The following is a 57,671-nucleotide window of genomic DNA, read 5'->3' as shown; positions in this document are numbered from 1 at the left end:
TTCTGATCAACGGTGTGAAACTACAGGGCGTGATAACCTGGTTTGATAACTTTTGTGTGCTGCTGCGCCGGGATGGCCAGTCGCAACTGGTTTACAAACACGCGATCTCGACGATCATGCCATCTCAACCGATCAGCCTGTATGAGGGTGAAGACGCCTCTTGATGGAGCAAGACAAGATCCGGACCCGCGCCTGGGTGCTGCATCCGGATATAAAATCAAACAGCAAGCGCCGCCCAGCGGAGCCTGCACTGAATGAAGGCGTGGCCCTCGCCGAGGCGCTGCCTGATCTGGATGTGATCGGATCAAACGTGGTGCGCCTGCCAAAAGCCCAATCCGGAACATTGTTCGGATCAGGCAAGATCAACGAGCTTAAGGCGGTGTTCAAAGCCGAAGACATTGATCTCGTTTTGGTCGATGGCCCGGTTTCGCCGGTGCAGCAACGCAACCTTGAAAAAGCCTGGGACGTCAAACTGCTTGACCGGACCGGATTGATCCTGGAGATTTTCTCGGATCGGGCCCGGACCCGCGAGGGAGTCCTGCAGGTTGAGATGGCAGCGCTGTCCTACCAGCGGACCCGATTGGTTCGTGCCTGGACACACCTGGAACGTCAGCGTGGCGGGCTTGGCTTTGTTGGCGGGCCGGGGGAAACACAGATCGAATCTGACCGTCGGGCCATCGATGATCAGCTGGTGCGCCTGCGTCGGCAGCTGGACAAGGTGGTGATGACCCGCGCGCTTCACCGCGAAGCGCGCGCCAAAGTCCACTATCCGATTGTGGCATTGGTAGGCTATACTAACGCCGGGAAATCGACGCTGTTCAACCGGTTGACCGGCGCCGATGTCATGGTCAAGGACATGTTGTTCGCCACGCTGGATCCAACCATGCGCAGGGTCGAGTTGGAGGACGGGCCAGAGATTATCCTGTCTGACACAGTTGGATTCATTTCAAACCTGCCGACAGAATTGGTGGCCTCGTTTCGGGCCACGCTGGAGGAAGTTCTCGCGGCTGATCTGATCATCCATGTGCGCGACATCAGCCATGATGAGACCCACAATCAGGCCGCCGACGTCAAAACGATTCTCACCGCATTGGGGGTCGATGAAAATCGACCACAGATTGAAGTGTGGAACAAGTTGGACCAGCTGTCCGAAGAAGAGGCTGAAGCCCGCAGTCAAAGGGCCGAAAACGAAGACGGAGTGCACGCGATCTCGGCTTTGTCCGGGGTGGGTCTGCCGGGGCTTTTGCGCGATATAGGCGAAATATTGCAGGGTGTACGCCTGCGTGAGACGCTGAACCTTGGGTTTTCGCAAGGAAAGCAACGCGCCTGGCTGTTTCGCGAGGATATTGTCGAAAGTGAAGAGCAAACCGAAGATGGGTTTGAAATCACGGTTCTGTGGACCGAACGCCAGAAGTCCAAGTTCAACGCGCTATAATTCATCCAAAGCGCCAGAGCTAGCAGGCACCCTTGCTAGTTCTGGCGCGGTTGAATTCGGGTGATGCCGACGGCGGCAGCCCGCGCCAGATCCGCATCCAGTGACATCGGGATATATTCGCCGCGCCGCCACAGTTGCGCCATGTCATCGTAATGGCGCGACAGAAAATGGCCGGATTGTCCGGTTGATGTGATGAACACGGAACTGTCCGGGTCCGAGAAATCATAGACCCCCCGGTAGCCGGCCGCGTGCACATTCTGGAACGGATCTGGGCCCAGACCCGAGCTGAGGCCGCGCTGCAGGGTATTGTCGCCGCCGCTGGTCGACTGGCGGATGTTGACAAAGAACCTCAGAATTGGAATCTCACCCAGGATCTCATGATCTTGCCTGGCCTGGTGTGCGTCGCCCCAGCGCAGGGCCTCTAGGGCGGGGCCATAGCGTTCGGTGATCCAGACCAATGCATCATCCAGCGCCAGTTGTGCCAGTTCGGTGCAGGTTTCCCTAGGCGCGCTTTGGCGAATATCACACCAGGCGGCCGCACCATCAACATTGCGGTACACGCGTTCAATAAAAAGCGGCTCCACATGCCTGAACTCACTGGCAAGGGGCCCCAACTCGTCGATAATCAGGCGCTGTTGTAAGGCGCGCAGCCAGGCCGCATAGATAAGCGGCTCTGGCATATGTTCGTTCATTTCGCCGTTCCATTCAGACAGCAACCGCAGCGCAATCTGCCGTTGCCGCGCTGGCGAGCCTTCGGGCGCGGCGCTGGAGGTAAACCAAAGATCGGCTCCGATGAGCGGCAGTATGGTGCGTGCGGTGTAGGAAACCGTATCTAGCTGGGCCTCGATAAAGCTGTCACGGGTGTGGACCTGACGGGTCTGCATCAGCTTGCGCCACCGGTGCACACGTTGGGTATCGCCCCAGTTATAGGAAACATGATTGGGAAAGGGGCGCTGCAAAAGCTTGTTATTGGTGTTGCCCAGAATGCCACCGCGGGGATTGATGAACTGGGGGTTTGCTGCGTAGGGCGCGCGCCCCTGCCAGCGGTTTTCCCGCCGCCATCCCTGGTTTGGAAGCCTGCCCTGGTTTTGGTTCTGGGCGTCCCGTTGTGGAATTGCGCCAACGGTTTTCAGAGCAATGCTATTGTGATCAGCCAGGACCAAGTTTTGCGATGGCGCAATATACTGCTCGCCTATGGCAATTGCCTCCGGCACAGTCTGACTGCGCATCAGATTGATGGCAGCGGTCATCGAGGTGTCAGCCGGGCTGAGCGCCGACCAGGCGAGACTGGCAATGTGACCGGGTGGCGTCACCGTTGACAATCCGTGCAGGGATCCGGGCATAACGGGGCCGTTTTCACTCCAGCGCAGGATCAGTGTCACCGGTTGCGCGTCTTTGATTTGGATGATGGAGGGTCTGGACTTGAACCGCTTATAGCCGTTTGGCGTCAGGTATTCCTCGTGATTTTCGGGGTTCATCTTCTCGATGAAAATGTCCTGATCATCCACATAAGAGGCGGTGGTCCCCCAGCCCATATTCTCGGAGCGGCCTGCCATGACGGCGGGAATGCCGGGCATCGTGGCGCCGATTACGCCGCCGGTGGCCAATTCCAGCCGGGCCAGATACCACAGCGTCGGGGCGCTCAATTCCATATGCGGATCATTGGCAAGAAGTGTCCCACCGGCGGCTGACCGGTTCGGCAAAGCCGCCCATACATTGGAGGCGCCTGCAAATCCGCGATCGGAAAATGGCGACAGGGCTGTTGACGGCATATCACTGGCCTCGGCGTATCGCTTCAGGCCGGGAAACAGCGCGGTGTATTCGGGCAGCGCTGTCATGCCGGTGCCGGGGGCGTCAGGCAGGATGTCGAGCAGTCGAGATGGATCGTCCAGCATCAAAGTGACGCGGGCGCGCAGAACTTCGTCTTGAATTTGCCCCGATTGTTTCAGCGCCAAGAGTTTCATGAGTGCAATGCTGTCGGCGGGCTGCCAAGGCGCAATAGGGGCATTAAACAGGAACATTTCCGGCGCACCACGACCCAAAGCACTGGCGTTTATCTCGTCCAGTCTGGCATTGACCCCGGCAGAATAGGCGATCAGCGCAGCCTGGGTCCCGGCGTCCTGATCGGGCACCGATTGCTGCGCCAACCGATACAGATCAAGACGCCGCAATAGGCTATCGACCTCAAGGGTGCGGCGGCCAAATACCTCGGACAGACGCCCCTGCACGGTGCGCCGCAAGATTGTCATCTGCCATAGCCGGTCCTGCGCATGCGCATAGCCAAGCCCGAAAAAGACGTCTTCGTCGCTGGCGCCATAACTGCCAAAAATATGCGGCACATTTGCGTTGTCGCGGACAATCTCGATCGGCGCAGAAAGGCCGGGCAGGGCGATGTCCTTGTCATAATCGGGCAGCGATTGTGAGGCCAGAAAATAGATCAGTCCGGCACCCAAAACCAACATGAGAATCAGCGCTGCGGATAGTCGCATGAGCCAGCGGAAAAGGAGTCCCATGTGTCGTTTGTTCCTTGGGTATTGTTCATTCAAAGGTCGAAGGTGATTGAACCTTTCGACGCGGCTGCTACGGTCGCGCCAACATAGGCTAAGTCGGATCAAGGGGAAAGCAGATGGCGAAGATTGCGTTTTTGGGTTTGGGAGTCATGGGCTACCCGATGGCTGGGCACCTTCAGGCGGCCGGACATCAGGTGACGGTGTATAACCGAACAACCGCAAAGGCCGAGGCCTGGAGCCAGGAGCATGGTGGCAGCTGGGCGGCAACTCCGCGCCAGGCAGCGGAGGGGGTTGATTTTGTCATGGCCTGTGTTGGCAATGATGACGATCTGCGTGCTGTGTGTCAGGGTGCTGATGGGGCGTTTGTCGGCATGGCGTCGGGGTCTGTGTTTGTCGATCACACAACCGTGTCGGCCAAGGTCACGCGTGAGCTTTATGCCGCGGCGCAGACAGCCGGGATTTCGTTTCTGGATGCGCCGATCTCGGGCGGACAGGCTGGGGCCGAGAATGGCGCCTTGTCGGTGATGTGCGGTGGCGACGAAGAGGCCTTTGACGCTGCGGCGCCGATTGTTGACGCCTATGCGCGTATCTGCCGCCGCATTGGGGCCAGCGGCGCCGGTCAGATGACCAAAATGTGCAATCAGATTGCCATTGCCGGTCTGGTGCAGGGGTTGAGTGAAGCGCTTCATTTTGCGGAGAAAGCCGGTTTGGACAGCCGCGCGGTTGTTGAGGTGATCAGCCAGGGGGCCGCGGGCAGTTGGCAGATGTCGAACCGCTATGAAACCATGATCGAGGATCACTTTGAGCATGGCTTTGCGGTGGATTGGATGCGCAAGGATCTGGGCATTTGCCTGGATGCGGCCAATGAAACCGGGGCCAGCCTGCCGGTGACCGCATTGGTCGATCAGTTTTACAAAGAGGTGCAAAATCAGGGCGGCGGACGGTGGGACACGTCTAGCCTGCTGAAGCGGTTGCGGCTGCTGGGCTGAGGCTGAGTGGGACATTTATAAACAGAAAAACGCGCCGGGATGGGCGCGTTTTTTGCTTTGGATTGTCGGGGCGAAATCAGGGGATGATGCGGGAGTATTTTGATCCCTCAAGCGTGGCGCCAATCTGCAAACCAGCCTGTCCAAAAATCGCGGCCAAAATAGGCGAGGTCAATGTGTTGGTGTCGGTTGCCAATGTATCGCCCTTGTCGCGGATGACGTAGCCGACATCGGCGCCGGCGGTCCAGCCAGAGGCCCGACGGAATGAGTTGAGCGAGTCTTCGGTCATGAAAAACAGCACATGGGCATATTGCTGGGCGCCAATTTGCAGGCCCGCGTTGGCCTTGACTGTCGAATAGTAATCGACGGTGGCGCCATTGATCCGCAAGGCTCCACGACCATAGCCAGCCCCAAAGATAAATCCGGCCTCGGTGACCAGCGGCATCACCAACATGCCGGTGGATTTGTCGGCCAGTGTCTGGGTGTTGGGGTAAAGGTCACGCATTTGTCTCAGCGTGGCATCCACACGGGCGTCGATGGTTGAGGCGCCACTGCTGCCGACGCCATTACCGCAGGCCGCAGTCAGTCCGGTTGTGGCCAGGGCGCCCAGAGCAAAACCGCGACGGGTTAGCCGGGAAGAAATTTTGCTGTTCATAGATTTCACTGCCTGTAATTGCTCGATCAAGGCCGGTTTGTCCGGCTCTGGTTGCGGTTATACCTGTTTTTCTGCCGATTGTCATCAATCGCTATCAATTTATGCGCGGCTTCTTGCCCGACACAGCGCCCCGTGATGGCGGGACAAATATCAAGTGTTGAGTATCCGGGCTACTTCTGGAGCGAAATAGGTCAGAACCCCGTCACAGCCGGCCCGTTTGAATGCCATCAGGCTTTCCAGCATCACTTTTTCCCCGTCGATCCAGCCGTTTTGCGCCGCCGCCTGGATCATCGCGTATTCGCCCGAGACCTGATAGGCAAAGGTCGGCACGCCAAAGCCGGTTTTGACCCGGTAGCAGATGTCGAGATAGGCAATTCCCGGTTTAACCATCACCATATCCGCGCCCTCATTCAGGTCGCGTTGCACCAACCGCATGGCCTCGTCGCCGTTGGCGGGGTCCATCTGATAGGTTTTCTTGTCACCCGACAGCGCCCCCGAGGCGCCAACCGCGTCGCGGAAGGGGCCGTAATAGCCTGACGCGTATTTGGCCGAATACGACAGGATCATCACATCACTGTGGCCCGCTTTTTCCAGCGCCTGGCGCATCGCACCAATGCGACCGTCCATCATATCTGACGGACCGATGATATCCGCGCCGGCCTCGGCCTGGGCCAGGGTCATCTTCACCAGCGCCTCAACGGTGGCGTCATTGACGATTTTACCGTCCACCACATAGCCGTCGTGGCCGTTGATGTTGTAGGGGTCCAGTGCCACATCGGTCATCACCGCGATATTCGGAGCCGCCGCCTTAATGGCGCGCACCGCCCGGTTTGTCAGGTTGTCAGGGTTCCAGGCCTCGGCGCAGTCTTCGGTTTTAAGGCTGGAATCGGTATAGGGAAAAATGCAAATCGACGGAATGCCGAGGGCCTGTGCCTCAATCGCGGCAGCGGCGATTTTATCAACTGAGCGCCGCATGACACCTGGCATCGACGGAATGGGCTCTTCGATGCCGCTGCCTTCGCGGACAAAGACGGGCCAGATCAGGTCGCCAACACTCAGCGTGTTTTCGCGGACCAGATCCCGGATCGCCGCTGTCGCCCGAGTGCGGCGCAGACGGGCGGCTGGAAAGGCGGCAACGGTCGGCGTCATAGTATTTTCTCCCCAAGGTGCTAGGGACTTGGGTGGCACAGTTCCGGCCCCGATCACAAGGGCACAAACGTCGCGGTTCGGGGATTATTGTCGCCAGACCTTGTGCCGCCGGTCGGGGCAGTGGATACATGCAAAAACTTGGCTTTGCCAAGAGCAGGGAGCGGCATTTTGGACTTATTTGACACTTTGGTTGAGCTGATCGACATGCGGTCATTTTCCAACCTCTGGTTCTGGATCGCCTTGGCCGTTGTCTGGTCTAGCGCCAGCCACTGGGTGCTTGGGGTGCCCATCGACCTGGTGTACCGGGCGGGCCGGATGGGCGGTCAGGCGGAACGTGATCTGGAGGATCTGGTGCGGGTGAATGTGAACCGGATGCTGTATATCATGCAGGTTTCCGGTGTCTGGCTGCTTGGGGTCGTGTGTTTCGTTCTGTCCGGGCTACTGGTGCTTGGGGTGTTTTACGATGTGGAGTTTGCGCAGGCGGTGTTTTTGTTGGTCTGCCCCTTGACCCTGGTTGGTCTGATAAGCTTGGTGATGGCAAACCGGATTTCGCGGGAGCAGATCCAGGGAGCCGGGCTGCGCAAACTACTGGTTCGCTGTCGGCTGTACATTCAGTTGATCGGCACCATCGCAATCTTTGTGACCGCCATGTGGGGCATGTATCAGAACCTGAAATATGGTTTCCTGGGCTAGTTTTGAAGCTGTTTGAATTTCGATGAAGGAGAGGCGCACAATGGTGCAGCGTGTGATTACCATGGGCGGCGCGCCCGAGGGTTATGACGCCCGTCTTGTCCTCAATGAGGTCGAGAAATCCGGCGGACCGGTGCTGCATGTTGCGCGTGACGATAAGCGCATGGAGGCGATGCGGGCGGCACTGGCGTTTTATGCCCCCGATATGCCGGTCTTTGTGTTTCCCGGCTGGGACTGTCTGCCCTATGACCGGGTGTCGCCAAATGCCGATATTGCAGCGACGCGGATGGCGACGCTGGCCGCCTTGGTGCACCAGATGCCCACAGCTTTTGTGTTGCTGACCACCTTGAACGGTGCAACCCAGCGGGTGCCGGGGCGGGCGGTTTTGCAAGAGGCCGCTTTCTCAGCCCAGGTCGGCCGCCGCATTAATGAAAAAGCGCTTCGCAACTTCCTGGTGCGGATGGGGTTCACCCAAAGCCCAACGGTCATGGAGCCGGGCGATTATGCGATCCGTGGCGGCATCATCGATATCTTCCCTCCGGGACAAAGCGGCCCCGTTAGGCTGGACCTGTTTGGCGATGTGCTGGACGGCGCCCGGCGGTTTGACCCGGCCAGCCAGCGCACCATAGAGAAACTGGATCTGATCGAGTTGGCGCCGGTGTCAGAAGTGATCCTAGACGAGGCGGCGATCACCCGGTTCCGGCAGAATTACCGCATTGAATTTGGCGCTGCCGGCGCGGATGATCCACTGTACGAGGCGGTGAGTGCCGGCCGCAAACATCAGGGCATTGAGCATTGGCTGCCATTTTTCCATGCCAAGCTAGAGACATTGTTCGACTATTTGCCACAGGCGACGGTATCACTGGACCATCAGATGACGCCAGCCAGACTTGCCCGCTGGGACAGCATCGAAGACCAGTATGAAAACCGCAAGATCGCAATGCAGGCCAAGGGCCGGATGGATACGGTTTACAAGCCGATACCTCCGGGGTTGCTGTATCTGGATGATGCCGCCTGGGAACAGGCCCTCGGCACCCAGCGGGTGATCCAGCTGCATCCGTTGCCGCAGGCCAATGGGCCGGGTGTGGTGGATGCAGGCGGCCGAATAGGGCGCAACTTTTCACCTGAACGGCAAATGGAAACTATCAGCCTTTTCACATCATTAGCCGATCATATTAAGGCAAAACTGCAAGATGGGCCGGTGGTCGTTGCCTCCTATTCCGAAGGTGCACGAGAGCGGCTGACAGGGTTGATCGAAGACGAGGGCCTTAGTGAGATCATCGCGATCTCAAATGGCACTCGAATTGGCAAATCCGGGTTGTATCTGGCTGTCTGGGCGCTGGAACACGGGTTTTTCACTCCGGAAATGACGGTGATTTCCGAGCAGGATGTGCTGGGAGACCGGTTGATCCGGGCGCCTCGCAAACGCCGAAAGGCGGAGAATTTCCTGACCGAAACTCAGTCACTGGGCGCAGGCGATCTGGTGGTTCACGTGGATCACGGAATTGGCCGGTTCCTAGGGCTGGAGGTGATCACCGCAGCCGGCGCCGCGCATGAATGCATCCTGTTGCAATATGCCGAGGACGCCAGGCTGTATTTGCCGGTGGAAAACATCGAGTTGCTGTCAAAATACGGTCACGACGAGGGGCTGTTGGATCGTTTGGGCGGCGGAGCCTGGCAGGCCAAGAAGGCCAAGCTGAAAGAGCGTATCCGCGAGATGGCGGATCGGTTGATCCGGGTAGCGGCCGAACGCGCCCTGCGAAAAGCGCCGGTGCTGGATCCGCCACCGGGCAGCTGGGATGCGTTTTCGGCGCGCTTTCCCTATCAGGAAACCGACGATCAGTTGCGGGCGATTGGCGATGTCATTGACGATCTGACCTCGGGGCGGCCAATGGACCGGTTGATCTGTGGCGATGTTGGATTTGGCAAAACCGAGGTGGCCATGCGGGCGGCCTTTGTGGCTGCCATGTCCGGGGTGCAGGTGGCGATTGTTGCTCCGACCACGTTGTTGGCACGCCAGCACTACGCCAGCTTTGCCGAACGCTTTCGTGGATTTCCGTTGGAAGTCAGGCAATTGTCACGCTTTGTTAGCGCAAAGGATGCGCAGGCCACACGGGACGGGATGTCCCGCGGAGTTGTTGACATTGTCATCGGCACCCATGCCTTGCTGGCCAAAAGCATCCGCTTCAGGGACCTTGGTCTGCTGATCATCGACGAGGAACAGCACTTTGGCGTCAGTCACAAAGAACGCCTGAAACAGATGCGCAGCGACATTCATGTGCTGACACTGACCGCGACACCCATTCCACGCACCTTGCAGCTGTCGCTGTCCGGTGTCCGCGACCTGTCGATCATTGGCACCCCGCCGGTGGACCGTCTGGCGATCCGCACCTACGTTAGCGAATTTGATGCTGTCACCATCCGCGAGGCGTTGTTGCGGGAACACTATCGTGGCGGCCAGAGTTTCTACGTGGTTCCAAGGGTCAGCGATCTGCCGGATATCGAGGCGTTCCTGAACGAGCAAATGCCCGAACTGACCTATGTGATTGCCCACGGCCAATTGGCAGCGGGTGATCTGGATGAGCGCATGAATGCGTTTTATGACGGAAAATACGACGTGCTGCTGGCCACCACCATTGTTGAAAGCGGGTTGGATATCCCGACCGCAAACACCATGGTTGTTCACCGGGCCGATATGTTCGGGCTGTCGCAGCTCTATCAGATTCGTGGCCGGGTTGGGCGCTCGAAAACACGGGCCTACGCCTATCTGACCACCAAGCCGCGCGCCAAATTGACCGCCGCTGCAGAGAAACGGCTGCGTGTCCTGGGGTCGCTGGATACACTGGGGGCCGGCTTTACCCTGGCCTCGCAAGACCTTGATATCAGGGGCGCTGGCAACCTGCTGGGAGAGGAACAATCCGGGCAGATGCGCGATGTTGGCTATGAGCTGTACCAGTCGATGCTGCATGAGGCGATTGCCAAGATCAAATCAGGCGAGTTGGAAGGCCTGTCGGAAGCCGACGATCAATGGGCTCCGCAGATCAACCTTGGCGTTCCGGTGCTGATCCCCGAGAAATTTGTGCCCGATCTGGACGTAAGGCTGGGTCTGTATCGCCGACTGTCATCCCTGACCACCAAGGTCGAATTGGAAGGCTTTGCTGCAGAGCTGATTGACCGGTTTGGCAAGCTGCCCAAAGAGGTCAATACCCTGATGCTGGTGGTGCGGATCAAGGCGATGTGCAAACGGGCTGGAATTGCCAAGTTGGATGGTGGTCCAAAGGGCGCAACGATCCAGTTCCACAATGACAAGTTCATCTCGCCCACCGGGCTGGTCGAATTCATCCAGGCGCAGGATGGCTTGGCCAAGGTCAAAGACAACAAAATTGTGGTTCGCCGCGACTGGCGCAGTGATGGCGACAAGATCAAAGGGGCCTTTGCCATCGCCCGGGAACTGGCCGAAAAGGTTGTGGCCGCCAAGAAGAAAAAGAAACAATCGGCCTGATCGGGGTGATATCCCGCAGGCGCGTCTCGGTCCCCGCTGTGGTCATCAATTTAAAATGCCACCCTGTTTACGCAGGGTGGCTTTTTGATGATTTACCGATGTTTTTGAAGGTTACTCGGCTGGTACCTGAGCCTCGACCCGCCCCATGCGGAGCATGATCAGAAATGCAGTGCTGACCATCGCCAGAACGCCGATGCTCAGCGGCAGCAACGACCCGTCAAACAGCAACCCGATCGGAGCGGCCAGAACTGCGCCAATCACAGTAGAGATGGCGCCAATGACCGAGGCCGCCATGCCAGCGATATGGCCCATCGGCTCCATCGCCATGGCGTTCAGATTGCCCAGGGTCATGCCAACCATGAAGAACAGACTGGTTTGCCAGGCGACAAAAAGACCAAATTGCAGGGTGTCCGGCAGGTCCATATTGCTGAGAACCAGCACCGTGGCGGAGAACAGGATCTGGCTAGCCAGCGACCAGGTTACCATCCGGCGCATCCCCACCCTGACCACCACGATGGCGTTCAACAGACTGGCACTGCCGGACATCAGCGCAACCAGACCAAACCAAAACGGAAAGCTGTCAGCGCGTCCAAAAATGGTATCATAGACCGGCTGCACCATTGTCAGCATGGTTAACAGCGCCCCCATGCAAAGGGTCTGCACAAAAATCGACAGGCGGACGGTCGGATGGGCCAACATCTCTCGCCCGGCTTTGATCAAAAGGGGCATCTTAAAGGGGCGGCGGTTTTCAGGTGCGAGTGTCTCGGGCAGCCTGATAACGGTCCAGGCGACAACGATAATCAGGAACAGGGCGATTGCGATGAAGATGGCCCGCCAGCCAGCAATCGAAATGATGCCAAGGCCCAACAGGGGCGCAAATGCTGGCACCAGCGTAAAGATCATCATGGCGATGGACAACACCCGCGCCATGTCACGGCCGGAGAACAGGTCCCGGACGATAGCAACTGCCACCACCCGCGGACCCGCCGCGCCAAGCCCCATTGTGATCCGGGAGATCAGTAACAGTTCGAGCGAGGAACTGGCCCAGGCCGCCGCCGCGGACAGCACATAGACCACCGCACCGACAAGGATTACCGGCTTGCGCCCAAAGGCGTCAGATAGCGGGCCTGTGAAAAAGGTGCCAATGCCTAGCCCAAACATGAATGCTGTCAGGATGAGCTGCGCGCGGTTGGTGTCATTGGGGCTTAGGGCGGCGCCGATTTCCGGCAGTGCTGGCAACATGGCATCGATGGAGAATGCGATCGTTGCAAACATCATCGCGATCAAGGCGGTGAGTTCGGCCTTGGAAATTTGTTTTTCAATTGGGTTGGACATTGATTACCTCAAGCGGCACAAAACGTGGAAACCGTGATCGGGTTCAATCCGGGAGCTGTGTTAGGTGGCGCTATCACAAAATTTTTCAGTCAGCCACAGGTTTGCCTGCACATAGGTCTGTGCATCAGTGCTGTAAAAAGACGGGGGGCGCTGGCGCCTCTGGCCACAAAAAGTGACGGGGGCGCTGCCCCCTCTGGCCGCCAGATCTGGCAGCCATTCACCCCTGGGATATTTGGGGCCAGATGAAAGGGAACCCCTTGCGATCTGGCCAGGGTTCCGCTGCCGGTATCGTCTGGTTTGCACCCGGGGCCTATCGGTTTTTAGTCAGTGGGGCTGGCCGAGTGCATTTGATCGATAATTTCACCCATCACCTTGAGCCAGAGTTCGGGGGGCTGGGCGCCTGGCACCGCGTGTCTATTGTCGACAATGAAGGTGGGCACCGAGCTCACGCCCATCTGACGACTGTGTGCGTCGCGAGATTTTATGTCATCGGTATCATTGTCGGTTGCCAGTAGTTTTTGCACCATGGCGGCATCCATGCCGATACTATCGGCGATATCCCCCAGCACCTCGGCGCTGCCGATATCGCGGCCATCGACAAAATAGGCGTGAAACAGAGCGTCCACCGCCTCGGTCTGTTTGCTCTCAATCCCTGCCCAGTGAATCAGACGATGGGCATCCAGTGTATTCGGCGTTCGCTTGATGGCCTCATAGTTGATCGTCAGCCCAGCTTTTTGAGCTGCGTCAACCACCGGCGCATAGGCTTTGACCGCGGCCTGCTTACCGCCGAATTTGCCTTCGAGATAGGCGCGCCGGTCCATGCCTTCGACGGGCATATCGGGGTTCAGCTGGAAGGGGTGCCATTCAATGGTGAAGGGGTGATCCGGGATCTGGGCCAATGCCTTGTCCAGATTGGTTTTACCAATATAGCACCAAGGGCAAATGGGGTCTGAGATGATGTCGAGTTTAACAGTCATTTGAGGATGAAACCTTGAAGTAAGACGGCAGTGCGCGTCGCAACAGCTTGCCATTGGCTCCGAGCGGCAGAGCGCTCAGATGAATATAGATGCGGGGTTGCTTGTAACGGGCCAGATGGCTGTTGGCAAAAGCCTGCAGCGCATCTTGGTCCAATGGTTTGGGACCGGTGTAAAAGGCGCCGATGACAAAGGTGCCGGGTTTGACTTCGACAGTGGCGGCGCCGACCTGAAGGATGCCGGGATGTCTGGAAAGCGCGGCTTCTACCTCAAGCGGCGAGACCCGAAAGCCGCCGGCATTCATCATATCGTCGTTGCGACCCAGATAGGTAATCTGACCGTCGGCCGCCATTGAGCCGAGATCCCCGGTTAAGAACCAGTCGTCCTGAAACTTGCTGGCGGTTTCCTTGGGGGCATTCAGATACCCCAGCATGAGGCCCGGATCAGATTTATGTATTGCAATAATGCCCTCTTCACCCAGCGGTACCGGGCCATCCTCGCCGATAATGGCAATTCTGCGCCCGGGCTGCGGCTGGCCCAATGTGTGGTTTCGCGCCGGATGGGCCGGGCTGGATGAAATGAAGGTCGAGCACTCGGACATGCCGTAGGCCTCATACAGGTCGGTTCCGGTGGCTTTGATCCAGGCCTGATGCAAATCGGGGGAGAGCTTTTCTCCGGCACTGAGCCCATGACGCAAATCGGGCAGATCCAATGGGGTCTTTTGATGAAGGGCCTTGCGATAGACCCCCGGTGCTGCCGCAAAAATGCTGGCCCGGTGGCTGCGCAGCAGCTCGGGCAAATCCGCAAGATCGGTGCCCGGGGAGGGGATCAGGGCGGTGGCGCCGATTGTCCAGGGATCCATCAACCCGGTTCCCAACGTATAGGTCCAGTTGAACGCACCGGCGTGCAGCAGGCGGTCATTCTGATGCAGATTGTACCAGCCCTTGACCATCATCTGCCGGGCCCAGATGGCGCGGTGCGCATGGGTCACAACACGCGGATTTCCGCTGGTGCCTGAGGTGTAGACCGCATAGGCAAGCCGGTTTGGATCGCCCAGATTGAAATCGCACGGGGGCAATTCCCGCATGTCGGAAAGTGAGTCGGTGGTGATCTGCTTTGGATGCGCCGCACAGTCGACCTGAGGATCGCGCAGGATCGCAGCTGGAGAGAGCTCTGCGATCATCCTGGCGGTGTCTGCGGTGGTGAGCTGGGACGAGGTTGGCACCGGAATGAGCCCGACTGCAATGGCCCCCAGATAGGCAATGGGGAACTCTACCGTGTTGCCCAGCCGCATCAAAACGATGTCGCCCGGTTTCAGTCCGGATTGCAATAAGCCGGTGCCGGTGCCGCGTACCGCGGCCTCCAATGCCCGGTAGCTCCAGGTCTGCGCGCCTGTCCTGGATACAATCGACAGGGCCGGCTTGTCTGGTGTCAGGGGGGCATGGCGCAGCACATGCGCTGCAAGATTGAACGGTGCGGGGCAGGGTTCGAACGGGGCCTGATCAAAGATAGATAACATGGGACTTGGCTATCCCGGGAGGTGCTGCGTTGCAAGCAGGCGGGGGGGGCTCTATAGAGACAGCATGACAAATCGAGATCCAAAATCATTGATTACCATTGCCCGAAGCAGCGGCAATCAGAGCGAAGCCGAACCATTGGATCTGGGTGTGCGGGTGCGTGAATTGCGCAAGGCACGCGACTGGACACTGGAATATGCCGCCAACCAGGCCGGGCTGGCCCGATCGACCCTGTCAAAGATCGAAAATGGCCAAATGTCACCCACTTACGACGCGTTGAAAAAGCTGGCGATTGGGCTGCAAATCTCTGTGCCACAGCTATTTACCGCGCCACAACGGGATCAGGTTAACGGCCGTTTGGCGGTAACCAAGACCGGGGAAGGCGCGGCCCATGCGACCACCACTTATGAGCATGAGCTGTTGGCCGATAGTTTGTCGCGCAAGCAAATGCTGCCCTATCGTGCCCGGGTGCGGGCCCGCTCGATGGAGGAGTTTGATGGCTGGGTACGGCACGACGGTGAAGAGTTTCTCTATGTGCTGACCGGGGTGATCAAGCTATACACTGAGTTCTACGAGCCTATTGAAATGCGGCGCGGTGACAGTGCCTATTACGATGCGGCAATGGGGCATAACGTCATTTCATCAAGCGACGAAGACGCCACGATCCTTTGGGTCACGTCATTGACCTGATCCGCTGGCGTTGAAATATGCCGGTCAGCCCTCGACCTCACTTAGCAAGCCTTCGATAAAGAAAAAATCCTCCACCTCTTCGCGGGCTTCGGTCAGGGTTAACTGATGCGTTTTGGCAAGGTGCTCAATAAAGGCCTCGCGATCATGCAACAGCGATGGCACCAGTTTTGGGTGAAGATAGGGGAACCGGTTTTGCATGCGCGGCAGGCTGGCGGCCCCGACTTCGGTTGAGCGTAAAGCTTCCATAGCTACTCCTCTCGCCGGGCAACAACGGTTCATTTGTCAGGTTAGTGTACTCAAAAACACATCTAAAAGATACCTTCTGCAGGGACCGGCGCCGGTGCTGAATAGATAATGCCGGCTGTATTTCGTTGGTGGCGGGTAAAAAGTCGGATGACATAGGGCAAATGTATCGCTGTCAGACCGCCAGTCGGCGGCGGGCCTGGCCTGAGCCGCGGTCTCCGGTACCGCCAGACATCCAAATCCTATTGGCGCTGTGGTTTTGGGGGAGGCCCATCTCCAGGGGCGTATCGTCCTGGAGATGGGCGTCTTTCGTCAAGCCCGTTCCGCACAGTCAGGCCTAGTTGGGATCATACCACCAAACCGTCGGCATGAACTGGGGACGGTCACCGTAGATCGGCAGGGTATCAGGGAAACGTAGCTCTTTGGCGTGGGCAATGCGGCCCTTGTCAAACTGCCAAATGGGAATCACATATCGGCCGGTGGTCAGCACCCGGTCCAGGGCTCTTACCGCGGATATGAAATGATCGGCGCTGGTGGCGTTGAGCATCTCGGGGATCAAGGCCTCGACCACCGGGCTGTCGATGCCCATGAGATTGCGGGACCCTGGTTGGGTTACCCCTTCGCGTCCCCAATACAGATATTGCTCATTGCCGGGGCTCAGCGACAGATCGCGACGAAAATGGGTCATGTCAAAGTCATACTCGTTTTGACGGGCCACATACTGCGCATTATCCACTGTATCTGTGCTGACCTTGATGCCAAGACGGTGCAGCGCGCGGGCGTAAATTTCGACCACGGTTTGCATTTCGCGATCGCCCTGACGCAGCAGCACCGAGAATTCGAATGGGTCACCCTGAGCGTTTTGCAACACGCCGTCCTGAACGGTCCAGCCGGAGTCGTTCAGCAGCTTGGTTGCGGTGCGCAGGTTTCTGCGGTTACGCTCCGTTCCGTCACTGACGGGAAGCTCATAGCCCTCCAGGGCGCCTGGTAACAGGTCGCTTGCATAGGGTTCCAGAAGGCTTCGCACTGCTCCCTCGGCCGGGCCAGGCCGCATACCCAGGGCTGAGTTGGAATAATAGGAGGTAATACGGGGCTGGGTGCCGCCAGTGACGGTGCCGTTGATATATTCAAAATTGAAGGCGTGAATCAGCGCCTGCCGAACCCGCCAGTCGGCAAACAGCGGCTTTCGGGTGTTCATGGCCAATCCGGTTATACCGGAGGGGCGTTGATGTGGGATTTCCGATTTCACCACATCGCCGCGCTGCACCGATGGGAAGTTGTAGTTATTGTCCCACTTGCCGGCATTGTATTCGCGCACCGCAGTCAGCTCACCAACCTTAAAGGCCTCGAACAAAACGGTGGCGTCGCCAAAGAACTCAATCCGCATCTGGTCAAAATTCTGCGTGCCACGGCGAAATGGCAGATCCTTGCCCCAGTAGTCCGGGTTGCGCGCCAGACTGACGTATCGACCCGGATCAGAGGTGTTGACAACATAGGCGCCGGTACCGATGGGCGCCTCATTGGGGCCACTGTCGGCAAAATTCTTGCCCGCCCATTGGCTTTTTTTCAAAATCGGACGCAGCCCGGCAAGCAAGGCCAGTTCGCGGTCCTCGGTGTTGAAGTTGATCCGAACCTTTCGCGGTCCGGTTTGAGTGATGGTGTCAACCTTGGACCAGAAGCCGCGGTAGCGAAGATGTCCGACGGTGCCCAGGGTTTCATAAGACCAGATGACGTCCTCGACGGTGACAGGTGATCCATCCGAGAACCGGGCCTCGGGGCGCAGGGTGAATTCTACCCAGGAGCGGTCTTCGGGGGTTTCGATTGTTTCGGCCAAAAGACCATAGAGTGAAAAAGGTTCATCCCAGGAGCGGCCCATCAGGCTTTCATAGCCCCAGAACCGAAGTTGCCATGGGGCAGTGCCTTTCTGCACAAATGGATTGAGCGTATCAAATCCACCGGTATTGCCAAAAACAACGCGGCCACCTTGGGGCGCATCGGCATAGGCATAGGGCAGCGATGTATAATCCGGTGGCAGCGCAGGGTCGCCATACATCGCGATGCCATGGGCTGATTCTGCAACTGCAGAATTAACACTTAGAAGCAGGGTGATACCCGCCAATGTTGAGGTGACTATTCTGAAAAACTCTGATCGCATTTTGGCAACAATCCCGCATGACCCATATTTCCTTGTGTTATCAAGGTACCTTGGCCGCTGCCTTTTTTCAAACTTTTAGCTTGGATAATGGCTGTTAATTGAGTATAACTAAGTCACTGCTCGATAGGTTTCTTGCCTGTATGAAACCTGCCTCAATAACTTGACGCCCGCTTCGCGCGGGCGTTTTTTTTGTGCCCAGGCGTTCACTTTTTGCCAGACATTTGGTCAGCAAGGGGAGAGAGCGGCGTCATTGGCGGTGATGATCCGGTGACAAGTAAGGCCAATAGTATCCCCGCACGGGATGCGCAAGCGGTCACTGTCTCTCGCGAAAAAATACCCAAAACCGGCTTCTGAAAGAACGGAACTTTTCTTTGCAGCTGCAGCATGGCAAACTGTCGAGATCAGAAAATGACATCAAATTGAGGGAACAGGCCAATGTCTTTGCAGGGGAAAACCGCGGTTATCACTGGGTCTAATTCGGGAATCGGACTGGGTATTGCGCGCGAATTGGCGCGTGCGGGGGCCAATGTGGTGCTGAATTCGTTCACAGGCAGGCCGCAGGATCATGCTCTGGCCGATACAATCGCGTCTGAGTTCGGGGTCCGCGCCAGTTATATTAAGGCCGATATGTCCATTGGACGTGAGTGTCGGGATCTGATTGAGGCGGCGGCGGCCTGTGATATTCTGGTTAATAACGCCGGCATTCAGCATGTGGCGCCAATTGACACGTTCCCGCCAGAGACCTGGGATGCGATCATTGCGATCAATCTGAACTCGGTTTTTCACACCACGGCAGCGGCGCTGCCAGGGATGCGCGCTGCGGGCTGGGGCAGAGTGATCAATATTGCTTCGGCGCATGGGTTGACGGCTTCACCGTTCAAATCAGCCTATGTCGCGGCCAAGCACGGGGTTGTGGGGATGACCAAGGCGGTGGCTCTGGAAACCGCACAGGAGCCGATCACCTGTAATGCTGTCTGCCCGGGTTATGTGCTGACACCGCTGGTCGAGGCGCAGATCCCTGACACTATGGCTGAATATGATATGGACCGTGAAACCGTAATTCGCGAGGTCATGCTGGCGCGCCAGCCGTCGCGGCAGTTTGCCACCGTCGAGCAGCTGGGCGGAACCGTTGCGTTTTTATGTTCGCCAGCCGCAGAGCAAATCACCGGAACCACGCTGAGCGTCGATGGTGGCTGGACCGCGATGTAGGGGATGATGGAGCGGCGGGCGGTACTGGGGAGCAGAGCGGGGGCCAGCCCCCGTACCCCCGGGATATTTATGGCCAGATGAAGCCGGGGGCCAGATCAAGCAGGGAAACGGTAGCCACTTCAATCTGTTGGCGGAATTTCGGGACGGGTTGGATCTTTGGGATTTGGATAGACCAGCCCGGCTGAAATAACCAGTTTGGCGGCATCTTCCACCGACATATCCAGTTCAATCACATCTTCTTTCGGCAGGAATAAAAGAAAGCCCGAGGTTGGGTTTGGCGTGGTTGGGAGGAAGATACTCATTAATTTGCCACTGGGATCTATTTGCTTGTAGACCTCACCCTTGGCTTCGGTAGAGACAAAACCAATCGCCCAGATACCTTTCCGGGGGTATTGAATAAGGCAGGCTTTCTCGAAGCTGCGTTCGGATTGGGCAAAGACCGTTTCCGAAATTTGCTTGATGCCGGAATAGATGGTGCGAACCACTGGCATCCGCTCGACCAGGCTTTCGGCAAAGGAAATCATCGAGCGGCCCAGGATGCCTTTGGCGATCCAGCCGATGACGATGGTGAACAGCAGGAAAATGATCAGCCCGATGCCGCGCAGATTTATGCCGATGTATTTTTCCGGCAGGATCGTCGCGGGCACCAGTGGCAGCACCACACTATCCACCCAGCCCATCACCGACCAAAGCAGCCAGATCGTCAGACCCACCGGAGCGATGACGACAATGCCGGTTAGGAAGGAGGAGCGAAGCCGGGCAAACAGGCCCGGGCGCCGGTGGGGTTCGTGGTCAAATGGCGTTGTCATTTATCTTTTTCGCTGTTGATCGAGTGCAACCTAGGTAGTTTGACAGTCGGCGGCAATGGCCTGCGACCAATCAGTGCAGGTCATTGCCGCAGGGCGATTAGTTGCTGGGCAATCTGGGCCGCCAGTCGCGCATTGTTGCGAACAAGGGCGATGTTGGCGGTCAACGAGCGGCCTTCGGTCAATTCAAAGATCCGCTGCAGCAGGAAGGGGGTGACCGCTTTGCCGCTGACCCCTTGGCTGTCGGCCTCACTCTGGGCTTGATCGATGATTGGAGCCAGGATGTCTGCTGCAATTTCGTCAGACTTGGGGATTGGGTTGGCGATCAGTTGGCCGCCTGGCAGGCCAAGCGCCTGGCGCATGACATGGGCCCGGGCGATCTGTGCTGCATCGTCCATGCGAAGGGGCGCTGCAAGGTTGGATTGGGACGACCAGAAACCCGGGAACGAGTCCTGCCCGTAGCCGATCACCGGCACCCCTTGGGTTTCCAGCACCTCGAGCGTCTTGGGCACATCCAGTATTGCCTTGGCGCCTGCGGCCACAACGGTGACGGGCGTGGCGGCCAGTTCCAGCAGATCGGCCGAGATGTCAAAGGACTGGTCCGCGCCTTTGTGTACGCCGCCAATGCCCCCGGTTGCAAAGACGTCGATGCCTGCCAGATGGGCGGCGATCATGGTGGCTGCCACCGTGGTGGCGCCGGTGCCGCCACAGGCCAGACAGGCTGCAAAATCGGCGCGCGATAGTTTGGCAACGTTCTTGGCCTGTCCCAGCGCTTTCAACTGGTCGGCCTCAAGCCCCACATGCAAATGGCCGTCAAGCACCGCTATGGTCGCTGGTGTTGCACCGGCGTCGCGGATGTCCTGTTCGACCTGGGCGGCAACTTCGATGTTTTGCGGGTAGGGCATGCCATGGGTTATGATGGTGCTTTCCAGCGCCACAATTGCAGTGCCCGCTGATTTGGCGGCCTGGACCTCAGCCGAATATTTGATGTCGATCACAGTGGGGGTTCTCCTGAAACATAGGTGGCTGCAGCCTTGAGCGCGGAGGCCAGAGCCAATTCGCCAGTGTCGCCGCGGGTTTCTGCGGCGATATGTGCGGCCATAAAGGTATCTCCGGCCCCGGTGACGCGCGCAACGGTGACGCGGGGTGGGACCAGAGTGACGAGTGAGTGGGGGCCAGCCTCGGTTGCTGAGCGGCCGCCGTCGGTGACCAGAACGCGGCAGGCGCCCCGCTCCAGCATGGCCAAAGCCGCCGTTTCGCTGTTGGTGAATTCAGCCTGACAGAGCAGCCCGGCCTCTTCGAGGTTGACGTAAAGAGTGCCCCGGTTGCGGGTCAGGAAGGGGCGCAGACGTTCGGCCTTGCCCGGTGAGGCCGGGGCGACGCGCAGATCTGCCGCTGCGAAGGCGGGATCATTGGCAATGTCGTCCAGCAGCGACAGGGTCAGATTGCCGTCCAGCGCCACCGGGCCCGCATAGGGGTCTGTTGCCGAGCCAAGGCTGCCATCCTGCAATGGCTTCAGAATTTTGTCTCCGGCGGCCTCAAGCGAGTGGGCGTCGGCGATGGCGGCGATTAGCCCATTGGCGCCTTCAACTGCCATGTAGCGGTCGGTGGGTAAGTCATCAGAGCGGTAGATATGGTCGGTGATAAGCCCAAGTCGGGTGCAGGCGGCTATCAGCTCGTTGCCTTCATCGTCGCGGCCTATGGCGCTGAGCAGCGCCGGTTTGAGACCAAAACGCGCCAGTGTCATGGCAATGTTCATCGCCACGCCTCCGGGCAGTCGGGTGATGCGTCCCGGCATATCTGATCCACGCCGCATTTCCATCGGCGAGCGGCCGATGATGTCCCACAGGACAGAGCCAATACAAAGAATATCTGGGCTGGGTTGGATGTTGGTCTGTGTGTTGGTCTGTGTCATGCCGGTGTTCTGCCTATTTTTACCCCCTGTCGCAAGCCGCAACCCGCATTAGGGGGTGGTAAATGTCAGGGCCGCCCAGAGAGTCTCCCAGACCGGGCCTGCGGATTGGCGCGATGGCCGCAACACAACCGCGTCCAACAGGTACGTGTGGCCCGGTTTCACCGGGATGAGCACAACACCCTGGGCATCCGCGCGTTGCAACGAGACCAGGACCACATCGTCTGGCCCGCGCTCAAATATCTCAATCTGCGCGTTTGCGCGGGGGGTGCCAAGATAGTAGACCCGGACCGGCAGGCCCAGGGACAGATCATCGGTATAGGGATTGGCGAGGGCGACAAATTCGGCCTCCATGCCCAGAAGCTTATCAGAACCGATGCCATCGCCGACAGCGATCAGGGACTTGGCATGGCGCGTGTAGGTCTCGGCAAACCCTTGTTCAGGCAGGCCCCGGGCCTGATGTCGCTGCGATATGTCGGCAAACCCCTTGTGATCGGCAAAGGTCTGAAATTTTTCCCAGGTTTCATAAGTTATTGTCTGCGGCGCTGTTTCATGAGTGATGATCAGCAGACCCGGATCAGCCTGGTCCAGCTGAAACGCCGGAAGATCGCCCATGCGGCCTTGATAGGCTGTGGTCTGGCCGCTTTGGGTGAACTCAAAGCGCCGGGTACGGCGGGCAAAGAATACCTGGTTGGCACCGCTGAAATTCTGTCCGTTGCGCAGGTCGGCAAGCACCGGCGCCCCTGATTCCACTTGATATTTCTGCGGTTCGATCCAAAACTCGTGTGAAAGAGCAGGCAGGGTGGACAGGATCAGGCCAACAAGACCAATACGAAAATGGCGGAACAGGCAGATGAGCATTCGCAATACCTTTTGGAAACTGGGGAACAGGCTGGCTGGAATGCTGATTTTGTCAACCCTTGCTGTGGTCACACTGGTCTCCGGTGGACAGGCGCATGAGGTGACCCCGACCATTGCCGATTTTCGGGTGGAGGACGGCCAGATCAGCTTTGATTTGCGGCTGAACATCGAGGCCTTTGTTGCCGGTATCAATCTGGACGGAATGGAAGACACCAACGAGGCCGACCAGTCAAAGGATTACGACAGTCTTCGGGGGCTGGATCAGGCCGAGCTGGAGCCTATGGTGCGCCAGTTCGCCGAGGAGTGGCTGGAGACAGTCCGGCTGACAGCCGGCGGGCCGCTTCATCTCAGCCTGTCTGCGGTGATAATCCCCGAGGTGGGGAATGTTGAGCTGCCGCGAGCCTCTTATCTGATGCTGACTGGGGTGGTTCCAGCCAATGCACGCAGCCTGACCATGTTTTGGCCAGAGGGGTCAGGCGGGGTGGTGCTGAGACAGAACGGAGTAGAGCAACCTTACACAGGGTATTTACAGGGCGGGGAAACCACTCCGGCGATTTCCTTGGGGGGCGGCGCGGCGCTGACGGCACAAGAAACCTTTGTCGATTATTTGCCGGTCGGCTTTGAACATATCCTGCCAAAAGGGTTGGACCACATTCTATTTGTGTTGGGGTTGTTTTTTCTGAGCGCCCGACTGCGGCCTTTGCTGTGGCAGATCAGTGCCTTTACGGTTGCCCATACCATTACCCTGGCACTGGGCGCGCTGGGGTGGGTGCAGGTTTCGCCTGGGATCGTCGAGCCGTTGATTGCGGCATCAATTGTCTATGTGGCGGTGGAAAATATCTTTCTCCGGCGCCTGACCGTCTGGAGACCCTTGGTGATATTTGGCTTTGGTTTGCTGCACGGGCTTGGGTTTGCATCGGTGCTGGGCGACATTGGACTGCCGCGCGATCAGTTTGTGGCCGCATTGATCGGCTTTAATGTCGGTGTCGAACTGGGGCAACTGGCGGTGATCGCAATTGCCTTTGCCACTGTCAGTTTTTGGTTTCGCTCACACCCGAAATATCGCGGCCGGGTGGCCATTCCGGCTTCGATCACCATTGCAGCGATCGGAGCCTATTGGTTTGTCGAACGGGTGTTTCTTTAATCAGTTCAGCTCATCGCTGCGGTGAGACGTTGCAGCGCCGCCACCGGATTATCGTCGCGCCAGATCTCATCACCGATGCCGAAAAAGTCGGTATAGGGCGAAACGGTTCGGACCAGTTCTTCGGTCAACCCGCCTTCGGCGACCATCGGAACTTCGATCATTTCGGACCACCACTTGAAGATTTCCAGATCGGCAATGGCGCCGTCGCCAAGCCCCGAGGTACCAATCGGACCAAAGCTGACATAATCCGCGCCGGCCTCGGCGGCAGAGATACCGTCATGATTGGAGGCGCCGCAAAAGCTGCCGACAATGGCGTCTGCCCCCATTGCCTTGCGGGTGGTGCGAACGGACCGTGCCGAGTCAGTCAAATGCACACCGTCCAGACCAAGACGCTCGGCCAGAATCTGGTGATCCGAAATCACAATGGCGACGTCGCGCGCATGTGTCACTTCTCGCAGGGCGTCAGCTGCCCGGCTTAAGCTGGCCTCATCGCGGCTGGCCATATCCAGACGCAGGCAGGCAACCTCGGTGGCATCCAGCACTCTGGCCAGTTGATCGGGGAACTGGCCCAGCTCGAAACTTGGCGGTGTGATCAGGTAGATCTGCGGTTTCTCTGGGCTGTCCATGGGTGCGGTCCTTATTATATCCTGCGGCTGTTTAGCGTATAAAGAGGTAGGTGCAAGGTTTATAGGGTGCGGACAGAGTATTCGTGATGTCGCCAAAATGCCAGATCTTGCTCTGGCGACGATTGCAGATTAGATCGGGGCGAGTTTTCAGAGAGAGTGACATGCCGAGCCAGACCTCACAGCCCGCTTTTGTTTTGGTCCGCCCACAAATGGGCGAGAATATTGGGGCTGCGGCCCGCGCTATGTGGAATTTCGGTCTCGACCGGATGCGCATTGTGGCGCCCCGTGATGGCTGGCCCAGTGCCAAGGCGGTTGCCATGGCCTCGGGGGCTGGGCGTTTGCTGGACGAAGCGCAGCTTAGCCCGGATGTGCCGGCTGCATTGGCCGATTGTTCCTTTGTGTTTGCCACCACTGCCCGTCAACGGGACCTGACAAAGCCGGTGTTCAGCCCCGAAGCGGCGATGAGGCTTGCGGCCGAGAAAATAGCCGCAGGTGAAAAGGTTGCGGTGATGTTCGGGCCCGAACGGGCCGGGCTGGAGAATGAGGATGTGGCCAAGGCCAACGCCATTATTTCGGTGCCGGTAAACCCGGCTTATGGGTCGTTGAACCTGGGCCAATGTGTGCTGCTGACCGCCTATGAATGGCAACGGCAAGTGGGCAAGATTGAGCACCAGGTGGTCGAGATGGGCAAGGCGGACTGGGCAACCGGTATCGAGATCGAAAAACTGTCTGACCATTACGAGCAGCGTTTGGGCGATGCCGGGTTCTTCTATCCAGAAGATAAAGCATCCAGCATGAAGCTCAATCTGCGTAATTTATGGAGCCGCATGGCGCTGACCAATACTGATGTGCAGATGCTGCACGGGATCATGAGGCAGATGGTGCGCTGGAAACAACGCGGTGATGAATAAGCCCGCTGGACCTCTGTGGGGCCGGGGGCTAGCGTGGCGGCGAATTGAGTGAGGCAGGCATGAGCAAGCGTAACATTTTTGAAGAGGTCGAGGGTGAGCGGTCCAAGGCCCCCGTGGCTCAGCCCGGACTGATAGACCGCGATCGCAGTGGCGCCCGAGGCGCCATCCGGGCCTGGTTGATGGTGCTGTTTGCGCTGGTGGTGGCGATGATTGTGGTTGGCGGACTGACCCGGCTGACCGACAGCGGCCTGTCCATTACCGAATGGAAACCGGTCACCGGCGCGATGCCTCCGTTAAGCGAAGCGGACTGGCAGGCAGAGTTCGACAAATACCAGCAGATTGATCAGTGGCGCATTGAGAACCAATGGATGCAGCTGGAGGATTTCAAGGCGATCTACTGGTGGGAATGGAGCCACCGACAGCTGGGCCGGGTGATGGGATTGATCTGGGCGCTTGGGTTCTTTGGCTTTCTGCTGACCCGTCAAATTCCTGTTGGCTGGACCGGCAGGCTGGCTCTGCCGGGGCTGCTGGGCGGGTTGCAGGGCGGTATCGGCTGGTGGATGGTTGCGTCCGGTGTCACGCAGGGTGAGGGCATGGTCTCGGTTGCCTCGTACCGGTTGGCCATTCATCTGGGGCTGGCCTTTGTCATCCTCGGGGTCATTGCCTGGTATGTGCTGATGATTTCGCGCCAAGATCGGGTCTTGATGCAGGTCCGCCGCACCAAGGAAGCCAAGCTGTTCGGGCTATCCACTGGCCTGATGCACTTTGCATTTTTGCAAATTCTACTGGGTGCTTTGGTTGCTGGCATCGATGCTGGCCGATCTTACACTGACTGGCCGCTGATGGGAGGACAGGTATTTCCGCAAAACGCGCTGATGCTTGAACCCATGTGGCGAAACTTCTTTGAAAGCCCTGGTCTGGTTCAGTTTATTCACCGTGTCAGCGGCTATATTTTGGCCATTTTCACGGTGGTGGCTTGGCTGAAGGGGCGGCGTAGCGCCCATCCAATTACGCAAAACGCCTTTCATGCAGTATTTGCAGTAATGTTGTTACAAATTGCTCTGGGGGTTATTACCGTTCTCTACGGGGCGCCCTGGCAGGCGGCGATTTTGCACCAGTTGATGGCGGTGGCGGTCTGGGTCTCCATCCTGCGCGCCCGGTTTCTGTCAGCCTATCCCATCACCACTTCAATCAAGGACATATAAATATGAGCGCATTTGACAAGCTGATGAGTTTCCAGCGCGACACGCAGGCACTTGGTCAGGTTGCTGGTCGGTTGGGGTGGGATCAGGAAACCATGATGCCGCGCGGTGCTGCGCCGCAACGAGGCGAGGAAATGGCGGCCATAGAGGCCGTTTTGCACGCCCGTCGCATGGACCCTAAAGTGGCGGAATGGCTTGATATGGCCGAGGCGCCAGACGCGGCCGGGGCCGCCCAGCTGAGAGAGATCCAGCGTAGTTTTGATCGGGCTCAAAAGGTGCCGGCTGACCTGGCCAAGATGCTGGCTCAGGTGACGTCGCAAGCGCAGGGCAAATGGGCCGCGGCGCGCGCCGATGAAGATGTCGCCGCATTTGTCCCGGTACTGCAAGAGGTTGTCGCGCTAAAACGTGAGGAGGGCGCGGCACTGGCCAATGGTGGCGACCTCTATGACGCGATGATCGAAGACTATGAGCACGGCACCACCAGTGCGCAGATATCCGCGATTTTTGACGCCATGCGGCCGCGTCTGGTCAACCTGCGTTCGGCGGTGCTGGAGCGGCCGACGCCCAAAGGTCTGGAGGGTGTGTTTGACGAGCCGAAACAGATGAAACTGGCCCGCAAACTGGCCAAGGCGTTTGGCTACGACATGAATCACGGCCGCGTCGATAAGGCGGTGCATCCGTTTAGCTCGGGCAGTGGATTGGATGTTCGCATCACCACCCGCACCAGTGCTGAGGATCCGTTCAACTGCATCTATTCAACAATCCACGAAGTTGGCCACGCCTGCTATGAGCAAAATATTGATAGCGCCTATTTGCTGACACCGTTGGGCAGTGGCGTGTCGATGGGGGTGCATGAAAGCCAAAGCCGGATCTATGAAAACCAGCTGGGCCGAAGCCGCGCCTTTACCGGCTGGCTGTTTGGCCAAATGACCGAGGTTTTTGGTGATTTTGGCATTGCCGATGCCGATGGGTTCTATGCTGCGGTCAACAAGGTGCATAACGGATATATCCGCACTGAATCGGATGAAATTCAGTATAATCTCCACGTCATGCTACGGTTTGATCTGGAGCGGGCCTTGATGTCGGGGGATCTGCAGGTTGGCGATCTTGAGGCGGCCTGGAATGACCGTTTCGAAGCTGATTTTGGCTACAGCGTGGACAGGCCGTCAAATGGTTGCCTGCAGGACGTTCACTGGTCGGTTGGCCTGTTTGGCTATTTCCCAACCTACAGCCTGGGCAATGTCTATGCCGGCTGCCTGAACCAGACATTGCGCACATCAGTTCCGGATCTGGATCAGCAACTGGCCCTGGGCGACACCTCCGGTGCCACCGACTGGCTAAAGCAGAACCTTCAGCAATATGGCGGATTGCGCTCGCCTCGCGACACCATCACAGAGGCCGCTGGCATGGCGCCAACCCATGAACCGCTGCTTGATTATCTGGAAGCGAAGTTTGGTGAGATCTACGGCCTGTAAAAACTAAGATTTCATTCAAAGGGAACGGTTGCCAATTGGTCTGATGGCCCGACCCCAAAGCCCCATGAAAAAAGCGCCACCCAAACTTGGATGGCGCTTTTTTCATAGATTGGCTAAGGGCCCGGAGGCGGCAGAGGTTATTCCTCGGTGCCGCCCTCGTCTTCATCGTTGGACTGCTCTGCGATCCAGGCAACCGAGACCACCTCTTCGCCTTTGCCAGTGTTGAACACTTTGACGCCACCGGCGCTGCGCGAGCGGAACGAGATGCCGTCGACCGGAACCCGGATCGACTGGCCCTTTGATGTTGCCAGCATGATCTGGTTGTCCAGTTCCACCGGGAACGAGGCGACCAGTTCACCGCCGCGCATTGCCTTGTCCATCGCCGCGACCCCCATGCCGCCACGTCCGCGCACCGGGTAATCATGGCTGGAGGACAGTTTACCCGAGCCGCCAGTGGTGATGGTCAGGATCAGGTTCTCGGCAGCCGACATTTCCGCATAACGCTGTTGATCGATTGTCGCATTGGCATTGGCGTCTTCGTCAGCACCTTCGGCATCATCGGCCAGACCGGCCACCGCCCGGCGCATCTTCAAATAAGCGGTCCGCTCGTCTGATGTCGCCTCAAAGTGGCGGATCACCGACATCGACACCACACGGTTGTCGTCGGTCAGGCGGATGCCCCGCACACCAGTGGATTTGCGACCCTTGAACACCCGCACATCGGTGGTCGAGAATCGGATGGCTCGGCCGGCATTGGTCACCAGCATGACATCGTCGTGTTCGGAACAGATCCGCGCATTGACCATCTCAACCCCCTCGGGCAGGTCCATGGCGATCTTGCCGTTGCGTTTGACGTTGACGAAATCCGACAGCGCATTGCGCCGGACATCACCCGCAGTGGTGGCAAAGATGATCTGCAGCTTGGCCCAGTCGTCCTCGGGCACGTCTACCGGCATGATGGCCGCGATCGACACGCCGGGTGGGATCGGCAGGATATTGACCACCGCCTTACCCTTGGCGGTGCGGCCACCCTGCGGCAGCCGCCAGGTTTTCAGCTTGTAGACCATGCCATCGGTGGTGAAAAACAGCAGCTGGGTATGGGTATTGGCCACAAAGAGGGTGGTGATGACATCCTCTTCCTTGGTCTGCATGCCCGACACACCCTTGCCGCCGCGTTTCTGAGCGCGGAAATCAGCCAGCGGCGTGCGTTTGATGTAACCGCCTGAGGTCACGGTCACCACCATGTCCTCACGTTCGATCAGATCCTCGTCGTCCATGTCACCGGACCAATCGACTATCTGGGTGCGGCGCGGCACCGCGAATTGGTCGCGCACCTCGGTCAGTTCATCCGAGATGATGCCCATGATGCGTTCGCGTGAGCCGAGAATCTCAAGGTATTCCTTGATCTTGCCAGCCAGTTCCCTCAGCTCGTCGGTGACTTCCTTGACCCCGATCTGGGTCAGGCGCTGCAGGCGCAGTTCCAGAATGGCGCGGGCCTGGGCTTCGGACAGGTTGTAGGTGCCATCGTCGTTGGCGGTATGGGTCGGATCGTCGATCAGCGCGATATATTCCAAGATCGGCTGGGCCGGCCAACGCCGGGTCATTAGCTTTTCACGCGCCTCAGCAGCATCTGCCGATTGCCGAATGGTGGCGACAATCTCGTCAATATTGGTGACGGCGACGGCCAGACCGCACAGCATATGACTGCGTTCGCGGGCTTTGCGCAGCAGATAGGCAGTGCGTCGTGCCACCACATCTTCGCGGAAATCCAGGAACGAAGTCAGGAACCGACGCAGGGTCAGGGTTTCCGGCCGGCCACCGTTCAGCGCCAGCATGTTGCAGCCAAAATAGGTCTGCATGGGGGTGAACCGGAACAGTTGGTTCATCACCACCTCGGCGGTGGCATCCCGTTTCAGCTCAATCACCACGCGGACGCCGTTGCGATCAGATTCATCCTGAACGTGGGCCACGCCCTCGATTTTCTTGTCGCGCACCTGCTCGGCGATCTTTTCGATCATCGCCGCCTTGTTCACCTGATAGGGAATCTCGTCGACAATGATCGCATAGCGATCGCGGCGGATCTCCTCGACCCGGGTTTTGGAACGAATGATCACCGAGCCACGGCCTTCGAGATAGGCCTTGCGGGCGCCAGTCCGGCCCAGCATCACCCCACCGGTGGGGAAATCGGGGCCGGGAACATAGTCGATCAGCTGTTCGCTGGTCAGATCCGGATCCTCGATCAGCGCCAGGGTGGCGTTGATCACTTCGCCCAGATTATGCGGCGGAATATTGGTGGCCATGCCAACAGCAATACCACCGGCACCATTGACCAGCATGTTGGGGAAACGGGCGGGCAGAACCGTTGGTTCCCGGTCCTTGCCATCATAGTTGTCCTGAAAATCGACAGTATCTTTGTCGATGTCGCTCAGTAAATAGGCAGCCGGCTTGTCCATCCGCACTTCGGTATAGCGCATCGCCGCGGCGTTATCGCCGTCCATCGAGCCAAAGTTGCCCTGCCCATCCAGCAGCGGCAGCGACATCGAGAAGTCCTGCGCCATTCTAACCAGCGCATCATAGATCGCGCTATCGCCATGCGGGTGGTATTTACCCATCACATCGCCAACCGGGCGGGCCGATTTGCGGTAAGACTTGTCGTGGGTGTTGTGGGTCTCGTGCATCGCATAAAGAATGCGGCGATGCACCGGTTTTAGACCGTCCCGCAAGTCAGGAATGGCACGGCTGACGATGACAGACATCGCATAGTCGAGATAGGAGGTCCGCATCTCGGATTCGATAGAGACGGAAGGACCATCATAAATCGGCCGAGAAGGAGGAGTTTCATCCATATTTTCAGGAGTTTCCGGCGTATCGCTCACGTTTGCTGCCCGTTGTTATTGATGGGTCTATATCTTGTGGATGCACCCTATCAGAGAGGGCATATGGGGCGCAAGCAAGCAGAGTTTCTGACAGGCATTTCTCCACCAAAATGGCTGCAACGCGTTGGTTTTGGCCTAAAATTAACCATTTTCGGGCTACCTTTGTTGGACATATCCAAATACGGGAGGCAAAGATGGAGCCATCAGAGACCGAATTGATGCTAAAGGGCTATGGTCTGACCACTGCGGAATTCACCTATCACATGCCGGATTATATTCATGTGCTGAACACATATGTCTGGCAGGATTATGATCTGATGCCGGATCACCCCAAGCTGTTTGAATTTATCGAGTTCTGGCAGCGTGAAATCGAGGGACCGCTTCATTCGGTGCGGTTTTGTCACCGCAAATTGCTCAGTTCCGGGCAGTGGCGCAATGTGACGGGAATATTGACGCTGCACTAGCAGATGATTTGCCAATAATTACGGCTACCCCGAGCTTTGAACCGGATTGCCCAGATCGGTCAAAACCCGCGGTCTGGATCAGGCGGAACAGCTCGCCCCACCCAGCACGCAGAATTTTGCGCAATGGGGATGGTTCAGGGCGATGTCTTGTTCTGCATCTTGCAAAGACGGGCCCAAATCGAATTCTGGTGTATAGGGCAATAATGTGCAGGCCACGACGGTTGGCTCTGAGGCGCCCTTGCGTTTCACCACCATGCGAGAGGAGGAACACATGACGTCCTTTGGCGATTTCCCCAATATCCCCCAGCAGGCAGTGGTTATCTCGGGGACTTCCACAGTTTCGTCCATTTCTGGAAACAGAACTGTTTGACTGGGGTTATTGGCATCAATGTCAAACCCTTGTTCTGCAAATAGGGCGGCATATCCGGATCGGCAATCGGCGTCGCTTTTGCCCCATTGTCCGCGCCCCGCAACCGCCAGGGTGAACCCGTTCTCTTGTAACCAATGCATGCCCTGTACTGTCTTTTGGAAGCTGCCAACTCCGCGCTCTGCATCATGAAACTCGGCGGAAAAATGGTCCAGAGAGACCCGCAGTTCCAGTTTGCCCGGAAAATCGCAAATCAGCTGTCGCAGACCAGTCTGGACGGTTTTGCGCATCATCGGTTGCATGGCATTGGTCAGGATCAGAACCCTATAGCCCCGTTGAAGGGCCGCGCGGGCCATGTCGATCATCTGAGGATTCATAAAAGGCTCACCGCCAGTGAAACCAATTTCCTTGATTGGCCAGTTTCTCAAATCAACCTGATCAAGATAGTTCCGAACCTCATCTGAATTTAAATAGACAAGGGCATCGTTGCTTGGCGAACTGAGGATATAACAGTTTGTGCACTCAATATTGCAGAGCGTCCCCGTGTTGAACCACAGTGTTTCGGGGTGGCTGAGAGCGACTACCGCACGGGACTCGCCGTTGGCCGTGACATGGCTATGCTGAAACTTTCCAACATTGGCTGTGGTTTGGGGCAGGTCTTTCATCAAGGCGATCCAAGCGGTTTTTGCCATCAATGTTTAGACGATACTGTTGCGGAAGTGAAATCTCTTTGGGCTACAAATTTTTGTGAGCAGGCGGTTGCAACAGATTGCCAGTTGGTAATCCTGCGGCGTTCGGCCTAAACCCTATGATAGCGTTATCATAGGGCCGATGACGGCAATGGGCTGAGGCGCCCGAATTTACGTTAAAAACGGGAGGGGTGTCCCATGAATATTATCGAATATGCAGATCGTGACATGTTGGCGATCGACGTGGCAAATCAAATAGCGGAGGATCTCAATACCCATTTGCTCAGCCATGAAACGGCCTCTGTTGCGGTGGCGGGGGGGACGACGCCGGCCCCGATTTTCGACGATCTCTGTGCGGCCGATCTGGCGTGGTCGCGCATACGGGTGATGGCGACCGACGAGCGTTGGGTGGATAGCAACAGTGACCGTTCAAATGCGCGCATGATCCGCGAACGACTGCTGGTAAATCGCGCGGCGGCGGCAAAATTTGTTCCTTTTTACGTTCAGAACCAAGACCCCGAGGACGCTATTGGCGGTATTGAGGCCTCGATTTCCTCGGACTTGCCGATATCGGTTCTGCTGTTGGGCATGGGCGAAGATATGCATACGGCTTCGCTGTTTCCGGGGGTGCAGGGGCTTAGGGCGGCTCTCGAACCTACAGCGCCAGCCCTGGCAATCTTGCGACCCGATAGTCAGCCTGAGGCGCGCATCAGCCTGTCTGCACGGGTGTTGGACGCGGCGATATCCAAACACCTGGTGATCTATGGCGCGGAGAAGCGAAAGGCGCTGCAGCGCGCCCTGTTGTTACCAGCTGAGGAGGCTCCCATTGGGGCCGTTTTGACGGCAATGACGGTTCATTGGGCCCCTTGAGTAAGCCATTTTGCATAAAACAGCCACCCGGCCCGGACTGAAGGGCCTTCAGGCCGGTAAGGATCAAGCCGAAAGTCAGGGCAGAGCTCCACAGAACCCAAAGGGGGATTACCTGGCCTGACGGTTTCGATCCGGATCACCTGTCTGTGCGGCCAGACCTGATCGGTGATTGAACCGATTTCTTTATTAAGGCGCAGTTCAGCTGTTTCTTTTTGATGTGACTGGCTAAGCATAGGGAATGTTTTTGCCGGCGTTATACGCCTAGTTGGGTACATCCATGAAGAAAAAATTTAGTGCTATTACCAAATTTCGGAAATGGAACAGAGACAGACATAGTCTGCAACGGGCAAAACGCCAGCTCAGAACGCCCGAAAAACCCAATACATTGGGTGTATTGGCCATCATGAAAAATGAAACTCTCAACATCGAAGAGTGGATCAGGCATTATGAATGGCAGGGCGTCGGCACCATATATCTGATCGACAATGGCAGCACCGACGATAGCCTCGCCAAAGTGCAACCCTGGATCGAAAGCGGCTTGGTGAAATGCATCAGTTTGAACCGGCCGCACGCCCAGCTTGATCATTACTGGGCGGCATTCCGGACATTCCGAATCAAGCAAAACTGCGAGTGGCTGCTTGTCGCCGATTTGGACGAGTTTTGGATCTGTAAATCCGGACATAAATTGAGCGATGAGATGGCACGCTTCCGGCATGTGGATGTTATTTATGCAAATTGGACAATTTTTGGCAGCAGTGGTTGCCGCGATCACCCGCAGGATCTTCGGTCAACTCTTTTGATGCGACAGCCGGATTTGGAGGATCACAGGTTTCAAAAGTGGATCTGCCGGACCAGTGAAATCAAGGTAAAATCCAACTTGCAGGTACACTCGATCAAAGGGGTCTGTTCGTCACGAACCATATCCGCCAACTACATTTTCCAACTCAATCACTACATCAATCAAAGCCTGTCTTTCTGGCAAACCGTCAAGATGCGGCGGGGTGATGTGATCGATCCGCTGTTCGATGAAAATCGGTCCATCGAGCTATTCAATGAAATTGACAGCGCCTGCACGGTCAAAGACACCCTGTTGGCCGATTTATTGCCACCCCATCAACGGTTGTCTGGCCCTTCGCAAGAACAATCACTGTAATCGATCCCGTTCGCCATGGCAGTTGTCGACAGCAGAACGCCGCACCAGATCCGCGGCCCTAGTTCTACCCAACCGGTCGCCTCTTGCAACAAATGGGAGGTGATCTCTCCATCGTTAAAGAAGCCCGTCATTGGGTGGTGAGTACGAGGTGGGGGGATCATCTGCAGCGGCAGAAAACACTCCGTTGCGGGTGTTTTTTTGAACCAGCCTAGGGCAAAATATTGCCAAACCTCGATTGAGCGCTATGTTTGTCACATCTATTTGAGGGCTTCGAGCAGCACAACTTTCACCTTTCAGGGGAGATTGAGGTGTTACGTTTCTCAAAAATGTTCATCGCAGCAAGTGTTTTAGCCATCACATCATTGGCAGTGCCCGGCACCGGCCTAGCTCAGGATGTGGCGGCAGGCGTTGCCATCGAGGTGATGGCCGAATATCCTTCTAACACAGCGGGCGTCGAAAAAATTCTGTTCCGCAAGATTACTTTGAAACCAGGCGCCTCTTGGTCTACCACCGTGCCGGCACAGAGTGTGTGTCAAGGTACGATGGGGGAACTGCTGGTGGTCAATCACACAACCGGCGCTGAGGTTACCTTCAAAGCGGGTGACCGCTGGTCCACCATTCCCGGTCATCAAGTGACACTTTCCAACCCGGGATCTATCGACCATGAACACCTGTTCTACACCTTGATTGTCGCCAAGTAACCACCGGTGCATGGGTCTTTGTCTGGCCGGGTAAGCGGCACCCAGAAATTGGTCCGCCCCAGAAACTGGTTCTCCGGTTTGCCGGTGTCAAAGCGGTGCCGTAGGACAGGCTTGAGCCATGCGTCGCTTGCCAAATGGCCGCCAAAGTACGGCAGAAGACCGCCTCGCTGAGGCAAGCATCACCTGCCGGGCAGTCCAGTACAGGTGCAGTCGAGTGGAGCGGGTAACGGGAATTGAACCCGTAACTAAAGCTTGGGAAGCTGCCGTGATACCTTTTCACCATACCCGCGCTCAACTGTTGGGTATGCGATGACCTCAGAGGCGTCAAGGCCATCCGGCAGGCGCAATTGGAAATCAGGCCAAATCGGGTCGAATTCCGCAAGGCGACCTAGGGGCAATGTGGACAAAATGGGACGGGCGCATAAATCTTTCTTTTGAACATTTGCTGGGGGAAGATAAATGCGCTGGAGTGTCAGGATTGCCGGGACCATGATCATTGGGGGCCTGTCGCTTCTATGGTACAGCCAGCCTCCGCAATTGCCCGATGTTTATATTTTGACCGCTGGCACCATTGTGACCATGGACCCAGAACAGCCTGAGGTCGAGGCGGTGCTGATTGAGGGGGCGGTTATCAAATCTGTTGGCTCGCTGGCAGATCTGATGTCGCAGAGCAATGCGCCGGTGATCCGGCGGCAGGGTCGCACGGTCATTCCCGGGCTGGTTGAGCCTCATACTCATCCGATCGCCAGCGCATTATTGGGGGCTGCGGTGGACATCGGCGGCTCTCGCTATGCATCGCGAGAGGGGATCATGGCGGCCTTGAACGGTGCGGCTGACGGGATGCAGCTGACGCCGTGGATTGTCGCCTTTGGCTGGGATCCGATTGCCATTGCCGGGCTGCACCCACCAACACTGGAGGAGTTGGACGCAATTTCTCCGGATAAGCCATTGCTGGTGCTGACCCAGATGCTGCATCAGGCGTTTATCAACAGCGCTGGATTAAAGGCGGCGGGAATTGCGCTGTCCCACGGCGCCGGGCTTACAGAGCTGGATCTGGTCAATCAGGCGATTGCGGCTATTCCTGTGGCGCCGGATGCAATTATTGAACTGCTGGTTCGGCGCCAATATCAGGCCTATGCCAAAGCAGGCTTTACCAGCATCGGGATTGCCGGGGCGGTTGGGCGCCACCCGGATCCGGTAGGTTTATTATACCGGATCGGCAGCGGGCGGGATTCGTCTTTGCGTAGTTTCATCTATCTGCTCGAGGATCAGGAAGATGTCCGCCGAAAACAGCAAAGCAGAATTTCCGTTGTCGGTCGCAAATACTGGCTGGATGGATCGCCGTTTACCGGCGGAGCTGCAACCCGTGACGCCTATGAGGTGACGCCGCTGACAACCGAGACATTGGGACTGTCGGCAGGACACCGGGGTGAGGTCTTGCTGCAAGAGGATGAGCTCTATGAAAAATTGCGACCTCATCACCTGTCTGGTCGCCAAATTGCGCTGCATGTGCAGGGTGAGCAGGCCATTGATGTCGCGTTGACTGTATTGGCCAGATTGGCGCGGGAGATCCCCACTCCGGGTTTGAACCACCGGTTGGAGCATAATGCACTGATCACAAAGGAGCAGATTTTGCGGGCGGGGGAGATTGGCGTGTCACTGGGGTTCTTTGTTGATCACATCACCTATTACGGCGACCAACTGCAAAACATCTTTGGGGCGTCGCGGGTTGATCGCTATATGCCTGTCGCCAATGCGCAATCCGCCGGGGTTGTGGTCACCCTACACGGCGACCATCCCGCGACCTCCCTAGATCCGATGCAGACGTTGGCCACGGCCATCACCCGTAAAAGCCTGAATGGGATGGTGGTGGCTGCGGATCAATCGCTCAGCGCCCGTCAGGCGCTGGCGGCGATGACCCTGAATGCCGCCAAGCAGCTGGGCCAAGAGACCCAGTTTGGCTCGATCCAGATCGGCAAAAAGGCTGATTTCACCATCCTTGATGGCAACCCTCTCAGCACCAATCCGTCGGACATCTCAAATTTGCAGGTGAAAGCGGTGTTGATCGACGGGCAGCCCGTCGATCTTCGCTGGATTGCCACCCTGAGCCCTGGATTGCTGTGGCGATTGCTGAAGTCACAATTCTAACAGATCATGACTTTTGATCCTGAAGCGACAAAAGCAATCGTACCAAGCCCTAACGGCGGCGGCGGCGGCGGGTGCCGCCATCGCCACTGCCGGTGTTGAAGCTCACATTCGGCAGCGTCACCAGGCTGTTGAGGATCGGAAACGGTTCAATCGCATTTGGGATCGCCGAGGCGTTGACAAAATGCTCCTGGAACCGGGGCTCGACGGCGGTTTCGATCTTTTCGATCTGGCGCACTGTTTCCTCAATCTCACGTCGCGATTTGGTGTTGAGCAAAGCAATCCGGGCGCCGGTGCCCGCCGCATTGCCAGCCGAGGTCACCTTAGCCAGTGGGCAGTCGGGTATCATCCCCAGCACCATCGCATGTTTGGCCGAGATATGGGCGCCAAAGGCACCGGCCAGAACCACCCGGTCGACGGTGTCGACTCCAAATTTGTCCATCAGCAGCCGGGCACCGGAATAGAGCGCCGCCTTGGCCATCTGAATGGCGCGAATGTCGGGGTTGGTGACGGTGATCAGCGGGCTGCCCTCTGCGGTGCCGTCCCATATGACATATGAATTGGTCCTACCGTCAGCGATACAGCGCGGCGTGCCGGTTTGCTCAGCAGATCCAATCAGCCCCGAGGCATCCAGCAGGCCGGCCAGCCGCATCTCTGCAATGGCCTCAATAATGCCAGAGCCACAGATCCCGGTGACACCGGTGGTGGCGATAACCTCGGCAAAGCCGTCCTGATCGGACCAGACATCTGATCCAATCACCTGGAACCGCGGATCTTTGGTCACCGGATTGATCTCAATACGCTCTATGGCGCCGGGGGCGGCGCGTTGGCCGGAGCTGATCTGCGCACCTTCAAAGGCAGGGCCAGTCGGGGAGGAACAGGCCAGAACCTTGTCGGTGTTTCCCAGCAGGATTTCGGCATTGGTGCCGACGTCGACCACCAGCACCAGGTCTTTGGACTTATCCGGGGCCTCGGACAGCGCCACCGCGGCGGCATCTGCCCCGACGTGGCCGGCAATGCAGGGCAGCAAATAGACCCGCGCTGCCGGGTGGATATCCAGCTCCAGCTCGGCGGCACGCAGCGACAGGGCATTTGAGGTGGCCAGGGCAAACGGCGCTTGTCCCAGCTCGAACGGGTCAATGCCCAGGAACAAGTGGTGCATCACCGGATTGCAAACAAACACCGCGTCGACGATCAGCGCCTTGTCGATGCCGGCCTCAGACGCGACCTGAGCAAACAAAGCGTTCATTCCGTCGCGTACCGCGCGGGTCATCTCCAAATCACCGCCCTTGTTCATCATCGAATAGGACACCCGGCTCATCAGATCCTCGCCAAAGCGGATCTGTGGATTCATAATGCCAGAGGAGGCCACCACCTCGCCGCTTTGCAAATCACACAGGTGCGCCGCGATGGTGGTTGAGCCAAGATCCACCGCAAGCCCATAAACCGACCCCTCAAAGAAACCGGGCCAGATGTGCATGATTTTGGGCGGATGAGTGTCATCGCCCAAATGCACCGCAACCGTTACCTTCCAGCCGCCTTTGCGCAATATCGGCTGGGCGGTCCGCAGGATGTGAAAATCCGCTTGGATATTCTGCAGGGACCACTGGACCTCCAGGGCTTCTATCAGCCGCTCCATATCCCCCGATGGCTTGTGCATATCAGGCTGTTCCACCTCGACATAGAACAGACGGGTGGAGGGGTTCATTTCAATGTCGCGGACCTCGGCCCGTTTGCGCACCACCTGTTTGTGGACCTGGCTTTCTGGTGGCACGTCGATCACGATGTCCCCCTGCACCGTCGCCTGGCAGCCAAGGCGACGGCCGGCGGTCAGGCCACGTTTGTCCTGATAGCGTTGTTCGACCTTATTCCAGAGGCTCAGCGCATCGTCCGTCACAGAGACACCGTGCTTGGGGAATTCACCGTAAGATGGGGTGATCTGGCATTTTGAACAGATGCCACGGCCGCCACAGACCGAGTCAAGGTCCACACCCAATTGTCGTGCGGCCGTTAGAACCGGGGTGCCAACGGGAAAATGCCCGCGTTTGCCTGAGGGGGTGAAGACGACAAGGGGATCTGTGCTCATGCGGTGCTTTCAAGAGTTCGTATGTGGCAAGTGTTCGTAATTAGTGCGGAAGATATGGAATTCTGCCGCAAGCGAAAGGCGCGCGACGCCATATTTTTGTTCAGTACCGGCATTTTGTTCAAACATGTGCGCAGAATGTGGAATTTTAGCCAGAGGAATTATCAGATTGCCATTGGTGGTGGAGCTTCGGCAAAAATCGCCGCAACCCCTTTCCCCCGGCAGGCATCCATGCGATAGGGTGGCCGCCAAACGGGCTATGCATGGGGATATAAAATGCAGATTCGTGAGGCTTTAACCTTTGATGATGTTCTTCTGGTGCCGGCGGCGTCGAGCGTGCTGCCCAGTACCGCCGATACGCGGACATTTGTGACGCGTTCCATTGCGCTGAACATCCCGCTGCTCAGTTCCGCGATGGACACCGTGACTGAGGCGCGGATGGCGATTGCGATGGCGCAGGCAGGCGGCATGGGGGTGATCCACAAGAACTTGAGTGCCGCAGAGCAAGCCACGGAAGTGCGCCGGGTAAAGCGGTTCGAGAGCGGAATTGTCTACAACCCGATTACTCTGACAGCCAATCAAACGCTGGCGGATGCAAAGGCATTGCAGGAGCGCTACCGGGTGACGGGGTTCCCGGTTGTCGATGATGGCGGCCGGGTGGTTGGCATTGTCACCAATCGCGACATGCGGTTTGCCTCGGACGACAACACGCCGGTCTCTGTGATGATGTCTACGGACAATCTGGCGGTGCTGCATGAACCCGCTGATCTGGCCGAGGCCAAATCATTGATGGAAGCCCGCCGCATTGAAAAACTACTGGTGACGGATGGCGCCGGCAAGCTGACAGGCTTGCTGACACTGAAGGATATCGAACAGGCGGTTCTGAACCCCACAGCCTGTAAAGATGAGCTTGGCCGTTTGCGGGTGGCTGCGGCCAGCTCGGTCGGCGACTCAGGCTTTGAACGGACCGAGGCGCTGGTGGACGCCGGTGTGGATATCGTCGTGATCGACACTGCGCATGGCCATTCGGCAGGGGTGATTGAAGCGGTGAAACGTGCCAAGCAGCTGTCCAGCTCGATCCAGGTGATTGCCGGCAATGTTGCGACCGGGGCGGCCACGCAGGCGCTGATTGAGGCCGGTGCGGATGCGATCAAAGTGGGTATCGGACCCGGATCCATTTGCACAACCCGCATTGTTGCGGGGGTTGGCGTTCCGCAGTTGACCGCAATCATGGATTGCGTGGAAAAGGCAGGCGATATACCGGTGATTGCCGACGGCGGTATCAAGTTCTCAGGCGATTTTGCCAAGGCAATTGCCGCCGGCGCCTCCTGTGCCATGGTTGGGTCGATGATTGCCGGCACCGACGAAAGCCCCGGTGAGGTGATCCTGTATCAGGGCCGCTCCTACAAATCCTATCGTGGTATGGGCAGCATTGGCGCCATGGCCCGTGGCTCGGCTGATCGCTATTTCCAGAAGGACGCCGCCAGCGACAAACTGGTGCCCGAAGGCATTGAGGGTCAGGTCCCATACAAAGGCCCGGCGGGCACGGTTGTCCATCAATTGGTGGGCGGCTTGCGGGCTGCGATGGGCTATACTGGCTGTGCAACAGTGGCCGAAATGCGCGAGAATTGCGAATTTGTCCGCATTACCGGCTCCGGCTTGAAAGAAAGCCATGTGCATGACGTTCAAATCACCCGAGAAAGCCCGAACTACCGGGTTGGCTGATCAGCAGGGATACAAACTATGACGATTGATAATTCAAAGAGAGCCGGGCAATGACCCCGGCAGCGCGACTTCAGGCCGCGATTGAGATCCTGGATCAGATTCTGGATGGGAATGCGGCCGAGAAAGCCCTGACCAGCTGGTCTCGTGGCAGCCGCTTTGCGGGGTCCAAGGATCGTGCTGCGGTGCGGGATCACGTGTTTACCGCCCTGCGTTGCCGTCGGTCGCATGCCGCTCTGGGCGGCGCCAGTACCGGGCGCGGTTTGATCGTTGGGGCCCTGCGGGACGCAGGAATTGACCCGGATACCATGTTCAACGGAGTGGGCTACGGCCCCTCAGAGCTCAGTGATGACGAGGGTCTGACCGCGCGGTCGCCTGCCTCCGCTGCCGAAGGCCTGGATATTCCCGAATGGCTTTGGCCGCAGTTTTCTGACAGCCTGGGAGATAAGGCCGAGGCAACAGCGACAGCCTTGCGCCACCGGGCACCGGTGCATTTGCGGGTCAACATGCTGCGCTCTAGCATTGATCAGGCCATTGAGGCGCTGGCGGTGGACGGTATAATCTGCCAGCCACATGCCGCCGCCGAAGCCGCGTTGGAAGTGACCGAGGGCGCCCGTCGCGTTCGCAACTCTGAGGCATTTTCGGCTGGACTGGTCGAATTGCAGGATGCCGCCAGCCAGGCGGTTGTCGAGGCTTTGCCACTGCGCGACGGCATGAGCGTGCTGGATTATTGCGCGGGCGGCGGCGGTAAAAGCCTGGCGATGGCGGCGCGGGCAAAGATATCGCTTTTTGCTCACGACACTGTGCCGCGCCGGATGCAGGACTTGCCGATCCGGGCCGTCCGGGCGGGGGTGGATGTGACTATGCTGGAGCCCGAGGCTCTGGTCAGGACCGGACCGTTTGATTTGGTTCTATGTGATGCCCCCTGTTCGGGGTCAGGCTCCTGGCGCCGGTCCCCAGAGGGGAAATGGCTGCTGAGCGCCGAGCAATTGCAGGAGCTGCAGGACACTCAGGGCGAGATCTTGGATCTGGCGGCTCAGCTTGTCGCGCCTGGTGGGGTTCTGGCCTATGCGACATGCTCGGTCCTGGAGGCAGAAAATAGCTGTCAAATTGGCCGCTTTATGGAGCGCTCCTCTGGCTGGACACTGACGTCAGAGCAGTCCTGGTTGGTGCAGGATGGCACCGATGGGTTTTATTGTGCCGTGTTGACGCGAATAGACGCTGATTGCTAGATGGTGCGGGGGAAAGCTGCGTTTCCTTAACGTGGCCTTAACCATCTATGCCGCGAAGTAGGCACTCATGAAGTCAGCTGACGGAGCCGTAATGATCGGTCGCCAAGATTCTCCCGTTCCGGACCTGCGCGTTTCAACACCTGAAACGGCGCGGCTTGCAGCCACGGTGCTGCTGGCCGTGATGATGTGTTCAGCATCCTGGGTTTTCGGCTGGCCGGATTGGGTGGCACGTGGGCTGATCGCGGTGGGCCTGACGTTGGTGGCGGTGGCCGTTTTGATGGCGCTGCAGGCTCGGGTGAGGCTGCGGGCCAGGACCATGGCCACCGATTTGCTGACCGGGTTTATTGAAAAAGACGCCAGTCCCAGCTTTGTTGCCGATGACGATGGTATTATCCACGCCCGCAATGCGGCCGCAGCACGGCGGTTTGCCGATGCGGAAAAGGAAACGCTGGCAGGCACCCTGCGGGCGGTACTGGCCAATCCTTCCGCCGTGTTGTTTCGCCTTCAAAGCCGCGCCCGGGTCGAGGGAGCCGCGCAAGAAGATGTGATCACCCGCCGCGGTCATGTTCGGATGGCAGTGCATCAGATGCATGGCGGTAGTTTCCTGTGGCGGGTCGAAGATATCGCCGAACGCAGCAGCGCCGGCCGCAGCGCTGAGAGTATTCCAATCCCGATGATGACCGTTGGCCGCACCGGGGCTGTTTTGTTCATGAACGAGGCGGCTCGGGCACTAATTGGCGGCCGCATCAAATCACTGGACCGGCTGTTTGTGGACCTGCCGGTGCGATCCGGCCAGATCAATACCATGACCACCGCCAATGGCCCGATCCAGGCCCTGGTGATTGAAAACACACGCACCCAAGGCCGCAATGAACTGTATTTTTTGGAGACAGCCGAGACCGGCAATTCTGGCTCTGGCACCAGTTTTGGTGACCTGCCGGTGCCGTTTCTAAAAGTTGCACCCACCGGTGAAGTCCTGTCGGCAAACAAATTGGCACTTGGCCTTTTGGGAACCGCGAACTGCAAGGATGTGAAGCTGGGCCAATTGATGGAGGGTCTGGGCCGGCCAATGTCCGATTGGTTGCGTGATACCGCTGATGGCCTGGCGCCAAACAAATCGGAATTCCTGCGCTTGTCCCGCAGTGACAAAGAGGTGTTTGTTCAGGTCACATTGAGCCGGGCAGTCGAGGATGGTGTCACGGTGCTGATTGCAGTTCTGAATGATGCGACCGAGCTTAAAACTCTTGAGGCCCAATTTGTCCAAAGCCAGAAAATGCAGGCGATCGGTCAATTGGCGGGCGGTGTTGCCCATGATTTCAACAATCTTTTGACTGCAATTTCAGGGCATTGCGATTTGTTGTTGCTGCGCCATGATCAGGGTGATCAGGACTTTGGTGACTTGATCCAAATTCACGAGAATGCCAATCGAGCGGCAGCGTTGGTGAGCCAGCTTCTTGCATTCTCGCGCAAACAGACGCTGCTGCCAGAAGTGTTGGATCTGCGGGACACGCTGTCCGATCTGACTCATCTTTTGAACCGTCTTGTTGGCGAGAAAGTCACACTGACGCTGAGCCATGATCCGGTGATGCGATCAATCCGCGCCGACAAGAGACAGCTTGAGCAGGTGTTGATGAACCTGGTGGTAAATGCACGGGACGCCATGCCTCAAGGCGGCGAGATTCGGATCGAGACCGAAGTTGTGTCGCTGGACCGACCCATTGAACGGAACCGGGCCACCGTGCCCGCCGGTGATTGGGTGACCGTCAGGGTGCAGGACGAGGGGGTTGGCATTGATCCGGATAAGATCCAGAAAGTTTTTGAACCTTTTTACACAACCAAACGGACCGGCGAAGGCACCGGGCTGGGCTTGTCCACGGCCTATGGCATTGTCAAACAGACCGGTGGTTACATATTTGTAGATTCGATCAAGGGATCAGGGACAGAATTCACGCTGTATTTCCCGGTCCACAAAGCATTGCCAGGAGCGGCCAAAGCGGCTGCACCTAAAGTCGAAGCAACGGTCCCCAAACACGGGGAGGGCGTTGTTTTGTTGGTTGAGGACGAAGCGCCGGTGCGGGCTTTTGCGTCCCGAGCCTTGCGATTGCGGGGCTATACTGTGCTTGAGGCTGAATCGGCTGAGGATGCATTGCGGACACTGGAAGACCCAGGGTTAAACGTGGATGTCTTTGTAACCGATGTGGTGATGCCCGGTATGGATGGCCCAAGCTGGGTACGTGAGGCCTTGAAAACCCGCCCCGATACCCGGGTGGTCTTTGTCTCGGGTTATGCCGAAGGGGCTTTTGGAGAATCGGAGCCAAATGTCCCCAACTCGGTATTCCTGGCCAAACCGTTCTCGCTCAACCAATTGACAGAGACTGTGCACGACCAGTTGAATTGACCGACAAGGGCTATTTGCGGTGGCGCAGGCCAACGGCTCAGTCAATGGAGTCGTATAGACTAAACTCTGCGGCACAGGTTTGCCGCAACACCGTATCGACCTGAGGTGATAAGGATAGATCCATTGGCGGGCTGACATTTTGTTGTTGAAGAACAAGTGTTGTGGACAATCGGTCTTCTAGGAAATCAATCAATCGTTGTTGATGTTCATAGCGAAACAGCTGCGCAACAGCACAGCCATTGGGCTGAGCTTCCAGAAATTTTGCCTGGCTACCAACATTCGCAAACCCAGGTTGTTTGCTTTGGCAATAGGCAAGAACAAATTCGTCAAAGCTCACATTGCTGGTGGAATTGTCTTTGCCATTCATAAAGGGCCGACGTCGAAACCGGTACCAGCTTCCCAGCCAGTTGACCGGCTCACGCATCACTGCAACCACCTCCATTTCGGCATCGCAGACCTTTTTGAACATGGGCCGGACCCAGCGATTATACCGGTAGAGCGGTGCATGCTTTAACTCGGGCGGATCGGAATAGATCATATCAGCCCGGTCCCGCAACGCAGTGTGGTAGGCCGTGGTTCCCGTTTTTGGAACCGACAACAGAACCAGACGTTCTTTGAAAAAAACCAGCATCGTAAAGTTCCGGTCAAAAGTTCATATGGGTGGTGATGGTAAACATCTTGTTAACAGTACCGGCGAACAGTCCGGGAGGAAAGTTTTCATTTGCATTGTTCTCGCTTTGTCCACATAAGGAACAGGAAGAGAACAAAGCAGTGATTGCGGCCCTGACGTGGGTGTGACACAAAGAGAAGGACAAGGGAATATGGCGGATCTTTTGACCATGAAAGACAAGAAAAGCGGCGACAAGCAAAAGGCGCTGGATAGCGCTTTGGCGCAGATTGAACGGCAGTTCGGCAAGGGTTCAATCATGAAGTTTGGCGACAATGCCATTCCGGAGATTGAGGCCAGTTCGACCGGCTCGCTGGGGCTTGATATCGCACTCGGCATTGGCGGCCTTCCGATGGGCCGGATTATTGAGATCTACGGACCAGAGAGTTCGGGAAAAACCACATTGACGCTGCACTGCGTGGCTGAACAGCAGAAAAAGGGCGGAGTTTGTGCCTTTGTGGATGCCGAGCATGCGCTTGATCCTATGTATGCGCAAAAGCTGGGTGTCAATCTGGAAGAGTTGTTGATCTCGCAACCGGACACTGGTGAGCAGGCGTTGGAAATCACCGATACTTTGGTGCGCTCGGGGGCCGTCAATATGATCGTCGTCGATTCCGTGGCCGCGTTGATTCCAAAGTCCGAGCTTGAGGGCGACATGGGCGACAGCAGTCTTGGTGTGCAGGCCCGCCTGATGAGCCAGGCAATGCGTAAACTGACAGGATCGATCAGCAAATCCAAATGCATGGTGATCTTTATCAACCAGATCCGCATGAAAATCGGCGTGATGTTTGGATCTCCTGAGACCACGACAGGCGGCAATGCACTGAAGTTTTATTCATCGGTGCGTCTGGATATTCGTCGTATTGGTGCTCTCAAAGACCGGGATGAAATTGTCGGCAATGCGACCCGTGTGAAGGTGGTGAAAAACAAAGTTGCGCCGCCATTCAAGCAGGTTGAATTCGACATTATGTATGGAGAAGGCATCTCCAAAATGGGAGAATTGCTGGATCTTGGGGTTGCCGCTGGCGTGGTAAATAAATCGGGGTCCTGGTTTAGTTACGGCGACGAACGGATTGGCCAGGGCCGAGAAAACGCCAAGACCTATCTGCGTGAACACATGCATCTTGCCATTGATATCGAAGACAAGATCCGGGCGGCGCATGGCCTGGAATTTGACCGCCCCGATATTAAGGGTGGCGATGATATACTCGAGGCCTAACGGCTTCTGAATTTGATCAAAAAGGGGCGCAACATGGTTTGCGCCCTTTTTCCTATGGTCTCAACCTCTGGCAACAGTGGACAGCGCCAAGTGTGACGGTTACACCTGCTCAGAACGCTTTCCAATACCCGTCAAGAGACCTGAAAATGCCAACTCTGAACGAAATCCGATCCACATTTCTGAACTATTATTCCAAACAGGGACACGAAGTGGTGGCGTCAAGCCCGCTGGTGCCGCGCAATGACCCGACACTGATGTTTGTCAACTCTGGGATGGTGCAGTTTAAGAACCTATTCACCGGAGTCGAAACGCGCGATTACACGCGCGCCACCAGCGCCCAGAAATGCGTCAGGGCAGGCGGCAAACACAATGATCTCGACAATGTGGGATATACCGCGCGCCATCATACGTTCTTTGAAATGTTGGGTAATTTTAGTTTCGGTGATTATTTCAAAAAAGAAGCAATCCCCTATGCATGGGAATTGCTGACCAAGGAATTTGACATTCCAAAGGACCGGTTGCTGGTCACCGTCTACCATACTGACGATGAGGCGGCCGACATTTGGAAGAAGGTGGCTGGGCTTAGCGATGACCGGATTATTCGCATCCCGACCAACGACAACTTCTGGCAAATGGGGCCAACGGGACCCTGTGGACCCTGTACCGAGATTTTCTTTGACCACGGTGACCATATTCCTGGCGGACCACCGGGCAGCCCAGATGAAGACGGTGATCGTTTCATAGAAATATGGAACGTCGTCTTCATGCAAAATGAGCAGTTCGAAGATGGGTCGATGACAGCATTGGACATGCAGTCGATTGATACCGGAATGGGGCTGGAGCGGATCGGCGCGTTGCTGCAGGGCAGTCATGACAATTATGACACCGATCTTTTCAAAGCCCTGATCGAAGCCTCAGCCCATGCCACATCGGTTGATCCTTATGGTGATCAAAATGTCCATCATCGGGTGATTGCCGACCATCTGCGCTCAACCTCTTTCCTGATCGCCGATGGGGTCATGCCGGCAAATGATGGGCGTGGCTATGTTCTGCGTCGCATCATGCGCCGCGCCATGCGCCATGCGCATCTGTTGGGCGCCAAAGACCCGGTAATGCATCAGCTGGTGCCCGCATTGGTGCAGCAAATGGGCGCGGCATACCCGGAACTGGGTCAGGCTCAGGCGCTGATAGAGGAAACATTGATGCAGGAGGAAACACGGTTCAAGCAGACGCTGGATCGTGGGTTGAAACTGCTGGATGATGAAGTAGCAACGCTGGAGCAGGATGCGCCACTGCCCGGTGCTGCCGCCTTTAAACTGTATGATACCTTTGGCTTCCCGCTGGATTTGACCCAGGATGCGCTGCGCGAAAAAGGTCGCACAGTGGATACCGAAGGGTTTGACAGTGCCATGGCCGAGCAGAAGGCCAAGGCCCGCGCCGCATGGTCCGGTTCAGGCGAGGCCGCCGATAGCACCATCTGGTTTGATATCGCCGAAGAACACGGAACGACGGATTTTCTTGGCTATGATACCGAAGTGGCCGAAGGTCAGATTGTTGCGCTGGTCCGGGATGGAGCAGAAATAAAATCGGCCAGCCTGGGTGAAAAGGTGCAAATCGTGCTGAATCAAAGCCCGTTTTATGCTGAATCCGGCGGCCAAGTTGGCGATGCTGGTTTGATCCGTACGGAAAGCGGACAGGCGCGGATCACCACGACCCGAAAGGCGGCAGGCGTGTTTATCCACCTCGCCGAGGTTTTTGAGGGCACCATCAGTACCGGCACCGCTGCACAGCTGCAGGTCGATCACGAACAGCGTTCGGCCATTCGTGCAAATCACTCCGCCACGCACTTGCTGCATGAGGCGCTCCGCGAGACTTTGGGCAAACACGTGGCTCAGCGGGGATCTTTGAACGCCGAAAGCCGCCTGCGGTTCGATTTCAGCCATTCCAAGGCCTTGTCTGAAGATGAGTTGAGCAAGGTTGCCAGTGATGTAAACGCTTTTATCCGGCAAAACAGCCCGGTTGAGACCCGGATCATGACACCGGACGATGCCCGCGCCATCGGTGCGCAGGCTTTGTTTGGTGAGAAGTACGGAGACGAGGTTCGGGTGGTGTCCATGGGGCAGGCCGAAACTGGCAAGGGCCGCGATGGAACCACGTATTCTATCGAACTCTGTGGCGGCACCCATGTCAAACAGACGGGCGACATCGGTAGCTTTGTTCTGTTGGGAGACAGTGCGTCCTCGGCCGGCGTGCGTCGGATCGAGGCCCTGACCGGCGGCGCGGCCGTTGCTCATATCGAGCGGGAAGCAGCATGTCTGGGCAAGGTTGCCAATGTTCTCAAGTCCCAGCCAGACGAGGTTGTTGATCGACTGAAGGCTTTGATCGACGAGCGGAAGTTGCTTCAGAACGAAGTGTCGCAACTGCGCCGCGAATTGGCGATGGCTGGCGGTGCCGGCGGCGGTGCTGGTGCCGAAGCTAAGACTATCAACGGTGTGCAATTTATTGCGCAGGTCCTAAAGGGCGTATCGGGCCGAGATTTGCCGGCGTTAATTGACGAGCACAAAGCACGTTTGGGCTCTGGTGCCGTTCTGTTGATTGCGGACACTGGCGGCAAGGTTGCGGTTGCGGCGGGCCTGACCAAAGACTTGATCGGTCGGCTGTCTGCGGTCGACCTGGTGAAGGCCGCTGTGGTTGAGCTGGGCGGCAAAGGCGGCGGTGGTCGGCCAGACATGGCCCAGGGCGGTGCCAAAGAGATAACAAATTCAGCCGCAGCGATCACTGCTGCGCAAACAGTTCTGGAAGGATAAAACCCGTGGGAGCACTATGGATTGCACATGTAACGGTGACTGACGCCGATGCTTATGCCAAATATGCAAAGCTGGCAGGACCTGCGATTGCCAAACACGGTGGCGAATTCATCGCCCGTGGCGGCAGGTTCGTCCAGCTTGAGGGAAAGGAACGGCCCCGGAATGTCGTCGCCAAATTCCCTTCGGTCGATGCCGCGGTCGACTGTTATCACAGCCCAGAGTACCAGGAGGCGCTAAACCACGCACGTGGTGCATCTGAACGGGAACTGATGGTGGTGGAAACCAGCGAATAGAACACACCGGTCGGTGTCAGTCATGTTACGTCATTAAGTGAGATTAACACAGGTTCTGAAAAAACGAACGGGGCATCGGATAATATCCGGTGCCCCATTTATTTTGGACTGCCATTCAATTGGCCTGCCATATAAAAAGGGCGCCCCGATGGGCGCCCGATTTTGATTTTATCCGGCAGTGCGGGAGGCGCGTTTGCGCTCGTGCGGGTCCAGATGGCGTTTGCGCAGGCGAATGGCGTTGGGCGTGACCTCGACCAGTTCGTCATTGTCGATATAGGCAATCGACTGCTCCAGCGACAGCGTGACCGGAGTGGTCAGGCGCACCGCTTCGTCGGTGCCAGAGGCCCGGACGTTGGTCAGCTTCTTGCCTTTCAGCGGGTTCACTTCCAGATCATTTTCACGGCTGTGTTCGCCAATGATCATGCCCTGATAGACTTCAGCCTGAGCGCCAATAAACATCTTACCGCGCTCTTCGAGGTTCCACAAAGCGAAGGCGACCGACTGACCGCTATCCATCGAAATCAGCACCCCGGCACGGCGGCCCGGAATTTTACCCTTATAGGGGGCCCATTCGTGAAACACCCGGTTCAGCACGCCAGTGCCGCGGGTATCGGTCATGAACTCGCCCTGATAGCCAATCAACCCACGCGATGGGACATGGGCGATGATACGGGTCTTGCCAGCACCGGCCGGTTTCATCTCGGTCAGTGAACCTTTGCGGACACCAGTCAGTTTTTCGATCACAACGCCGGAGTATTCGTCATCCACATCAATGGTGACTTCCTCGACGGGTTCATGACGTTCGCCGTCGATGTCACGAAAGAGAACCTGAGGGCGGGAAATCGAAAGCTCAAAACCTTCGCGGCGCATGTTTTCGATCAACACACCCATCTGCAATTCACCACGTCCCGCCACTTCAAAGGCGTCACCGCCGGGGGTGTCGGTGATGCGGATGGCAACGTTGGTTTCGGCTTCTTTCATCAGACGATTACGAATGACGCGAGACTGCACATGTTTGCCGTCGCGGCCAGCCAGTGGGCTGTCGTTGATGCCAAATGTGACGGTAATTGTCGGCGGATCGATCGGCTGTGCTTCCAGTGCCTCGGTAACAAAGGGGTCAACGATGCTGTCTGCCACGGTAGACTTTGCCATGCCAGCAATCGATACGATGTCACCGGCTTCGGCAACGTCGATTGGCTGCTGTGTCAGGCCGCGGAATGCCATAACTTTGGTGACCCGGAAGCTTTCGATCTGGGTGCCATCGCGGGACAGGCCCTTCATGGTTTCACCCGCTTTCAGCGTGCCGCTCTCAACACGGCCAGTCAGCAAGCGACCGATGAACGCATCATGGCCCAGGGTTGTGGCCAGCATCCGGAACGGCTCGTCCTTGCGCTCCTGCTGGGCTGGGGCGGGGACATGTTTGACGATAAGGTCGAACATTGCAGACAGGTCCTTGCGTGGGCCGTCCAGTTCCATATCAGCCCAGCCAGAGCGGCCAGAGGCGTACATATGCGGGAAATCCAGCTGTTGATCCGATGCGCCAAGGTTGGCAAACAGATCGAAACATTCGTCCAGAGCCCGGTCCGGCTCGCCGTCGGGCTTGTCGACCTTGTTGACAACCACAATCGGCTTAAGCCCCAGCGCCAGGGCTTTGGCGGTGACAAACTTGGTCTGTGGCATCGGGCCTTCGGCGGCGTCGACCAGCAGGACAACACCGTCCACCATCGACAGAATGCGTTCAACTTCGCCGCCAAAGTCGGCGTGACCGGGGGTGTCGACGATATTGATACGGGTGCCATTCCATTCCACCGAAGTGGCTTTGGCAAGGATCGTGATGCCACGTTCACGCTCAAGATCGTTGGAGTCCATGGCGCGTTCAGCCACCGCCTGGTTGTCGCGGAAGACACCGGATTGTTTCAGCATTTCATCCACCAGAGTGGTTTTGCCGTGATCCACGTGAGCGATGATCGCAATGTTGCGCAGTTCCATGAAGTCAGCCTTTGTAAGGGAGTTGCTGCGCCCATAGCGTGAACGCCGACCAAAGGCCAGAGAAAATGCATTTCCGTAACATCAAAGGCGCCGTTCATCGATGTTTCGGGTCATCCGCGGCGCCGCATCGGTGATCAGTGGCCGGCAGACTTGGAAAACAGCTGAATGATCACAATTCCCAGAACAATCAGCGCCATCCCAAGAACCGCCGCCAGATCCATTTTCTGACCAAAAACAATATAGCCGATGGCCGCAATCAGCACGATGCCCAGGCCGGACCAGATCGCATAGACAATGCCCACCGGCATAAACCGCAAGGTCAGCGCCATCAGATAGAATGACAGCGCGTAACTGACCACAACAATCAACGACGGCAGCCATCGAGTGAATTCCTTGCTGGCCTGCAAGGCGGTGGTTCCTATGGTTTCAGCGGCAACAGCCAAAATCAGATAGATATACTGGATGGGCATAATGAGCTTTCTGGCAGGGTCACTGGATGGCAAAATCCAGACGATATGAACGTCGCCTTCATATGAGGATGGCGGGAAAATGCAATCTTGGAAACGGCAAAGCGTGTCGCGTCCCGGCCTCAACTCCAGCGTAAGCCCAAAAAAATGAACAACCGACTGTGCGTTGCCACAGTCGACCTGTTGTGGCGGCGGGTATAGAGAACGAGTAAATATTTCGTGAAGTGGAAACTGACCTCTTTTGCGAGGCCAGGGAAGGATACCGCCATGTGTCGTTGGGCAGCCTATTTGGGACAATCAATCTATCTTGAAGAAATCATTTCGCGCCCGGAACATTCTTTGATTGTGCAAAGCAAGGAAGCTGAAGAGTGCAAGACATCGACAAATGGCGATGGATTTGGCGTTGCCTGGTATGACAGCCGCCCGGAGCCGGGACTGTACCGGGATGTTTATCCGGCTTGGTCAGATCCAAATTTGCGCTCCGTGGCGCATCACATTCGCTCCCGGCTGTTTCTGGCCCATGTGCGCGCGTCGACTGGATCTGCGATCAGTCGTAACAATTGCCACCCTTTCACTGCCGGCAACTGGAGCTTTATGCACAATGGACAGGCCGGAGGATTTGCGAATTTTCGCAAGCAGGCTGATATGTGTATACCAGATGATCTGTATCAGCATCGCAAGGGCGCTACAGATAGTGAAGTCCTATTTCTGATGGCACTGGGAGAGGGCCTGGATCACGATCCGCAAGGCGCCCTGAGCCGGGCGGTTGCCCGATTGGAAAACCTGTCGCGCCAACGGGGCAGCACGCCGCATATGCGGCTGTCAGCCGCCCTTTCTGACGGCCAGAGACTGTTTGCGGTACGATATTCATCTGATCACATCGCACCCTCACTATATTATCGGTGGAGTGAGAGCCAACAGGGCTGGGCGGTGGTGTCCGAACCTCTGGAGGCCGATGAGAGCGGCTGGACTGAACTGGAGGCGGGCATGTTTTTGGAGCTGGATGGCGACAAGGTCACGCTGACTGAGTTTACCCCGGTGATCTAGCGTCGAACCAGGGCTTGATGCGGGCCCGGACATGGTGCCAGACAGCTGGCGCACCCCGGAGCACTTTTTGCCCAACGCGGGCATCAACTTGGTCGAGTGACACGTTGTATTCAACCCAGCTGCCGCCGCCATTCAGCAGGTTCAGCAACACTGGCTGCACCCGGTCGATCGATTTTGCAAATACAGCATCCTTGCTGTCCGCAGCTTCAAACTCATGCCACAGATCACAAAAGGCGGTTTTCTGATCCTCAGGCAGCAGGCCAAATAACCGCGCTGCCGCAGCCTCTTCCTTGGCGGCCAGAGCGAGCTGATCGATGTCTCCGTGTATTGGTGCATCGCCGGCGTCGATTTCGACAATATCATGCAGCAGAAGCATCTGCATAACCCGGTCGATCTCAATTTCGACAGTCGAATGCTCGGCAAGTACCCAAGCATAAAGCATAATATGCCAGCTGTGTTCGGCCGAGTTTTCGCGCCGCGCTCCATTGCCGATCAATGTCGCGCGAAGAACGTGCTTTAAGCCATCAGATTCATTTAGAAATGGCAAGCGGCGGGTCAATGCAGCGCTACACGTCTTGGACGGGCGACCCAGCAATTCCTGGGCATGAGAAAAGGCCTCGGGGAGCTCTTGTTCGAGCGACGCAGAGCGTCCACTGTCCAGGGTATCCCTTGCGATTTCAAGATGTTCGGGAACCGGGTCGGCACCATAGAGGGTCTGGAAGATGGGCTGGCACCGGTCCAGCTGCTTGGCAAATCTTGCGTCGCTGGTCTGATTGGCTTCGAACTCTTGCCACAGGGCCAGCATCTCTGTGCCCTGGTCCTCTGGCAGCAAACCAAATATGCGTTTTGCGGCGATCTGTTCCGCTTGCGCAACAGCCTGCCAGTCGGTTGGCTGGTGAATGGGGTGATCACCTACGTCAACTTCGACCAGATCATGCAAAAGCAACATTTTGATAACACGGGCGGTTTTGACTTCCGCTGGCGCCAGTGGCGCCAGGGTCAAAGCATAAAGCGCCAGATGCCAGCTATGTTCGGCGGAGTTTTCACGCCGCGAACAATCCAGAATAAGGTTGGCGCGCTCCACCTGGCGCAGTTTGTCCGCCTCCAGGAGGAATTCAAACTGCGCTTCTAAACGGTTGGTCACGATTGTATATTGCCCTCAGTCGCGGCTTGAGCTTCGGCAATTTTCTTGTTCAGAAACTTGCGTGCAATACGCTCTGCCAGTCGAACACGCATTTCAGTCAGAAAGGCTTCTTCCAATGTTTGCGAGGACGCGGCCAAGACGCTGCTTACCTCCATAAACAAACGGTCCTGACCGGTCGCATCCTGCACTTTCATAGTGTCGTCAGCCAGTTGTTCGGCCAGCCGTTCCAGTGTTCCCATCAGCGGGTGTTTTCCGTCAGGCGGCGTTTCACATAGTCAGATACATTTCCGATCATGTGATCCATATGCGGTTCCTGGAAAAAGTGGTCAGCGCCTTCAATTTCCTGGTGGGTGATGGTGATGCCTTTTTGCTCGTGCAGTTTATTCACCAGGTTCACGGTGTCAGGCGGCGGCGCAACCCGGTCCGATGTACCATTGATGATCAAACCCGAAGACGGGCAGGGCGCCAGGAACGAGAAGTCATACATATTGGCCGGAGGCGACACCGAAATGAAGCCAGTGATCTCTGGGCGGCGCATAAGCAATTGCATGCCGATCCACGATCCAAAGGAGAAACCGGCAACCCAGCAATGCTTGGAATTGTTGTTCATCGACTGCAGGTAATCCAGCGCCGAGGCCGCATCTGACAGCTCGCCTACGCCCTGGTCATATTCACCCTGGCTACGGCCGACGCCGCGGAAGTTGAACCGCAGAACGGTGAACCCCATATTATAGAACGCATAGTGGAGGTTATAGACCACCTTGTTGTTCATGGTGCCGCCAAATTGTGGATGCGGATGCAACACAATAGCGATGGGCGCATCGCGCTCTTTTTGCGGGTGATAGCGGCCTTCAAGGCGGCCTTCGGGTCCGGGGAAAATGACCTCAGGCATGGGCAGTTGCATCCTACTCTTATTTTGCGAGAGATGCCGAAAGGGTAAACTTGACGAATTCCCTAAGGCACCTTAGAACGGTTCTAAATGGGGGCGCGGTAAAAAACCTAGCACCATCAGGCTGAGATACGCACTGATGCCGCTGAGGTCAATGTTTACGCTGTGTTCAAGCCGGTTGGAGTACCACAAATATGAAGCTTTCGACAAAAGGGCGCTATGCCATGGTCGCGTTGGCCGACATTGCGCTGCAGCCCACCGACAAATTGGTGGTGTTGGGGGATATTTCCAAACGGCAGGATGTCTCCTTACCCTATCTGGAGCAGTTGTTCGTCAAGCTGCGCCGGGCCGAGTTGGTGAATTCGGTGAGAGGACCCGGTGGCGGCTATCGCTTGGCGCGCCCCGCCTCGGAGATTCGGGTGGTCGAAATCCTATCTGCGGTAGACGAAACGGTGGATGCTATGCATAAGGGCGCCGGAGCGTCAGGCGCCCTATCCGGCAGTCGGGCGCAATCACTGACGAACCGGCTGTGGGAAGGGCTGAGCGCACATGTCTATGTGTATCTGCACCAGACGCGGCTATCGGATATCATCAATAATGACCTGGCTCCCTGTCCTGCGGTGCCGGGGCTGTTTTCGGTGGTTGACGCAGAATGAATGGCCAAAATAGCAGTCCGCTTCAGGCGGGCTTAACTGGGAAAACATGTATCTATGACTAGGGTTTACCTGGATCACAATGCCACCACGGTTTTACGACCCGAAGCGCGTGCGGCGATGATCGCTGCGATGGATCTCTGCGGTAACCCGTCGTCGGTGCACGGCGAAGGCCGGGCGGCCAAAGCCGTGGTTGAGCGGGCGCGTGCGCAGGTGGCCGCTGCCTTTGGTGCGGATGGGGCCGATGTGGTCTTTACATCTGGATCAACCGAGGGCGCCTCACTGGCCTGTGGCGACCAAAACCTACAGGGGTCGTCGATTGAACATGACGCCGTAAGGTCATGGATTACCGAAGATCTATCCGTGGCGAGTGATGGGATTGTAACGGTTGCTGATCCAGGGCGCACGGCTTTGCAGCTGGCCAATTCCGAAACCGGCATCGTTCAGACATTGCCGCAGGGATTGGCTGTTACCGACGCAACCCAGGCTTTTGGCAAACTGCCGATTGCGTTCAATTGGTTGGGAGCAACAAGGGCGCTGATATCGGCGCATAAACTGGGCGGCCCAAAGGGAATTGGCGCCGTTGTCCTGCGGCGGGGCACCGAAATGGCCACCCAAATCAAGGGCGGTGGCCAGGAAATGGGTCGCCGGGGCGGAACTGAAAATGTTATTGGAATTGCGGGGTTTGGTGCCGCCTCCGAAGCTTCTGCCCGCGACTTGGCAAATGGCGTCTGGGAGCGCGTTGAAATCCTGCGAAATATGCTGGAACAAGCTCTTGTGGCCGGTGCTGGAGATACTATTTTTGTTGGACAATCGGGTCGCCGCCTCCCCAATACCTCATGCTTCGCCACGCCGGGCTGGAAGGGTGAGACCCAGGTCATGCAGATGGATCTGGCCGGTTTTGCCATCAGCGCCGGGTCGGCCTGCTCGAGCGGCAAGGTCCGTGCCAGTGCGGTGCTGACAGCGATGGGATACGACGAGATCACAGCTCAGAGCGCCATCCGGGTGTCGCTGGGCCCCGAAACAAGCGAAAGCGACGTACTGCGGTTTGCAGATACGTGGCTGGCAAAACAAAAGACTTATCGCGCCCGGGTGGCGTGCGTTTAGGAGACCTAAGATGGCCGCTTTGGACCAGACACAAGTTAAAGAAGGCATTGATCAGGAAACGGTCGATGCCGTGCGCGAAGTGGGCGGTGCCTATAAGCACGGTTGGGCCACCGACATCGAGATGGAATATGCTCCCAAGGGGCTGACCAAGGATATTGTCCGGTTGATTTCGGAAAAGAACGAAGAACCGCAGTGGATGCTGGACTGGCGTCTGCAGGCCTATGATCGCTGGCTGACCAAGGAAGAGCCGAACTGGGCCATGGTCGATTACCCGGAAATCGATTTTCAGGACCAGTATTACTATGCCCGTCCGAAATCGATGGAGGTCAAACCCAAGTCACTGGATGAGGTCGACCCCAAGCTGCTGGAAACCTACAATAAGCTTGGTATCCCTCTGAAAGAACAGATGATTTTGGCAGGGGTCGAGGGCGCCGAAAACGCCCCCGCCGAAGGCCGGAAAGTGGCCGTTGACGCGGTCTTTGACTCGGTTTCTTTGGGCACCACGTTCAAGGCAGAGCTGGCCGAGGCGGGGGTGATCTTCTGCTCAATCTCCGAGGCGATCCGAGAGCACCCTGAATTGGTGAAGAAATACCTCGGCACCGTGGTTCCGGTGTCTGACAACTTCTATGCAACGCTGAATTCGGCCGTGTTTTCCGATGGTTCCTTCGTCTATGTGCCACCCGGCGTGCGCTGTCCGATGGA

The 57,671-nt window shown here is 57.3% G+C and carries 49 protein-coding genes and 1 tRNA gene (2 of these 50 cut by a window edge); 27 read left to right on the top strand and 23 right to left on the bottom strand.

The features are described from left to right. On the top strand, positions 1–164 hold the 3' portion of the coding sequence (hfq, locus tag QPJ95_RS20625) for an RNA chaperone Hfq (protein WP_007119530.1). It extends 76 nt beyond the left edge of the window; only the last 164 of its 240 coding nucleotides appear in the window; its start codon lies beyond the left edge, outside the window; it ends in the stop codon at positions 162–164. Then, positions 164–1,435 carry a GTPase HflX gene (gene hflX / locus QPJ95_RS20620; protein ID WP_270918154.1) on the top strand — a complete coding sequence of 424 codons (1,272 nt, stop codon included), beginning with the start codon at positions 164–166 and terminating at the stop codon, positions 1,433–1,435. Before hfq ends, hflX begins: the two co-directional genes overlap by 1 nt. 35 nt (positions 1,436–1,470) lie before the next feature. Here hflX and QPJ95_RS20615 read toward each other — a convergent pair whose 3' ends face one another. Then, positions 1,471–3,948 carry a penicillin acylase family protein gene (locus QPJ95_RS20615; protein WP_270918155.1) on the bottom strand — a complete coding sequence of 826 codons (2,478 nt, stop codon included), beginning with the start codon at positions 3,946–3,948 and terminating at the stop codon, positions 1,471–1,473. 113 nt (positions 3,949–4,061) lie between these two features. Here QPJ95_RS20615 and QPJ95_RS20610 point away from each other — a divergent pair, with 113 nt between their 5' ends. Further along, positions 4,062–4,934, top strand: coding sequence for an NAD(P)-dependent oxidoreductase (locus QPJ95_RS20610; protein WP_270918156.1), 873 nt, complete (start codon positions 4,062–4,064; stop codon positions 4,932–4,934). 76 nt (positions 4,935–5,010) lie between these two features. Here QPJ95_RS20610 and QPJ95_RS20605 read toward each other — a convergent pair whose 3' ends face one another. Together QPJ95_RS20605 and hemB are read right to left on the bottom strand one after the other, a co-directional pair. Beyond that, the gene (locus QPJ95_RS20605; RefSeq protein WP_270918157.1) at positions 5,011–5,586 is read right to left on the bottom strand and encodes a lipid-binding SYLF domain-containing protein; all 576 of its coding nucleotides are present in this window, start codon (positions 5,584–5,586) and stop codon (positions 5,011–5,013) included. Positions 5,587–5,736: 150 nt separating this feature from the next. Beyond that, the gene (gene hemB / locus QPJ95_RS20600) at positions 5,737–6,735 is read right to left on the bottom strand and encodes a porphobilinogen synthase (RefSeq protein WP_270918158.1); all 999 of its coding nucleotides are present in this window, start codon (positions 6,733–6,735) and stop codon (positions 5,737–5,739) included. 168 nt (positions 6,736–6,903) lie between these two features. On the opposite strand from hemB, the gene QPJ95_RS20595 reads away from it, so the two are divergent. Both QPJ95_RS20595 and mfd read left to right on the top strand, forming a co-directional pair. Continuing rightward, complete coding sequence (locus tag QPJ95_RS20595) at positions 6,904–7,428, top strand: component of SufBCD complex (protein WP_270918159.1); 525 nt, start codon at positions 6,904–6,906, stop codon at positions 7,426–7,428. A 40-nt stretch (positions 7,429–7,468) separates the two neighbouring features. Continuing rightward, positions 7,469–10,927 (top strand): transcription-repair coupling factor, encoded by a 3,459-nt coding sequence (gene mfd, locus QPJ95_RS20590; protein ID WP_270918160.1) that lies wholly within the window; start codon positions 7,469–7,471, stop codon positions 10,925–10,927. 111 nt (positions 10,928–11,038) lie between these two features. Here mfd and QPJ95_RS20585 read toward each other — a convergent pair whose 3' ends face one another. From QPJ95_RS20585 to QPJ95_RS20575, 3 genes are all read right to left on the bottom strand, one after another. Beyond that, entirely contained in the window at positions 11,039–12,262 is a 1,224-nt protein-coding gene (locus QPJ95_RS20585) for an MFS transporter (RefSeq protein WP_270918161.1), read from the bottom strand. Between the two features lie 320 nt (positions 12,263–12,582). Beyond that, positions 12,583–13,239 (bottom strand): DsbA family oxidoreductase, encoded by a 657-nt coding sequence (locus QPJ95_RS20580; protein WP_270918162.1) that lies wholly within the window; start codon positions 13,237–13,239, stop codon positions 12,583–12,585. Beyond that, positions 13,229–14,755, bottom strand: a complete 1,527-nt coding sequence (locus QPJ95_RS20575) for a class I adenylate-forming enzyme family protein (protein WP_270918163.1) — start codon at positions 14,753–14,755, stop codon at positions 13,229–13,231. Before QPJ95_RS20575 ends, QPJ95_RS20580 begins: the two co-directional genes overlap by 11 nt. 64 nt (positions 14,756–14,819) lie before the next feature. Here QPJ95_RS20575 and QPJ95_RS20570 point away from each other — a divergent pair, with 64 nt between their 5' ends. After that, positions 14,820–15,443 (top strand): helix-turn-helix domain-containing protein, encoded by a 624-nt coding sequence (locus tag QPJ95_RS20570; RefSeq protein ID WP_270918164.1) that lies wholly within the window; start codon positions 14,820–14,822, stop codon positions 15,441–15,443. A 24-nt stretch (positions 15,444–15,467) separates the two neighbouring features. Here QPJ95_RS20570 and QPJ95_RS20565 read toward each other — a convergent pair whose 3' ends face one another. Both QPJ95_RS20565 and QPJ95_RS20560 read right to left on the bottom strand, forming a co-directional pair. Beyond that, positions 15,468–15,689: a hypothetical protein gene (locus QPJ95_RS20565; protein WP_270918165.1), complete on the bottom strand. Its 222-nt coding sequence runs from the start codon at positions 15,687–15,689 to the stop codon at positions 15,468–15,470. A 334-nt stretch (positions 15,690–16,023) separates the two neighbouring features. Beyond that, positions 16,024–17,841 carry an extracellular solute-binding protein gene (locus tag QPJ95_RS20560; protein ID WP_270918166.1) on the bottom strand — a complete coding sequence of 606 codons (1,818 nt, stop codon included), beginning with the start codon at positions 17,839–17,841 and terminating at the stop codon, positions 16,024–16,026. Positions 17,842–18,276: 435 nt separating this feature from the next. Between QPJ95_RS20560 and QPJ95_RS20555 the strand changes: the two genes are divergently transcribed. After that, complete coding sequence (locus QPJ95_RS20555) at positions 18,277–19,050, top strand: 3-hydroxybutyrate dehydrogenase (RefSeq protein WP_270918167.1); 774 nt, start codon at positions 18,277–18,279, stop codon at positions 19,048–19,050. Between the two features lie 119 nt (positions 19,051–19,169). On the opposite strand, the gene QPJ95_RS20550 is transcribed toward QPJ95_RS20555, so the two are convergent. The 4 genes from QPJ95_RS20550 to QPJ95_RS20535 form a co-directional block, all read right to left on the bottom strand. Continuing rightward, complete coding sequence (locus QPJ95_RS20550; protein WP_270918168.1) at positions 19,170–19,859, bottom strand: DUF502 domain-containing protein; 690 nt, start codon at positions 19,857–19,859, stop codon at positions 19,170–19,172. A gap of 80 nt (positions 19,860–19,939) precedes the next feature. Next, positions 19,940–20,854, bottom strand: coding sequence for a pseudouridine-5'-phosphate glycosidase (locus tag QPJ95_RS20545; RefSeq protein ID WP_270918169.1), 915 nt, complete (start codon positions 20,852–20,854; stop codon positions 19,940–19,942). Continuing rightward, entirely contained in the window at positions 20,851–21,771 is a 921-nt protein-coding gene (locus QPJ95_RS20540) for a PfkB family carbohydrate kinase (protein WP_270918170.1), read from the bottom strand. The genes QPJ95_RS20545 and QPJ95_RS20540 overlap by 4 nt, the downstream gene beginning before the upstream one ends. Positions 21,772–21,819: 48 nt before the next feature. Continuing rightward, complete coding sequence (locus tag QPJ95_RS20535; protein ID WP_286018197.1) at positions 21,820–22,701, bottom strand: DUF4198 domain-containing protein; 882 nt, start codon at positions 22,699–22,701, stop codon at positions 21,820–21,822. Here QPJ95_RS20535 and QPJ95_RS20530 point away from each other — a divergent pair. Beyond that, entirely contained in the window at positions 22,670–23,773 is a 1,104-nt protein-coding gene (locus tag QPJ95_RS20530; RefSeq protein WP_270918218.1) for a HupE/UreJ family protein, read from the top strand. The genes QPJ95_RS20535 and QPJ95_RS20530 overlap by 32 nt on opposite strands. Positions 23,774–23,778: 5 nt before the next feature. On the opposite strand, the gene QPJ95_RS20525 is transcribed toward QPJ95_RS20530, so the two are convergent. Beyond that, on the bottom strand, positions 23,779–24,399 hold the full coding sequence (locus tag QPJ95_RS20525) for a thiamine phosphate synthase (RefSeq protein WP_270918172.1): 621 nt from the start codon (positions 24,397–24,399) through the stop codon (positions 23,779–23,781). Between the two features lie 161 nt (positions 24,400–24,560). On the opposite strand from QPJ95_RS20525, the gene QPJ95_RS20520 reads away from it, so the two are divergent. From QPJ95_RS20520 to QPJ95_RS20510, 3 genes are read left to right on the top strand one after another with little or no spacing between them, the layout of a single operon-like run. Beyond that, complete coding sequence (locus tag QPJ95_RS20520) at positions 24,561–25,310, top strand: RNA methyltransferase (protein ID WP_270918173.1); 750 nt, start codon at positions 24,561–24,563, stop codon at positions 25,308–25,310. Positions 25,311–25,369: 59 nt separating this feature from the next. After that, positions 25,370–26,515, top strand: coding sequence for a heme A synthase (gene ctaA, locus QPJ95_RS20515; protein ID WP_270918174.1), 1,146 nt, complete (start codon positions 25,370–25,372; stop codon positions 26,513–26,515). A gap of 2 nt (positions 26,516–26,517) precedes the next feature. Beyond that, complete coding sequence (locus QPJ95_RS20510; RefSeq protein ID WP_270918175.1) at positions 26,518–27,987, top strand: carboxypeptidase M32; 1,470 nt, start codon at positions 26,518–26,520, stop codon at positions 27,985–27,987. 137 nt (positions 27,988–28,124) lie between these two features. Here the strand turns inward: QPJ95_RS20510 and gyrA are convergent, their stop codons facing one another. Further along, the gene (gyrA, locus tag QPJ95_RS20505; protein ID WP_270918176.1) at positions 28,125–30,863 is read right to left on the bottom strand and encodes a DNA gyrase subunit A; all 2,739 of its coding nucleotides are present in this window, start codon (positions 30,861–30,863) and stop codon (positions 28,125–28,127) included. A 194-nt stretch (positions 30,864–31,057) separates the two neighbouring features. Here gyrA and QPJ95_RS20500 point away from each other — a divergent pair, with 194 nt between their 5' ends. After that, a complete protein-coding gene (locus QPJ95_RS20500) occupies positions 31,058–31,327 on the top strand; it encodes an usg protein (protein ID WP_270918177.1) in 270 nt (89 codons plus the stop codon). A gap of 78 nt (positions 31,328–31,405) precedes the next feature. Here QPJ95_RS20500 and QPJ95_RS20495 read toward each other — a convergent pair whose 3' ends face one another. Then, positions 31,406–32,359 carry a radical SAM protein gene (locus QPJ95_RS20495; protein WP_270918178.1) on the bottom strand — a complete coding sequence of 318 codons (954 nt, stop codon included), beginning with the start codon at positions 32,357–32,359 and terminating at the stop codon, positions 31,406–31,408. Here QPJ95_RS20495 and QPJ95_RS20490 point away from each other — a divergent pair. The 4 genes from QPJ95_RS20490 to QPJ95_RS20475 all read left to right on the top strand — a co-directional run bounded on the left by QPJ95_RS20490 (position 32,306) and on the right by QPJ95_RS20475 (position 35,107). Then, positions 32,306–32,497, top strand: a complete 192-nt coding sequence (locus QPJ95_RS20490) for a hypothetical protein (RefSeq protein ID WP_270918219.1) — start codon at positions 32,306–32,308, stop codon at positions 32,495–32,497. The genes QPJ95_RS20495 and QPJ95_RS20490 overlap by 54 nt on opposite strands. Before the next feature lie 84 nt (positions 32,498–32,581). Continuing rightward, positions 32,582–33,253 carry a 6-phosphogluconolactonase gene (pgl, locus tag QPJ95_RS20485; RefSeq protein ID WP_270918179.1) on the top strand — a complete coding sequence of 224 codons (672 nt, stop codon included), beginning with the start codon at positions 32,582–32,584 and terminating at the stop codon, positions 33,251–33,253. A gap of 277 nt (positions 33,254–33,530) precedes the next feature. Continuing rightward, on the top strand, positions 33,531–34,406 hold the full coding sequence (locus tag QPJ95_RS20480; protein ID WP_270918180.1) for a glycosyltransferase family 2 protein: 876 nt from the start codon (positions 33,531–33,533) through the stop codon (positions 34,404–34,406). A gap of 248 nt (positions 34,407–34,654) precedes the next feature. After that, the gene (locus tag QPJ95_RS20475) at positions 34,655–35,107 is read left to right on the top strand and encodes a cupin domain-containing protein (protein ID WP_270918181.1); all 453 of its coding nucleotides are present in this window, start codon (positions 34,655–34,657) and stop codon (positions 35,105–35,107) included. 215 nt (positions 35,108–35,322) lie between these two features. Here QPJ95_RS20475 and QPJ95_RS20470 read toward each other — a convergent pair. Further along, positions 35,323–35,396, bottom strand: a tRNA-Gly gene (locus QPJ95_RS20470). Positions 35,397–35,566: 170 nt separating this feature from the next. Between QPJ95_RS20470 and QPJ95_RS20465 the strand changes: the two genes are divergently transcribed. After that, positions 35,567–37,255 carry an amidohydrolase gene (locus QPJ95_RS20465; RefSeq protein WP_270918182.1) on the top strand — a complete coding sequence of 563 codons (1,689 nt, stop codon included), beginning with the start codon at positions 35,567–35,569 and terminating at the stop codon, positions 37,253–37,255. Between the two features lie 49 nt (positions 37,256–37,304). On the opposite strand, the gene QPJ95_RS20460 is transcribed toward QPJ95_RS20465, so the two are convergent. Next, positions 37,305–39,338: an ASKHA domain-containing protein gene (locus QPJ95_RS20460; protein ID WP_270918183.1), complete on the bottom strand. Its 2,034-nt coding sequence runs from the start codon at positions 39,336–39,338 to the stop codon at positions 37,305–37,307. Positions 39,339–39,611: 273 nt separating this feature from the next. Between QPJ95_RS20460 and guaB the strand changes: the two genes are divergently transcribed. The 3 genes from guaB (at position 39,612) to QPJ95_RS20445 (ending at position 44,687) form a co-directional block, all read left to right on the top strand. Beyond that, positions 39,612–41,060, top strand: a complete 1,449-nt coding sequence (gene guaB / locus QPJ95_RS20455; RefSeq protein WP_270918184.1) for an IMP dehydrogenase — start codon at positions 39,612–39,614, stop codon at positions 41,058–41,060. Between the two features lie 50 nt (positions 41,061–41,110). Beyond that, on the top strand, positions 41,111–42,289 hold the full coding sequence (locus QPJ95_RS20450) for an RsmB/NOP family class I SAM-dependent RNA methyltransferase (RefSeq protein WP_270918185.1): 1,179 nt from the start codon (positions 41,111–41,113) through the stop codon (positions 42,287–42,289). Between the two features lie 91 nt (positions 42,290–42,380). Then, positions 42,381–44,687, top strand: coding sequence for a hybrid sensor histidine kinase/response regulator (locus QPJ95_RS20445; protein WP_270918186.1), 2,307 nt, complete (start codon positions 42,381–42,383; stop codon positions 44,685–44,687). 37 nt (positions 44,688–44,724) lie between these two features. Here the strand turns inward: QPJ95_RS20445 and QPJ95_RS20440 are convergent, their stop codons facing one another. Continuing rightward, the gene (locus QPJ95_RS20440) at positions 44,725–45,156 is read right to left on the bottom strand and encodes a gamma-glutamyl kinase (protein ID WP_313851485.1); all 432 of its coding nucleotides are present in this window, start codon (positions 45,154–45,156) and stop codon (positions 44,725–44,727) included. Between the two features lie 352 nt (positions 45,157–45,508). On the opposite strand from QPJ95_RS20440, the gene recA reads away from it, so the two are divergent. The 3 genes from recA to QPJ95_RS20425 all read left to right on the top strand — a co-directional run bounded on the left by recA (position 45,509) and on the right by QPJ95_RS20425 (position 49,673). Beyond that, positions 45,509–46,573, top strand: coding sequence for a recombinase RecA (recA, locus tag QPJ95_RS20435; RefSeq protein WP_270918188.1), 1,065 nt, complete (start codon positions 45,509–45,511; stop codon positions 46,571–46,573). A gap of 146 nt (positions 46,574–46,719) precedes the next feature. Continuing rightward, positions 46,720–49,380 carry an alanine--tRNA ligase gene (alaS, locus tag QPJ95_RS20430; protein WP_270918189.1) on the top strand — a complete coding sequence of 887 codons (2,661 nt, stop codon included), beginning with the start codon at positions 46,720–46,722 and terminating at the stop codon, positions 49,378–49,380. Between the two features lie 5 nt (positions 49,381–49,385). Beyond that, positions 49,386–49,673, top strand: coding sequence for a DUF1330 domain-containing protein (locus QPJ95_RS20425; protein WP_270918190.1), 288 nt, complete (start codon positions 49,386–49,388; stop codon positions 49,671–49,673). Positions 49,674–49,841: 168 nt separating this feature from the next. Here QPJ95_RS20425 and typA read toward each other — a convergent pair whose 3' ends face one another. Together typA and QPJ95_RS20415 are read right to left on the bottom strand one after the other, a co-directional pair. Then, complete coding sequence (gene typA / locus QPJ95_RS20420; protein WP_270918191.1) at positions 49,842–51,662, bottom strand: translational GTPase TypA; 1,821 nt, start codon at positions 51,660–51,662, stop codon at positions 49,842–49,844. Positions 51,663–51,796: 134 nt separating this feature from the next. After that, positions 51,797–52,132, bottom strand: a complete 336-nt coding sequence (locus tag QPJ95_RS20415; RefSeq protein ID WP_270918192.1) for a DMT family transporter — start codon at positions 52,130–52,132, stop codon at positions 51,797–51,799. A gap of 264 nt (positions 52,133–52,396) precedes the next feature. Between QPJ95_RS20415 and QPJ95_RS20410 the strand changes: the two genes are divergently transcribed. Further along, positions 52,397–53,176 carry a class II glutamine amidotransferase gene (locus QPJ95_RS20410; protein ID WP_270918193.1) on the top strand — a complete coding sequence of 260 codons (780 nt, stop codon included), beginning with the start codon at positions 52,397–52,399 and terminating at the stop codon, positions 53,174–53,176. On the opposite strand, the gene QPJ95_RS20405 is transcribed toward QPJ95_RS20410, so the two are convergent. The 3 genes from QPJ95_RS20405 to QPJ95_RS20395 are packed head-to-tail and all read right to left on the bottom strand — an operon-like array spanning position 53,160 to position 55,212. Beyond that, positions 53,160–54,320, bottom strand: a complete 1,161-nt coding sequence (locus QPJ95_RS20405; protein WP_270918194.1) for an HD domain-containing protein — start codon at positions 54,318–54,320, stop codon at positions 53,160–53,162. The genes QPJ95_RS20410 and QPJ95_RS20405 overlap by 17 nt on opposite strands. After that, a complete protein-coding gene (locus QPJ95_RS20400; RefSeq protein ID WP_270918195.1) occupies positions 54,317–54,559 on the bottom strand; it encodes a hypothetical protein in 243 nt (80 codons plus the stop codon). The genes QPJ95_RS20405 and QPJ95_RS20400 overlap by 4 nt, the downstream gene beginning before the upstream one ends. Further along, a complete protein-coding gene (locus tag QPJ95_RS20395; protein ID WP_270918196.1) occupies positions 54,559–55,212 on the bottom strand; it encodes an alpha/beta hydrolase in 654 nt (217 codons plus the stop codon). Before QPJ95_RS20395 ends, QPJ95_RS20400 begins: the two co-directional genes overlap by 1 nt. 191 nt (positions 55,213–55,403) lie before the next feature. Here QPJ95_RS20395 and QPJ95_RS20390 point away from each other — a divergent pair, with 191 nt between their 5' ends. The 3 genes in view from QPJ95_RS20390 to sufB are tightly spaced (at most 54 nt apart) and all read left to right on the top strand, a layout consistent with a single transcriptional unit that may run on beyond the window. Continuing rightward, on the top strand, positions 55,404–55,865 hold the full coding sequence (locus QPJ95_RS20390) for a Fe-S cluster assembly transcriptional regulator IscR (protein WP_270918197.1): 462 nt from the start codon (positions 55,404–55,406) through the stop codon (positions 55,863–55,865). 54 nt (positions 55,866–55,919) lie between these two features. Beyond that, positions 55,920–56,969 (top strand): cysteine desulfurase family protein, encoded by a 1,050-nt coding sequence (locus tag QPJ95_RS20385; RefSeq protein ID WP_270918198.1) that lies wholly within the window; start codon positions 55,920–55,922, stop codon positions 56,967–56,969. A gap of 10 nt (positions 56,970–56,979) precedes the next feature. Next, positions 56,980–57,671 carry the start of a Fe-S cluster assembly protein SufB gene (gene sufB, locus QPJ95_RS20380; RefSeq protein WP_270918199.1) on the top strand. It continues 832 nt past the right edge of the window, so the window shows 692 of its 1,524 coding nt (coding positions 1–692); its start codon is at positions 56,980–56,982; the stop codon falls past the right edge of the window.

The organism is Parasedimentitalea psychrophila (assembly GCF_030285785.1).
In the GTDB taxonomy this organism is placed as follows: domain Bacteria; phylum Pseudomonadota; class Alphaproteobacteria; order Rhodobacterales; family Rhodobacteraceae; genus Parasedimentitalea; species Parasedimentitalea psychrophila.
Note: the sequence above shows the minus strand (reverse complement) of the source record. Positions and strands in the feature narration are given on the sequence as shown.

What these genes read in the sequence shown, in the direction of transcription:
- QPJ95_RS20570 (WP_270918164.1), top strand. Translation starts at nt 14,820, where the DNA reads ATGACAAATCGAGATCCAAAATCATTGATTACCATTGCCCGAAGCAGC.
- hemB (WP_270918158.1), bottom strand. Translation starts at nt 6,735, where the DNA reads ATGACGCCGACCGTTGCCGCCTTTCCAGCCGCCCGTCTGCGCCGCACT.
- QPJ95_RS20530 (WP_270918218.1), top strand. Translation starts at nt 22,670, where the DNA reads ATGCTGATTTTGTCAACCCTTGCTGTGGTCACACTGGTCTCCGGTGGA.
- alaS (WP_270918189.1), top strand. Translation starts at nt 46,720, where the DNA reads ATGCCAACTCTGAACGAAATCCGATCCACATTTCTGAACTATTATTCC.
- QPJ95_RS20390 (WP_270918197.1), top strand. Translation starts at nt 55,404, where the DNA reads ATGAAGCTTTCGACAAAAGGGCGCTATGCCATGGTCGCGTTGGCCGAC.
- QPJ95_RS20615 (WP_270918155.1), bottom strand. Translation starts at nt 3,948, where the DNA reads ATGGGACTCCTTTTCCGCTGGCTCATGCGACTATCCGCAGCGCTGATT.
- QPJ95_RS20445 (WP_270918186.1), top strand. Translation starts at nt 42,381, where the DNA reads ATGATCGGTCGCCAAGATTCTCCCGTTCCGGACCTGCGCGTTTCAACA.
- QPJ95_RS20565 (WP_270918165.1), bottom strand. Translation starts at nt 15,689, where the DNA reads ATGGAAGCTTTACGCTCAACCGAAGTCGGGGCCGCCAGCCTGCCGCGC.
- QPJ95_RS20385 (WP_270918198.1), top strand. Translation starts at nt 55,920, where the DNA reads ATGACTAGGGTTTACCTGGATCACAATGCCACCACGGTTTTACGACCC.
- recA (WP_270918188.1), top strand. Translation starts at nt 45,509, where the DNA reads ATGGCGGATCTTTTGACCATGAAAGACAAGAAAAGCGGCGACAAGCAA.
- QPJ95_RS20560 (WP_270918166.1), bottom strand. Translation starts at nt 17,841, where the DNA reads ATGCGATCAGAGTTTTTCAGAATAGTCACCTCAACATTGGCGGGTATC.
- QPJ95_RS20510 (WP_270918175.1), top strand. Translation starts at nt 26,518, where the DNA reads ATGAGCGCATTTGACAAGCTGATGAGTTTCCAGCGCGACACGCAGGCA.
- QPJ95_RS20460 (WP_270918183.1), bottom strand. Translation starts at nt 39,338, where the DNA reads ATGAGCACAGATCCCCTTGTCGTCTTCACCCCCTCAGGCAAACGCGGG.
- guaB (WP_270918184.1), top strand. Translation starts at nt 39,612, where the DNA reads ATGCAGATTCGTGAGGCTTTAACCTTTGATGATGTTCTTCTGGTGCCG.
- QPJ95_RS20480 (WP_270918180.1), top strand. Translation starts at nt 33,531, where the DNA reads ATGAAGAAAAAATTTAGTGCTATTACCAAATTTCGGAAATGGAACAGA.
- QPJ95_RS20495 (WP_270918178.1), bottom strand. Translation starts at nt 32,359, where the DNA reads ATGAAAGACCTGCCCCAAACCACAGCCAATGTTGGAAAGTTTCAGCAT.
- QPJ95_RS20550 (WP_270918168.1), bottom strand. Translation starts at nt 19,859, where the DNA reads ATGACAACGCCATTTGACCACGAACCCCACCGGCGCCCGGGCCTGTTT.
- pgl (WP_270918179.1), top strand. Translation starts at nt 32,582, where the DNA reads ATGAATATTATCGAATATGCAGATCGTGACATGTTGGCGATCGACGTG.
- ctaA (WP_270918174.1), top strand. Translation starts at nt 25,370, where the DNA reads ATGAGCAAGCGTAACATTTTTGAAGAGGTCGAGGGTGAGCGGTCCAAG.
- mfd (WP_270918160.1), top strand. Translation starts at nt 7,469, where the DNA reads ATGGTGCAGCGTGTGATTACCATGGGCGGCGCGCCCGAGGGTTATGAC.
- QPJ95_RS20610 (WP_270918156.1), top strand. Translation starts at nt 4,062, where the DNA reads ATGGCGAAGATTGCGTTTTTGGGTTTGGGAGTCATGGGCTACCCGATG.
- QPJ95_RS20490 (WP_270918219.1), top strand. Translation starts at nt 32,306, where the DNA reads ATGGCTATGCTGAAACTTTCCAACATTGGCTGTGGTTTGGGGCAGGTC.
- hflX (WP_270918154.1), top strand. Translation starts at nt 164, where the DNA reads ATGGAGCAAGACAAGATCCGGACCCGCGCCTGGGTGCTGCATCCGGAT.
- QPJ95_RS20410 (WP_270918193.1), top strand. Translation starts at nt 52,397, where the DNA reads ATGTGTCGTTGGGCAGCCTATTTGGGACAATCAATCTATCTTGAAGAA.
- QPJ95_RS20540 (WP_270918170.1), bottom strand. Translation starts at nt 21,771, where the DNA reads ATGACACAGACCAACACACAGACCAACATCCAACCCAGCCCAGATATT.
- QPJ95_RS20450 (WP_270918185.1), top strand. Translation starts at nt 41,111, where the DNA reads ATGACCCCGGCAGCGCGACTTCAGGCCGCGATTGAGATCCTGGATCAG.
- QPJ95_RS20555 (WP_270918167.1), top strand. Translation starts at nt 18,277, where the DNA reads ATGTCTTTGCAGGGGAAAACCGCGGTTATCACTGGGTCTAATTCGGGA.
- QPJ95_RS20605 (WP_270918157.1), bottom strand. Translation starts at nt 5,586, where the DNA reads ATGAACAGCAAAATTTCTTCCCGGCTAACCCGTCGCGGTTTTGCTCTG.
- QPJ95_RS20465 (WP_270918182.1), top strand. Translation starts at nt 35,567, where the DNA reads ATGCGCTGGAGTGTCAGGATTGCCGGGACCATGATCATTGGGGGCCTG.
- QPJ95_RS20500 (WP_270918177.1), top strand. Translation starts at nt 31,058, where the DNA reads ATGGAGCCATCAGAGACCGAATTGATGCTAAAGGGCTATGGTCTGACC.
- QPJ95_RS20440 (WP_313851485.1), bottom strand. Translation starts at nt 45,156, where the DNA reads ATGTTCAAAAAGGTCTGCGATGCCGAAATGGAGGTGGTTGCAGTGATG.
- QPJ95_RS20520 (WP_270918173.1), top strand. Translation starts at nt 24,561, where the DNA reads ATGCCGAGCCAGACCTCACAGCCCGCTTTTGTTTTGGTCCGCCCACAA.
- QPJ95_RS20580 (WP_270918162.1), bottom strand. Translation starts at nt 13,239, where the DNA reads ATGACTGTTAAACTCGACATCATCTCAGACCCCATTTGCCCTTGGTGC.
- QPJ95_RS20575 (WP_270918163.1), bottom strand. Translation starts at nt 14,755, where the DNA reads ATGTTATCTATCTTTGATCAGGCCCCGTTCGAACCCTGCCCCGCACCG.
- QPJ95_RS20400 (WP_270918195.1), bottom strand. Translation starts at nt 54,559, where the DNA reads ATGGGAACACTGGAACGGCTGGCCGAACAACTGGCTGACGACACTATG.
- QPJ95_RS20585 (WP_270918161.1), bottom strand. Translation starts at nt 12,262, where the DNA reads ATGTCCAACCCAATTGAAAAACAAATTTCCAAGGCCGAACTCACCGCC.
- QPJ95_RS20525 (WP_270918172.1), bottom strand. Translation starts at nt 24,399, where the DNA reads ATGGACAGCCCAGAGAAACCGCAGATCTACCTGATCACACCGCCAAGT.
- typA (WP_270918191.1), bottom strand. Translation starts at nt 51,662, where the DNA reads ATGGAACTGCGCAACATTGCGATCATCGCTCACGTGGATCACGGCAAA.
- QPJ95_RS20415 (WP_270918192.1), bottom strand. Translation starts at nt 52,132, where the DNA reads ATGCCCATCCAGTATATCTATCTGATTTTGGCTGTTGCCGCTGAAACC.
- QPJ95_RS20395 (WP_270918196.1), bottom strand. Translation starts at nt 55,212, where the DNA reads ATGCCTGAGGTCATTTTCCCCGGACCCGAAGGCCGCCTTGAAGGCCGC.